Origin of the sequence: Pseudomonas sp. IT-347P (assembly GCF_949768005.1) — a bacterium.
GTDB lineage: Bacteria > Pseudomonadota > Gammaproteobacteria > Pseudomonadales > Pseudomonadaceae > Aquipseudomonas.
Genome location: NZ_CATKPQ010000011.1, coordinates 633,373 through 691,043, shown reverse-complemented (window position 1 = coordinate 691,043; position 57,671 = coordinate 633,373). Strand labels below are relative to the sequence as shown.

At 62.6% G+C, this 57,671-nt stretch carries 18 protein-coding genes (2 of these 18 only partly in view); 11 read left to right on the top strand and 7 right to left on the bottom strand.

The window, feature by feature from the left end:
• The 4 genes from ACM6IV_RS06995 to ACM6IV_RS06980 all read left to right on the top strand — a co-directional run.
• Positions 1-19: the 3' portion of a type 1 glutamine amidotransferase domain-containing protein gene (locus ACM6IV_RS06995; protein WP_414869302.1), read on the top strand. 659 nt of this gene lie to the left of the window's left edge; only the last 19 of its 678 coding nucleotides appear in the window; the start codon falls outside the window, past its left edge; its stop codon occupies positions 17-19.
• Between the two features lie 101 nt (positions 20-120).
• Positions 121-1,245 (top strand): alkene reductase, encoded by a 1,125-nt coding sequence (locus tag ACM6IV_RS06990; RefSeq protein WP_414869301.1) that lies wholly within the window; start codon positions 121-123, stop codon positions 1,243-1,245.
• A 219-nt stretch (positions 1,246-1,464) separates the two neighbouring features.
• Positions 1,465-3,003, top strand: a complete 1,539-nt coding sequence (locus tag ACM6IV_RS06985) for a cryptochrome/photolyase family protein (RefSeq protein WP_414869300.1) — start codon at positions 1,465-1,467, stop codon at positions 3,001-3,003.
• 136 nt (positions 3,004-3,139) lie between these two features.
• Positions 3,140-5,602, top strand: a complete 2,463-nt coding sequence (locus tag ACM6IV_RS06980) for a PAS domain-containing protein (protein WP_414869299.1) — start codon at positions 3,140-3,142, stop codon at positions 5,600-5,602.
• Here the strand turns inward: ACM6IV_RS06980 and ACM6IV_RS06975 are convergent.
• The gene (locus ACM6IV_RS06975; protein WP_414869298.1) at positions 5,564-7,111 is read right to left on the bottom strand and encodes a diguanylate cyclase; all 1,548 of its coding nucleotides are present in this window, start codon (positions 7,109-7,111) and stop codon (positions 5,564-5,566) included. The genes ACM6IV_RS06980 and ACM6IV_RS06975 overlap by 39 nt on opposite strands.
• Positions 7,112-7,375: 264 nt before the next feature.
• Here ACM6IV_RS06975 and ACM6IV_RS06970 point away from each other — a divergent pair, with 264 nt between their 5' ends.
• From ACM6IV_RS06970 to ACM6IV_RS06955, 4 genes are all read left to right on the top strand, one after another.
• Positions 7,376-8,626: an MFS transporter gene (locus ACM6IV_RS06970; RefSeq protein ID WP_414869297.1), complete on the top strand. Its 1,251-nt coding sequence runs from the start codon at positions 7,376-7,378 to the stop codon at positions 8,624-8,626.
• A gap of 75 nt (positions 8,627-8,701) precedes the next feature.
• Entirely contained in the window at positions 8,702-9,208 is a 507-nt protein-coding gene (locus ACM6IV_RS06965; RefSeq protein ID WP_414869296.1) for a sigma-70 family RNA polymerase sigma factor, read from the top strand.
• Positions 9,205-10,173, top strand: a complete 969-nt coding sequence (locus tag ACM6IV_RS06960) for a FecR domain-containing protein (RefSeq protein ID WP_414869295.1) — start codon at positions 9,205-9,207, stop codon at positions 10,171-10,173. The genes ACM6IV_RS06965 and ACM6IV_RS06960 overlap by 4 nt, the downstream gene beginning before the upstream one ends.
• A gap of 100 nt (positions 10,174-10,273) precedes the next feature.
• Complete coding sequence (locus tag ACM6IV_RS06955) at positions 10,274-12,709, top strand: TonB-dependent siderophore receptor (protein WP_414869294.1); 2,436 nt, start codon at positions 10,274-10,276, stop codon at positions 12,707-12,709.
• A 70-nt stretch (positions 12,710-12,779) separates the two neighbouring features.
• Here the strand turns inward: ACM6IV_RS06955 and ycaC are convergent, their stop codons facing one another.
• Positions 12,780-13,412 carry an isochorismate family cysteine hydrolase YcaC gene (gene ycaC, locus ACM6IV_RS06950; protein WP_007916011.1) on the bottom strand — a complete coding sequence of 211 codons (633 nt, stop codon included), beginning with the start codon at positions 13,410-13,412 and terminating at the stop codon, positions 12,780-12,782.
• 321 nt (positions 13,413-13,733) lie between these two features.
• Here ycaC and ACM6IV_RS06945 point away from each other — a divergent pair, with 321 nt between their 5' ends.
• Positions 13,734-14,480, top strand: a complete 747-nt coding sequence (locus tag ACM6IV_RS06945; RefSeq protein WP_414869293.1) for a response regulator transcription factor — start codon at positions 13,734-13,736, stop codon at positions 14,478-14,480.
• A gap of 430 nt (positions 14,481-14,910) precedes the next feature.
• Here ACM6IV_RS06945 and ACM6IV_RS06940 read toward each other — a convergent pair whose 3' ends face one another.
• The 5 genes from ACM6IV_RS06940 to ACM6IV_RS06920 form a co-directional block, all read right to left on the bottom strand.
• The gene (locus ACM6IV_RS06940; protein ID WP_414869292.1) at positions 14,911-16,869 is read right to left on the bottom strand and encodes a MacB family efflux pump subunit; all 1,959 of its coding nucleotides are present in this window, start codon (positions 16,867-16,869) and stop codon (positions 14,911-14,913) included.
• Positions 16,870-16,871: 2 nt separating this feature from the next.
• Entirely contained in the window at positions 16,872-18,020 is a 1,149-nt protein-coding gene (gene macA, locus ACM6IV_RS06935; RefSeq protein ID WP_414869291.1) for a macrolide transporter subunit MacA, read from the bottom strand.
• A gap of 66 nt (positions 18,021-18,086) precedes the next feature.
• The gene (locus tag ACM6IV_RS06930) at positions 18,087-35,915 is read right to left on the bottom strand and encodes a non-ribosomal peptide synthase/polyketide synthase (RefSeq protein ID WP_414869290.1); all 17,829 of its coding nucleotides are present in this window, start codon (positions 35,913-35,915) and stop codon (positions 18,087-18,089) included.
• Entirely contained in the window at positions 35,912-48,928 is a 13,017-nt protein-coding gene (locus tag ACM6IV_RS06925; protein WP_414869289.1) for an amino acid adenylation domain-containing protein, read from the bottom strand. The genes ACM6IV_RS06930 and ACM6IV_RS06925 overlap by 4 nt, the downstream gene beginning before the upstream one ends.
• A 257-nt stretch (positions 48,929-49,185) precedes the next feature.
• On the bottom strand, positions 49,186-55,596 hold the full coding sequence (locus ACM6IV_RS06920; RefSeq protein ID WP_414869288.1) for an amino acid adenylation domain-containing protein: 6,411 nt from the start codon (positions 55,594-55,596) through the stop codon (positions 49,186-49,188).
• Between the two features lie 488 nt (positions 55,597-56,084).
• On the opposite strand from ACM6IV_RS06920, the gene ACM6IV_RS06915 reads away from it, so the two are divergent.
• The gene (locus tag ACM6IV_RS06915; protein ID WP_414869287.1) at positions 56,085-56,879 is read left to right on the top strand and encodes a helix-turn-helix transcriptional regulator; all 795 of its coding nucleotides are present in this window, start codon (positions 56,085-56,087) and stop codon (positions 56,877-56,879) included.
• Positions 56,880-56,912: 33 nt separating this feature from the next.
• Positions 56,913-57,671, top strand: the 5' portion of a protein-coding gene (locus tag ACM6IV_RS06910) for an efflux transporter outer membrane subunit (protein ID WP_414869286.1). Its footprint extends 636 nt past the window's final position; 759 of the gene's 1,395 nt are visible here — the first part of the coding sequence; it begins with the start codon at positions 56,913-56,915; its stop codon lies beyond the right edge, outside the window.

Below are 57,671 nucleotides of genomic sequence, written 5' to 3'. Positions count from 1 at the left end.
GCTGAAGATGCTCAGCTAAACCCTCGCACAACCTCCAAACGCCGGGTGCGTCTTGCCCGGCGTTATTTTTTCGCCCAACCAATAGACGACTGGTCTAATAAACCACAAACAAGGTCATCCATGAACCACAGCAGCTTCTTCACCCCCGTCAAACTAGGTCGTCACACCCTGAAAAACCGCATCGTCCTGCCACCCCTGACCCGGCAGCGCAGCACGCAACCGGGCAACATCGCCAATGAGTTGATGGCCGAGTACTACCAACAGCGGGCGGGCGCCGGTTTGCTGGTCACCGAAGGCACGCAGATCGAGCCCCGTGGCCAGGGTTACGCGTGGACGCCGGGCATTCATACGCCGGAACAAATTGCCGGATGGCGCAAAGTCACTGAGGCCGTGCATGCCGTGGACGGGGTGATTTTCGCCCAGCTGTGGCACGTTGGCCGTGTCTCGCATACCGCGTTGCAACCCGACGGCGCGGCGCCGGTATCAGCCTCCGCCGTGGCCACGGACCGCGTCAGCGTGTTTATCGAAACCGCGCCCGGCGCCGGTGAACTGGTGACTCCGTCGGCACCGCGCGCGCTGAGCACCGATGAAGTTCAGGAACTGGTTCAGTTGTACATCCAGGCCGCACGCAACGCGATGGACGCCGGTTTCGACGGCATCGAACTGCATTGCGCCAACGGTTATCTGGTCAACCAGTTCATCTCCGCCCACAGCAACCTGCGCGACGATCAGTACGGCGGCTCGCTGCACAATCGCCTGCGTTTTCTGCGCGAAGTGGTTTCCGGTGTCGCCGAATGCATCGGCAAGGAAAAAGTCGGCGTGCGCTTCGCTCCACTGTTCAGCACCACCGACGAAGCGCGTACGTATCTGGGCATGGTTGAGGAAGATCCGCACAGCACGTACGTCGAAGCAATCAAAGTGCTGCAGGACGTGGGCATCGCCTATTTGTCGATTGCCGAAGCCGATTGGGACAACGCCCCGGCGATGCCGTTGACGTTTCGTCAGGCCGTGCGCGACACCTTCAGCGGCGCGATCATCTACGCCGGGCGCTACACCGCAGAATCCGGGGCACAACTGCTCGACTCCGGGCTGGCCGACCTGGTCGCTTTCGGCCGCCCGTTCATGGCCAACCCCGATTTGCCGGCGCGCATTGCCAATGACTGGCCGTTGAATGCGTTGAACCTGGCGACGGTGTATGGCGGCAACGCCGAAGGCTACACCGACTACCCCGTTTATCCCGGCTGATCCGAGCCAGAGTGCAAGCCCTTGTGGGAGCGAGCCTGCTCGCGAATGCGACGTGTCAGTCACCCAAAATGGTGAATGTGACCACGCCTTCGCGAGCAGGGGGGATGTGAACATTCACCGCACAAAACCTATACACATACTACAATCTGTACAACTATCTGGACTTAATGCTTAAACGTCCACTCAGCAGCCTGCTACTCATTACGTTGAATTCGTGAAATGAACAAAACCCGTCGGCTTTGCCTGATACTCGGTGACCAGCTCTCTTTTGATCTGGCGTCACTGGCCGGTCTGGATGGCAAACAAGACCGTGTGCTGATGGTCGAGGTCATGGAAGAAGCCACCCATGTCGCCCATCATCCGCAGAAGATCGCGCTGATTTTCAGCGCCATGCGTCACTTCGCTCAGGCGCTGGAAAGCCAGGGCATCCACGTGCATTACGTGGCCCTCGACGATCCGCAGAACAGCGGCTCGGTGCCCGGCGAGTTGAAGCGCTGGCAGGCTTTGTTGCAGGCCAATGAATTGCACGTGACTGAGTGCGGAGACTGGCGTCTCGAACAATCGCTCAAGGATTGTGGGGTGCCGGTCCACTGGCATGCCGATGGCCGCTTCCTGTGCAGCCGCAATGAGTTCCGCACTTGGGCCGCAGGCAAAAAGCAGTTGCGCATGGAGTTCTTCTACCGCGAGATGCGCCGCAAAAGTCGCCTGTTGCTCAACGGTGACGGCACGCCGGTCGGCGGCGCGTGGAACTTTGACGCCGACAATCGCAAAACCCTGCCGAAAACCGCCAAGGCGCCCTACCCGGCCGGTTTTGCCAACGATGCGATCACCGTCGAAGTCCTCGCCCTGGTCAAACAACGCTTCGCCAGTCACTACGGCAGCCTGGATGATTTCAATTACCCGGTGACACACGCCGACGCCCAGGCACTCTGGGCGTACTTTCTCGAATACGGCCTGGCCGGGTTCGGCGATTATCAGGACGCCATGGCCAGCGATGAGCCGTTTCTGTTCCATGCACGCATCAGCGCGGCGCTGAACATTGGCTTGCTCGACCTGCGCCAGCTCTGCAGTGATGTGGAGTCAGCCTATTGGTCCGGCAGCATTGCGCTGAATGCTGCCGAAGGTTTCATCCGCCAACTGATCGGCTGGCGCGAATATGTTCGTGGCGTTTACTGGCTGCATATGCCCGAGTACGCCGAGGGCAATGCATTCGCCAACCAACGACCGTTGCCGGAGTTCTACTGGACCGGCGCGACCAAAATGAACTGCATGCGCCAGGCCATCGGCCAAAGCCTCAAACACGCCTACGCCCATCACATTCAGCGCCTGATGGTGACCGGTAATTTCGCCCTGCTCGCCGGCATTGCGCCGAAGCAGATCTGTGAATGGTATCTGGCGATTTACATGGACGCTTTCGATTGGGTCGAACTGCCCAACACCCTCGGCATGGTCATGCACGCCGATGGCGGTTACCTCGGTTCCAAGCCTTATTGCGCCAGCGGCCAATACATCAATCGAATGTCCGATTACTGTCGCGACTGTGCTTACTCGGTGCGCGAAACCACGGCTGACAACGCCTGCCCGTTCAACGCTTTGTACTGGCATTTCCTGATGCGCCACGGCGATCTGTTAAGGAGCAATCAGCGCATGGCGATGATGTACAAAAACCTTGACCGCATGGCGCCAGCCAAACAACAAGCACTCTGGCAACGCGGCCAACGTTTGCTCGACACGCTGGATAACGGCCAATCGTTATGAAAACCCATGCGCCGCTGGCCCGCGTGCAACTTAAACAGGGCGCCCCGGGTCAATGGCTCACAAAGCTTGCGAAGCGACCTGAGTGTTCGCTTGAAACACGCCGATTGAACGCAGACCAATAATCAAGGCATGAGGGGTGGATATCCTGAAACAGCTTACTCGCGAGGAGCTTGAGTCCGAGGTCACGCGCCTGCGCCTGGCCGTCAAAGCGACCTGCGACGCCGTCTGGGACTGGGATCTGAAAACCAATCAGATTCTCTGGAACGACGCGCTGCAACAGGCGTACGGCTATGCTCCGAGCGCCATCGACCCGACGTGTGACTGGCGTTTTGCACAGATTCACCAGCAGGATCGTGCGCAGGTAGAGACTTCGATTCATGCGGCGATGGAGGGGTCTGGCACCACCTGGAGTGCCGAGTACCGTTTCCGCTGTCAGGACGGTTCCTACGCCGAAGTGCTTGATCGCGGACATCTGATCCGCAGCGCCGATGGCAAAGCCGAGCGCATGATCGGTGCGATGCTCGACCTGACCCGCTCGCGCAGTGCCGAAACCGCACTGCGCAAAAGTGAAGAGCGCTTCAGCACCATTCTGGAAACCATCGAAGCCGCGTTTGCCATCGTCAAAGTCAAATTCGACGCCGACGACCACCCCATCGATTACTACTTTGTCGAGGCCAACCCGGCGTTCGAACGTCAGGCCGGGGTCAACCTGCGGGGCAAGTGGGTCACCGAGTTTGCGCCCAACCTGGAAAAATTCTGGTTCGAGACCTACGGCCACGTGGCCAAGACCGGCGAGCCGGCCAACTTCGAAAACTACGCCAACACCTTCGAACGCTGGTTCGATGTGCGCGCCGTGCGCGTCGGCGACCCGGCCGATCGGCAGATCGCAATCTTCTTCAGTGACGTCACCGAGCGCCGCGACGCGCAGGAACGTTTGCGCATCAGCGAGGCAATCGCTCGGGAAAACGTCGAACGGGTTCAACTGGCCCTGGCCGCCGGCGCCATTATCGGTACCTGGCACTGGCACTTGCCCACCGATCGCTTCTACGTCGATGAAGCCTTCGCCCGTGTGTTCAACCTTGACCCGGCGCTGGGCCGCGACGGTCTGAGCCTGGAGCAAGTGGTGGTCACCGTGCACCCCGATGACCGCGAGGGACTCACGACGGCAATCAATGAAGCCATCGCCCGCGGTGGCGCCTATTCGCACCAATACCGGGTACGCGGTGCCGATGACAAATACACTTGGATCGAAGCCAACGGACGCGTCGAATGCGCCGAAGACGGCACGCCTTTACGCTTTCCCGGCGTGCTGATCGATGTCGAAGACCGGCGCAATGTCGAAGACGAACGCGACCGGGTCACCGCTGCTTTAAAAGCACTCAACGACACCCTGGAGCAACGGGTCTCGGCGCGCACTGCAGAACTGATGCAGGCCGAAGAGAAGTTGCGCCAATCGCAGAAAATGGAAGCGGTCGGCCAACTCACCGGCGGACTGGCCCATGACTTCAACAACCTGCTCGCGGGGATCTGCGCGGCCCTTGAGCTGATGGAAAAACGCATCGCCCAGGGTCGCCTCAAGGACATCGACAAATACATGCTGATCGCCCAGGACGCGGCCAAACGCGCCAGCGCCCTGACCCACCGCCTGCTGGCCTTCTCCCGCCGCCAGACCCTCGATCCACGGCCAACCGAAATCAACGCGCTGATTGCCGGCATGACCGAACTGATCCAGCGCACCGTCGGCCCGAGCATTCGCCTGAAGACGGTCGCCGCCGCCGATCTGTGGCCGGCGCTGGTCGATGCCAGTCAATTGGAAAACGCCCTGCTCAACCTGTGCATCAACGCCCGCGATGCCATGCCCGATGGCGGCAGCATCACCGTCGAAACCGCCAATCGAACCCTGGATGCGGAATCCGCGCGCGTCATGGACATGCCCGAAGGGCAATACCTGTGTTTGTCAGTGGCTGACACCGGCACCGGTATGAGCGCGGAAGTAATGGCCAAGGCCTTCGACCCGTTTTTCACCACCAAACCGCTGGGCCAGGGCACGGGGCTGGGATTGTCGATGATCTACGGTTTCACCAAGCAATCCGGCGGGCAAGTGCGGGTGCAATCGACTGTGGGGCAAGGCACCATCATCAGCATTTACCTGCCGCGCTACCGGGGCGAAACGCCGTGCAACCACGATGTCACGCAAAATTCGGCAACTCTGCAGGCAAAGGCTGGCGAAACCATTCTGATTGTCGACGACGAACCCACCGTTCGAACGCTGCTCAAAGACGTGCTGAACGACCTCGGCTACAACCTGCTCGAAGCGGCCGACAGCGTTGAGGGACTGGAAGTATTGCGTTCCAGCGCGCACATCGATCTGCTCATCACCGATGTCGGCTTGCCGGGCGGCATGAACGGCCGGCAGATGGCCGACGCGGGCCGGGAAATCAGGCCAAGGCTGAAGACCTTGTTCATCACCGGTTATGCGGAGAACTCAGTGCTCGGCAACGGTCAGCTCGGCCCGGGCATGCAGGTGCTGACCAAACCGTTTGCCGTCGACACCCTGGTGTCACGGGTGGGTGGCCTGCTGTCCATCGACGTCGAGTGAGGTTTGCGCAGCGGATTTCATCAACCTGTTGCGCCCTGCCGTTTTCGCTTGATACAGCGCCTGATCGGCGCTCTCGATCAGCGCGTTCACCGGCTCCAGGCACGGACCACGCGCAGCGGCAATACCGATGCTCAGGCTCACTCGGGCCAACGGACTGGTCGGGTGAGCGATGTTGGTTTGCTGCAAGCGCTCAATCATCAGCTGCGCCACCACTGCTGCGCCGTCAATGTCCGTGTCGGGCATGATCACGGCAAACTCTTCGCCACCGTAGCGCGCCACCAGGTCCGACGGTCGCCGCACACACTCATCCAGCACATGACCGACAGCTTGCAGGCAGGCATCACCGGCAACGTGCCCGAACGCATCATTGAAGCGCTTGAAATAGTCGATATCGATCATCAGCAACGCCAGCGACGTCCCGTCGCGCTGTGCTCGCCGCGCCTCGGTGGCCAGGGTTTCGTCGAAGCAACGCCGATTCGCCAGGCCGGTCAGCGCATCCTTCATCGCCAACAGCTCCAGTTGCCGATTGGAGCCGAGCAACTGCTGTTGCGCGATGCGCAGTTCACCTTCCACCTGAGTTCGACGGCGAATGTCGAGAATCAGGAACCAGCCGATCAGACCGGTAAGCCCCAACAGCCCCGCCACCACCACCGCCGACAACAGCGCCTCGGTTCGCCACGCCGTGAGCGCTTCACGCTTGCCGATGGCGACCGTGGTGATCAGTGGCAATTTCTCGCTTTTGCGGAAGGCATAGAGACGTTCGACGCCATCCAGGCTGGAGGTATAAGACGCGGTACCCACCGATTGATCGACCAGGTACTTGGCGTAGATCGGCGACTTGGAAAAGTTGCGGCCCATGTCCTGCTCGCGGAACGGGTAGCGAACCAGCAATGTGCCGTCGGTATAGGACAAGCCGATGGCGCCCTCCTGGCCGATGTCGAGTTTGCCGAACAGGCGCAAAAAGTTTTCCACGCCCAGGGTCACGGCCACGACCCCGGCAAACTCGCCGCGTTCATCATTGAAGCGGCGGCTGACGGTGATCACCCATTCCTGATTGGAACGGCTGCGGATGGGTGGCCCGATAAAGGGTTCACGACTCGGGTCGTCGCGATGATGAATGAAATAGGCGCGATCACTGCTGTTGGCACCCACCGGAATCGGCCGGTTCGACGACATCAGCCAATGACCATGAAGGTCATAGATAGTGATACCACTGAGCTGTGGCATCAGCGGTTGCTGGCGGTTGATCAGCGCGCTCAAGCGTTGGATCTGCGCGGGGCCACTGCCTTCGGTTTCCAGGCGTTCGACCAGCCCGAGCAACAGCAGCGAACTTTGCCGCACGATGCCTTCGGAATAGGTCTCGAGTGCCTGGGTCAGGTTCAACCCGTGCACGTTGACTTCCGCCAGCGCGCGCTCGCGCGAAGACAGCACTTTCCAGATGGTCAGCGACGCCAGAGAGCAGCCGATGACCAGCAGCAAGAGGATGACGAGGTGGGTATCACGCTTCACGAAAGTACCTTATGGAAAGTCCGGTTTCCCGTTCCGGCCGTTACTGATCCAGGGCAATAACGGCGGTCGTATGTCCTCGACCGGCGCAAGGATACAAGTAGCGCGTTGAACGCGCAGCAACCGCGTGACGGAACGTCGTTTTCAGCCCTTGGCGTTGTTTCGCAGCGACACGGCGGCGGTCTGCAACTTATATTCATGGCCGCAGGTCATTAGGCTTGCTGAGGTTGAATCCATCCGCAGACCTCCAATAATGAAGACACCGCCGTGGCCGCTGACCTCGATCGCCGCAACAACCTGTCACTGGACAGCCTGAATTTTTTCCTCGCTGATGTGCGCGACGGTCTCGGACCCTATCTGGCCATTTACTTGTTGGCGGTGCATCAATGGGAGCCGGCCAGCATTGGTCTGGTGATGACCATTGCCGGCGTCGCCGCGCTGATCACCCAGACACCCGCCGGCGCCTGGGTCGACAACAGCCGGCGCAAGCGTGCGTTGATTGCCATCGCTGCGCTGGTGGTGACCGGAAGCTGCCTGTTGCTGCCGTTCGTGACGTCGTTCACTTGGGTAGCGTTGACCCAAACCTTGAGCGCAATGGCTGCGTCGATATTCGCCCCGGCGATTTGTGCGATCACCCTGGGCATGACCGGGCCACGGGCGTTCACCCGGCGCACCGGGCGCAACGAAACCTTCAATCACGCCGGCAACGCCTGCGCCGCCCTCCTCGCCGGTGTGTTCGCGTATCTGTTCGGCCCGGTGGCGGTGTTCTATTTGATGGCAGCCATGGCTTTGGCCAGCGTCATTGCCATCGCCTGTGTTGCGCCAGCAGGCATCGATCATGATCTGGCGCGCGGATTGGACCCGGCCGACGCCGGGCATCGCCAGCCTTCCGGTTTGTCGGTGTTGCTGAGCAACCGGCCGCTGTTGCTGTTCGCCATTTGCTGCGCACTGTTCCATCTCGCCAATGCGGCGATGTTGCCACTGGTGAGTCAAAAACTCGCGCAAGCCAATTTGCAGATGGCTACGCCACTGACCTCGGCCTGCATCGTCGCCGCGCAACTGGTGATGGTGCCAGCGGCATTACTGGTCGGGGCGAAAGCCGATTTGTGGGGACGCAAACCGCTGCTGCTGGCCGGTTTTCTCATCCTGCCGTTGCGCGGCGTGCTCTACACGCTGTCGGACGATGCCTATTGGCTGGTCGCGGTGCAGCTGCTCGACGGCGTCGGCGCGGGTTTGTTCGGCGCCTTGTTTCCGATCATGGTCAAAGACCTCACCCAGGGCACCGGCCACTTCAACATCAGCCTCGGCGCACTGACGACTGCCTTCGGACTCGGCGCGGCACTGAGCAACGGCCTCGCCGGATTCGTGGTGCAGGAGTCTGGTTACAGCGCGGCGTTTCTGACCCTGGCCGGTATTGCGGCGGTGGCGGTTGTGTTGCTTGGGATCGGGGTGCCGGAAACCCAGCGCAATGGCCGGCGGCCCGACAGTGGCGCAGTGGTGGTCAACGCTGAATCCTGAAGGCCCGATTGCACTGACTCTCTGCGCACGGCTAATATTGAGATGTATTCTCACTAACATCCGGAAAGCCCACCCGTGCACTCTCCTTCGTCCAGCAAGCTGGGATTCTTTTTCAGCGATCATCATCGTTGGCTGCTGCAGCACATCAATCGACATCTGCGTAACCACGCGGACGCCGAGGACACGGCTGCCGATACGTTTTGCCAGTTGCTGGTGGCGCGTGTCGATCCGGACAGCATCGAGCAACCGCGCGCTTATCTGTCGACCATTGCCCGACGGCTGATGTTCGACCGTCATCGGCGGCGCAAGCTTGAACTGGCCTACCTCGAGCGCTTGTCGGCACTGCCCGAGGCACTGGCGCCCTCGCCCGAGGAACAGCTGCAACTGATTGAAGCGCTGGTCGCCATCGACCGCGCCATCGACGGTTTGCCTTTGATCGTCAAAACCACCTTTCTCTACAGCCAGCTGGATGGTCTGAGCTACGTGGCAATCGCACAGAAACTGGGGCTTTCGGAGCGCACGGTCAGCCGCTACATGAAACAGGCGTTGCGTCAGTGTTATCTGTGCGAGATGGCGCCATGAGCAAGCCGCGCCTGGATGCAGTCAGCGAACAAGCCATCGACTGGATGGTCAGACTTCGCGCCGGTACGCCTGATGCAGCGTTGCAAGAACGCTTCAATGCGTGGCTGGCGATGGACCGGGCGCACAGTCAGGCTTTCGAGAAATTGCAGGAACGTCTCGCTGGCTCGTTCAACACTGTTCGCGCGCTGGAACGTCGCTTGCCCGGACAGGCCGGTGAGGCTCGCCAAGTGCTTTTGCAGCCACAGGCTTCGCGCCGCGACGCACTGCGCGCAATTGCCGGCCTCGGTCTGCTCGGTGGCAGCCTGTGGCTCGGAAGCAAAAGCCGGTTCGGCGAGTCGCTGCTGGCCGATTTGCATACCGGACGCGGGCAGCGGCAAAGCTTCAATCTGGCCGATGGCAGTCGCCTGAGCCTGAACGCTGACAGCGCCGTGGACCTGCGCTTCGATGGCCTGCAACGCGTGGTCATTCTGCGTCACGGTGAGTTGGTGATCGATGTCGCCCCCGACCCGGGCCGGCCGCTGATCGTGCGCACTGCCGAGGGCGAAATGCGCGCGTTGGGCACGCGCTTCCTCGTTGCTCAGGAGCAAGACGCCAGTCGTCTTGTAGTGTTGCAGCATTCGGTCGAAGCCCGACTGTTCGACGGCACCGCACAAGTGGTCGGGGAAGGTCAGTCGGTGCTGCTCTCTCCTCGCAGCATCACGTTCGCTAGCGGCGATGAGCAGCGCCGCGCCGATTGGCTGAACGGCCGATTGAACGTGCTGGATGAATCCCTGGAAAAAGTGGTCGATGCCTTGCGCCCCTACAGTCGCGGTTTCGTGCGCGTCGCCCCTGAAGTACGAAATCTGCGCGTACAAGGCGTGTTCCCGCTCGACGACCCACAAAAAACCCTCGCGGCATTGGCCGAAACTCTGCCGATTCGGGTCGATCACTACAGCCCGTGGCTGACGTTGATCGGTAAAAAGTGATGCCGGGAAAATATTTTATGAAAACCATTCTTGTTTGTGTCCGGTTTTCATTTCTCATCCGACTTATCTCCTGACACTTTCACAAAAACAGGAGAACGTTGTGTTCAACTCGTGGCCCCGTACCCTTTCCGTCGCTGTTGCACTGGCAACGCTGACGACTTCAGCGCTGGCGCAAGACCTCACGTTCAACCTGCCGGCCGGCCCGCTCGCCAGCACACTCAACGCCATTGCCGGCCAGAGCGGGCAGATCATTTCGCTGGAGCCGGCGCTGGTGCAGGGTAAACGTGCGCCAGCGGTCATCGGGCAAATGCCGGCCGAGCAAGCGCTGCAAAAGGCGCTGGCGGGCAGCGGTTTGCAGCTACGGGTCACGGGGCAAGGCAACTTCAGTGTCGAGCCCGCCATCGACAACAGTGCGGCACTGCAACTGGAGGCCACCAACATCGTTGAACGCAGCTTTGACGCCACCACCGAAGGCTCGGGCTCTTACGCCGCGCGCGCCGTGACCATCGGCAAAGGCACGCACACGCTCAAGGAAATTCCGCAATCGGTCACGGTGATGACCCGCAAACAGATGGACGATCAGGACCTCGTCGATCTCAAAGACGCGGTCAACAAGACCACGGGGTTAGTCGGCCTGCAGGGCGTCGGCAAAGGCATGATCATTACCTCGCGCGGTTTTCAGATCGATGACTGGCAGTACGACGGCGTACCGATCCCGCGCAACACCTACGCGCTGGGCAACTGGGCCACACAGGATCTGATTTTCTTCGATCGACTGGAAATCCTGCGCGGTGCCTCCGGCCTGCTGCAAGGCACCGGCAGCCCCGGCGGCGCGATCAATCTGGTGCGCAAGCGCGGCCAGGACGCGCCCACCGTGACCCTCACCGGCAAGGCCGGTTCTTGGGATCACTACGGCCTGCAACTGGATGCCGGTGGCCCGCTGAACAGCAACGGCACGATACGCGGTCGCTTTGTCGCCGACGAAGACCAGAGCCAGTCGTTCGTCGATTACGAATGGAGCAAAACCCACTCGCTTTATGGCGCACTGGACTTCGATCTGCGCGACGACACCACCCTCGGTCTGGCCATCAGCAACTCCGATGGCGAGTCACGCCCGATGATCCGTGGCCTGCCCCGCTACGCCGACGGCAAGCCGCTGAATGTGCCGCGCTCGACCTACGGCGGCGCGCGCTGGAACCATCTGGACATCGACGTCACCACGCTTTATGCCGATCTGGAACACCGCTTCAACGACGATTGGGCATTCAAGGTCGGCGCAGTGCGCATGGACGAAACCAACAAGGGCAAAAGCCAGCGTCTGCAAACCAGCGGCGACGGTATCAACGCCGATGGCAGCGGCATTCAGTATGCCGATTTCGTCACCGATTTCGACGCGACCAAGCTCGGCCTCGACATGAACGTCACCGGCCACTTCGACGCCTTGTCCATGGCCCATGAAGTGATGCTCGGCGGCAACTACTCGAAATACACCAGCGACGACAAAATCGCCCGAACCTTCAACAACAACACCACCGATACCATTTTCGACATCGATCACGATCGACCGGACATCAGTTACGAAGGGATTCTCAACACACCGGGCGGTCAGGCCACCCCGAGCAAATACGAGATCCGCCAGAAAGGCCTGTATGGCAGCTGGCGGATCAAGCCGATCGATCCGCTGACCCTGGTGCTCGGCTCGCGCGTCAGCTGGTATGACTACAGCTATCAGTACGCGACGCAAAGAGCCTTCAACGCGGCGATCGCGCAACCGGACAGCACCGTGACGGAAACCGGCGTGGTCACACCGTACGCCGGCATCGTCTACGACTTGAGCCGCGAATGGGCGGTGTACGCCAGCTACACCGATGTGTTTGAGCCACAGACCAACCGCGACGCCAGCGGCGCCACGCTTAAACCCGTGGTCGGCAGCAACTATGAAATCGGCCTCAAGGGCGAATTGATGGATGGCCGGGTAAATACCTCGCTGGCGCTATTCCGCTATGACCAGGAGAACCGCGCCATCAACGACCTCGCGTCGGGCATGGTCTGCGATGGTTGGTATTGCTCCAACGCCGCCGGCAAAGTCCGCAGCCAGGGGATCGAAGCCGAGATCAGCGGCGAAGTCCTGGATAATTTGCAACTGTTTGCCGGCTACACCTATAACACCACCAAATACCTCGATGACCCGGACAATGAAGGCAAAGTCTTCAGCACCTGGACGCCGAAACACATGCTGCGGGTCTGGGGCGATTACCAGTTCAGCGGCGACTGGGAACGTGTCAGCACAGGTCTGGGCTTCACCACCCAGAGCCATACGCTGGGTTACGAACACACTTACGATGTCGGCGGTTACACCGTGTGGAGCGCCCGCCTCGGCTACCAGTTGAGCAAGGAAATCGGCCTGGCGGTGAACGCCAACAACCTGTTCGACAAGCGCTACTACGCCTCCGCCTACAATCAGCTTAACGGCAACAACAACTTCGGTGACCCGCGCAATGTGATGTTCAGCGTGAAGTACACGCCCGAATTTTGAGGACAGCGTTAACTGCAAAAACAGAAAGCCTGCTTTTCAAAGCAGGCTTTCTGTTTTGGGTCGCGCAGGCTTACTTCTGCTGAGCGGTCAGCGCCGAGTAGCTGTTCATCAGGTTGCGGTAGTTGGGGATACGCTGCGACAGCAGATTACCCAAGCCTTCAATGTCGTTGCGCCAGTCGCGATGCAACTCACAGGCCACCGAGAACCAATTCATCATCTGTGCGCCAGCCTGAGTCATGCGGCTCCACGCTGCCTGTTGCACAGTGGTGTTGAAGGTGCCGGACGCGTCGGTGACCACAAACACATCAAAGCCTTCCGCCAGCGCCGACAAGGTCGGGAACGCGACGCAGACATCCGTGACCACACCGGCAATGATGATCTGCTTGCGCCCGGTAGCTTTGATCGCCTTGACGAAATCTTCGTTGTCCCAAGCGTTGATCTGGCCTGGACGGGCGATGTACGGCGCATCCGGGAACATCTCTTTCAACTCCGGCACCAGCGGGCCGTTCGGGCCTTGTTCGAAACTGGTGGTGAGGATGGTCGGGAGTTCGAAGAACTTGGCCAGATCGGCCAGGGCCAGCACGTTGTTCTTGAACTCGTTTGGCGAGAAATCCTGCACCAGAGAAATCAGGCCGGTCTGGTGGTCTACCAGCAGCACGATGGCGTCGTCTTTGTTCAGGCGGTTGTAGGTTGGAGTGGTCATGGTGGGCGTCCCTTTTCGATGTTGGAAAGTTGTTGTTGCGTTCAAGTTGTGTACAGGTTACTGACGCATCGAGAAGGGATAAATCGGCTGAAACGTGTTTAACCGTCAACCGGAACAGGACAATCCATAACCAGTACTGTTCGTCTTCCCGCTTTGAAGCCAGCAGAGTCGCGGTTATTAGCTAATAACACCTTCATTAAACCGTCGCTCAAACGTTGTACTAGGATAGGATCCAAGTCTGCGGTGTTTCGTCGACCAAGGAGATCGTCGACGGTGCTGCAGACGTTTTTTGAATGAACGCCTCTCAGGGATGACACGCACATGAATTCACACTTGTTCCCCCACATCGGCAAGGTCATCGCCAGCACCGGTAGCCGGCATTTTCCGCGCATGCTGCATGACCTGATCCTGACGCAACTGGCGGTAGACGCCACGCACATCCGGCAGATGCGTGTCGAACCGGTGGGCCGCGCGTCGAGCCGCAATGAGCCGGAGCCGCTGAAAGAGCCGGCCCTGCTCGCCGAAACGGTGTTTTCCGAACACAGTGCGGCGGCCCACCACTTACAAAGTCCGCCGGCCGCGACCAGCGCGGACGCCTCGCAACTGCACCTGACCCGGCGCAAGGACGGCTACCGCTACGTGATTTCGGTGTACCGCAACGGCGAGTCGCAGCGCTTTTCCGCGCAGGAGCGCAGCCTGTTGCAGGACATCTCCCCGGTGCTGCTGCCGATGGTGGAAAAACACATCACCGCCCTGCAACCGGCCACCCTTGAACCGCAAACCCCGTCCGAAGCCGCCGAAGGCAGCGGCCTGGAAACCTTGCGCCTGCGCTTTGACGAGCGTCTGGAACAACTGGGGCTGAGCCTGTCGAACCGCGAAACCGAAGTGTGCGTCGGCCTGCTCGCCGGCCGCACGGCGCCGGAACTGGCGGAACAATTGGCGTTGAAGGTCAACACCGTGGAAAGTTATCTGAAACGGGCGGCGATCAAACTGGGCATCAGCGGGCGGCATTCGTTGATGCGCTGGATGTATTCACCGCTGGAGGCGTCGGCATCGAGTGCGGCGTGACAAACGTGAGTTCTGGGCACGGCTCTGGATCGCTACCCCCTCACCCCAGCCCTCTCCCCCAAGGGGGCGAGGGGGAAAGGGAGCCGATCTTTGTGCGCTTCAAAACCTGAGTTCGACTCGGTATTTCACGTCGGTATATCTCCAGCAAACACCACGGTCAGTCCCCTCTCCCCCCAAGGGGCGAGGGGGAAAGGGAGCCGATCTTTGTGCGCTTCAAAACCTGAGTTCGACTCGGTATTTCACGTCGGTGTATCTCCAGCAAACACCACGGTCAGTCCCCTCTCCCCCAAGGGGCGAGGGGGAAAGGGAGCCGATCTTTGTGCGCTTCAAAACCTGAGTTCGACTCGGTATTTCACGTCGGTGTATCTCCAGCAAACACCGCGGTCAGTCCCCTCTCCCTCCGGGAGAGGGCTAGGGTGAGGGTGAGCTCTTAATCCCGCGCCAACGCCTCAATCGGATCAAGCCGCGAAGCATTGCGCGCCGGGACAAACCCGAACACAACGCCAATCAGCGTCGAGCACACCACCGCCGTCAGCACCGACGCCAGCGAAAACACCATCTCCCATTCCTTGATAAACACCGAAAACAGGTGACCGATCGCATACGACAGGGAAATACCGATCGCCCCGCCCAACAGGCAGACCATCACCGCCTCCACCAGAAATTGCTGACGAATGTCCGACTGCCGCGCGCCAACCGCCATGCGAATGCCGATCTCGCGGGTCCGTTCGGTCACCGACACCAGCATGATGTTCATCACCCCGATACCGCCGACCACCAACGAAATCACCGCAATCAGTGACAGCAACAACGCCAGCGAACGGCTGGTTTTCTGCACGGTCTGCAGGACGCTGTCGAGGTTGTTGGTGAAGAAGTCCTTGGTGCCGTGGCGTTGCAGCAACAGTTGGGTGACGTGCTCTTCCACGATTTTGCTCGGCTGGCCGTCCTTCATGCGCACGCTGATGCTGTCCAGATAACGCTGGCCCAACACCCGCCCGGCCGCTGTTTCGTAGGGCACCCAGACGTTGAGGGTCTTGCCCGAGGCAAACAGGCTTTTATCTTCGGCGGCCACACCGATCACCGTGCACGGCAAGTTGCCGATCAGGATTACCTGGCCCAACGGATCGACGTCCTGCCCGAACAAACGCTGACGGGTGTTGTGATCGATGACCACCACCTGTGCCTGGCGCCGTGCATCGTTTTCGCTGAACGGGATACCGGCGGCCATCTTGATCCCGCGCACCTTGAAGTACTGGTCGCTGACGCCGTTGACCTGCGCATCCAGGTCGATATTGCGATAACGCAGCAACAGGCTGCGGCCGATCATCGGCGTGGCGCTGTCGACGTAATACAGCTGATTCAGCGCGGTGACATCAGCAGGCGTCAGGGTTTCGATGGCCGCTGCACGTTTGTCGCCGTAACTGCTGCCGGGATAGACATCGATGGTGTTGCTGCCAATCGCGGCAATGTCCTTGAGCACGTAGTTCTTCGCGCCCTCCCCAACCGCGGAAATCGACACCACCGAGGTGATGCCGATGACGATGCCGAGCATGGTCAGCAAGGTGCGCATGCGATGGGAAATCAACGCCACCCAGGCCATGGCGAACGCCTCTTTGAACAACCCGAGGCTGGCCACCAGGCGTCGTGAGGCGGTGGCTTTCGGGACCACCGGTTCTTCGTTGAGCAGCTGTGTGGTGTCGCGTTCGTTCACGCGGTCGCTGAGGATTTCGCCGTCGCTGACTTCGATGATGCGCTCGGCGTTGGCCGCGACTTTCGGGTCGTGGGTGACCAGAATCACCGTGTGCCCCGCCGCGTGCAACTCCAGGAGGATGCGCATCACCTCCTTGCCGCTGGCCGTGTCGAGGGCGCCGGTCGGTTCGTCGGCGAGGATCACTTCGCCGCCGTTCATCAAGGCCCGGGCGATACTCACGCGCTGCTGCTGACCGCCGGAGAGCTGACTCGGCCGATGCGTCAAATGCCCTTCCAGACCCAACCGCGCCAACAACTCACGGGCGCGGGCATGGCGCTGAAGCTGTGGCGTACCGGCGTAAATCGCTGGCATCTCGACGTTGTGCATCGCGCTCAAATGCGGCAGCAAGTGGTAACGCTGGAAGATGAAACCAAAGTAATCACGACGCAGTTCGGCCAGCGCCTGATTGTCCAGATCGCGGGTTTCCTGGCCGTTGATCTTGTAACTGCCGGCGGTGGCGTAATCGAGGCAACCGAGGATGTTCATCAAGGTGGATTTGCCGGAGCCGGAAGCGCCAATAATCGCCACCATTTCCCCGGCATTGATCGTCAGATTGATGTTCTTCAGCGCGAGAAATTCGCGGTCACCGGCGGTGAAACTGCGGGTGATACCGGTGAGCTGTAACAGTGGTTCCGTCATGCTCAGGCCCCCGCCACATTGGTCAGCGGATCACCGATCACCACGCGATCGCCTTCCGTCAGGCCAGCGTTGATCTGCACTTTGACGTTGTTGTTGATCCCGGTCTGCACATTACGGGACTGCGCGTGGCCCTTGGCGTCGAGCACCCGCACCGGAAAACTGCCATCGGCATTGCGCGGCCCGAGCGCCGCCACCGGCACGGTCAGCACCGACTTGGCGGTGTCGAGGACAATGCGCACCTGCGCTGTCATCGAGATGCGCAGGCGATGGTCGGGATTGGGCACCTCGAACAAGGCGTTGTAGAACACCGCGCTGTTCTGCTTCGGTGTGCCGGCGGGCGGGGTTTCGAGAAAGTTCTGCGGCGCCGGTTCGGTGCCGCGCAGCTTGCCGTAATAACGCTTGTCCTCGCCAAGAATGGTGAAGTACACCTCCTGCCCCGGAGCGATATGAATCACATCGGCTTCGGACACCTGCGCCTTGACCGTCATGGTGTCCAGATCCGCCAGCTTCAGCAGGATCGGCGCCAGTTGGTTGGCGATCACGGTCTGGCCTTCCTGAGTCACTACGCCGACCACATCGCCGTCGATCGGCGCGACGATGCGCGTGTAGGCGAGATTGACCTTGGCGGTGTCGATCTGGATGTGTGCACTTTTGATCTGCGCATCCAGCGACATCAGATTGGCCTGTTGCACCTGATAATCCGACTCGGCGGTTTCAAAATCCTGGCGCGAGATCGACGCATCGTCCTGCAAGTTCTTGTAGCGCTCGTAAATCGCTTTGGTCTGCCTGAGCTGAGCCTGGGTAGCGCGTTTTTGCGCTTGCAGGTTTTCTTCATCGACCTGGGCCTGACGCAGGGTGTTCTGCAACACCAGCGGATCGATTTCCGCCAGCCACTGCCCTTTCTTCACCTTGTCGCCGACCTTGACCTTGAGCGACTTCAATTGCCCCGACACTTGCGCACCGACATCCACTTGCTTGATGCCTTCGAGCAATCCGGTGGCGAGTACGGCGTTTTCAATATCACTGCGTTCCACCGGGGCAGTCAGGTACTGCGGCGCCTCGGCCGGTGCCTGCACCGCGTAGAACGCCAATCCCGCCACTGCCACCAACGCCAATCCCATACCGACTTTGCGCAACTTCGACTTTTCCATAAATGACCACAAGTCCGTTCAGGGGTGAGCCCGGCCAGCGGCCGGACTCTGGTAGATAAACAACAATCAGGACAGCACTTGGCCGGCCGGCACTTTCAGGCCGTCATGCCACCACGCTGCGAGACTGAAGACGTTGGGCGCCTTGAGAATCGTGAAGTGGTTGCCCGGCCCGTACCACACCGCCAGATCCGCAACGTGGCGCTGCCAGCCTTCGACCATTGCCGCTTGCTCGCGCTGATTGCCCCACGCATCCAGCGTCGGGTCATCGACCAGCGCCAGCCGCACCGGCCCGGTGTAGGCCAATTGCGGTTGATAGACCGTGCGCAGCGCCGTGGCGAAGGTGCGCACCGGGCCGTGCATCGCATCCGGCGCGGCGCGCTCCGACAGCACGCCGGCGTGCACCATCCCGGCATGCAGCAGGCGCATTTGCGTAGCGTCATCAGCGTCGGCGAACACCTGCGGATCGATCTCCAGGGACTTGCCACTGGACAGTTGCAGGGTGTCGATCAAGCGTTCCAGTGCCGCCGTGCCGGTGTACGGTTTGCCCGCCGTGCCGTTGCCGCCCGGCGCTTCGCTGTCGATCAACGTCAACGACGCCACCTCGCGCCCGGCCGCTTGCAACTGCGCCGCCATGGCATGCGCCACCCACCCGCCAAAGGAATGGCCGATCAGGTGCACCGGGCCTTGCGGGTAAACCTGCGCGATGGCTTGCAGGTAGAACGCAGCAGCGGCCTCGACCTGACTGTGCGGCACACTGCTGCCGTCCAGCCCGCGCGGTTGCAGGCCGATGATCGGCCATTCCGGGCCAATCGCTTCGGTCAGATGAATGAACCCGGTGACACTGTCGCCCGCCCCCGGCACGCAGAAAATCGGCGCATGCCCCACGTGTCCGCTCTGGATCGTCAGCAACGGCTGATACACCGCCGTGGCGGGCGCGACTACCGCCTCAAGTGCCTGAGTGATGGCCTGCCCCAACGCCTGAATATGCGGGTTTTTCATCATGCTGCGGTGATCCCCGGGGATATCGATGCACTGCAACAGACGACTGTCGAAGCGCTCCTCCCAACCGCGTGTCGGGCTTGGCGAAGACTGCCCGTCCATCAGCCCCTGAGCGCGGAACAGATGAATCGTCTGGCTCGCCGGGCTGACCCGGTAATGCGCCAAGGCCAGACGATGCGCCGCTTCGCGATCAAAGTAATGCCAGGCATCCGCTGCGCTGACCGTGGCCAGTTCCGGATCGGTCAGTTGCTGCACCTGGCAACGCTGGAACAACGCGTGGAAATCCAACGGGTCCATTTCGGCTTCCAGAGCCTCGACCGCCGCCAACGCGGCGGCGCCATCGGCACCGAGCATCAGCGCACGCCCCCGGCAATGCCCGAGCAACTGGCGCTTGTCGAGATCCTTGCCGCTCCACATCGCCTTGTCCTGAGCCAGTGAGTTGGGCGCGTAGCTGTCGAGCAGGCCGATGAACTCCACTGCTTGATCCTGACCCAGCAATTGCTGGGCGACCTCATGGGCCAGTACCCCGCCGAACGACCAGCCCGCCAGACGATACGGCCCGTGTGGCTGTACTGATCGGATGATCCCGGCCATCCGCGTGGCCATGCATTCGATCGTGCGCAACTGTGGCTGGCCCAGCGGCACGCCGGGCAGGCCGTAAATCGCAAACTCACCGCCAATATGCTGCGCAAGTGTCGGGAAATACACGTCGCGGCCGCTGAATTCATGCACCAGGAACAGCGGAGTGCCACGCTCCCCGGCACGCACCACGACCAGCCCTTCCGGCAGTCCGGCCATTTCGTCCTGAGCGAGCAACGCCGCCGTCGACTCGATGGTCGGGTGTTGGAACAGCTCGGCCAGGGACACCTGCATTGCGCCGCGTTGCAGCAGATTGACCAGCCGCACCGCGAGCAACGAATGCCCGCCCAATTCGAAGAAGTTGTCGTGACGCCCGACCTGCTCGACGCCAAGCACGTCCGCCCAAATCCGTGCCATCGCGGTTTCCACCTCGCCTTGCGGCGCCACATAAGGCCGGTTGATCACCGCGTCTGCACCCGGCTCCGGCAAGGCCTTGCGATCGACCTTGTCGTTGGGGGTCAGCGGCAATGCGTCGAGCAAGACGAAGGCGCCGGGCACCATGTACTCCGGTAAACGCTCCAGCACATGCGCGCGCAGGACCTCCAGGCCTGGCGCTTGCACCCCGGCGCGCACGGTGTACCAGGCGACCAGACGCTCTTCGCGCACCATCACCACCGCTTCGCGGAGCGCCGGATGCTCGATCAGTCGCGCTTCGATTTCACCCGGCTCCAGACGCAAGCCGCGCAGCTTGATCTGGAAGTCATTGCGCCCGAGGAATTCCAGATCGCCGTCGGTGTTGTAGCGCGCCAGATCGCCGGTGCGGTACAGCCGGTCACCGGCCACGAACGGGCTGTCGATGAAACGCTCGGCCTGCATCTGCGGCAAGCCGTGATACCCGCGCGCCACACCCACGCCGCCAATGTGCAACTGGCCGCTGACACCTTGCGGTACCGGTTGATCGTAAGCATCGAGGACGTACAAGCGCGTGTTGCTCAGCGCCTGGCCAATCGGCACCACGCTGTGCGGCACCGGCTGATCCGGTTCAAGCGTCCAGCCGCTGCTGTCGACCGTGGTTTCGGTCGGGCCGTACACGTTGTGCAAACGCACCCACGGCAGGCGATCGCGCACTTGCCGCGCCAGCGCCGCACTGAGTTCGCCGCCACCGTTGAGCACATCGGTCAGGCTGGTGCACTGGCTGACATCGGCCTGCTCGATGAAGTCCTGCAGCAGCGCCGGCACGAACTTGACCACCGTTACGTTGTGCTCACGGATCGCCTGCACCACATACGCCGAATCGCGGTTGCCATCTGGCCGCGCCAATACCAGACGCAGGCCGGAACACAGCGGCCAGAAGATCTCCCACACCGAGCTGTCGAAGCTGAACGGGGCCTTTTGCAGCAACGCACCGTGCTCGGTCGGCGCGCTGATCTGCGACCCCCAATGCACCATGTTGCAGGCGCTGCGATGCTCGATCATCACGCCTTTCGGCAGGCCGGTGGAGCCGGAGGTGTAGATCATGTAGGCGAGGTTCGAGGCGCTCAGGCCCGGCACCTGCAAATCATGATCAGGCAGCTGTTGCCAATGACCTCGATCGAGGTCGATCAAGGTCGTTGCAGGCGAGTCGAACAGCGAACGCGTCGACGCTTGCACCAGCAGCGCGACCGGCGCGCTGTCCTTGAGCATGTAGGCCAGACGTTCCGCCGGGTACCCCGGATCCAGCGGCACATACGCCCCGCCCGCCTTGAGAATGCCCAGCAGACCGACCAGCAGATCCAGCCCGCGCTCAACGCAGATCGCCACCCGTGAATCCGGTTGCACACCGTGTTCGCGCAAGTGATGCGCCAGTTGATTGGCCCGCGTATTGAGTTGGCGATAGGTGAGGCACCCGGCTTCGGACTGCACGGCTATGGCCTCGGGCTTAATCCGCACCTGCGCTTCAAACAAACAGTGCAATGGCTGTTCCAGCGAGCAATCGACTTCGCTGGCATTGAAATCGCTCAGCAAACGCTGACGTTCGTCCTGCGCCAGTAACGGCACCTGCTCCAGCAGCGTTTGCTCATCGCTCACCAGCGCCGCCAGCAAGCGCTGGAAGTAGCCGACGAAACGGCGCACCGTCGATTCATCGAACAACGCCGTGGCATAACGCAGCGAACCGCGAACGCCCTCGGCGCTATCGCCGAGACTCAGCGACAGGTCGAACTTCACGAAGTGGCTTTCCCCCGCCACGCCTTCCAGCGTCAGGTCGCCGAGCTGCAGGCTCGGGCCGTCATTGTTGTCCCAGCTCAGCAGGGTCTGGAACAACGCACTGTGGGCCAGACTGCGCAGCGGTTTGCTGATGTCCACCACGTGCTCGAACGGCAGATCCTGATGCGCCTGCGCCGCCAAAGTCTGCGCCTTGACCCGCGCCAGCAACGCTTCGCCGCTCAACCCGCCCGACGTGTCGATACGCAGGGCCAGGGTGTTGACGAACATACCGATCAAGCCTTCGATCTCGGCGCGGGTGCGGTTGGCCACTGGTGAGCCGATGACCACGTCGGTCTGCCCGGACAGGCGACTGAGCAGCATTGCCCAGGCGCTGAGGATCACCATGTAAGGCGTGACAGCGCGACGTTGGCAAAGCGCTTTCAGTCCGCGACTCAGCGGCGCGCCCAGCACCACGTCGACATGGCTGCCGGCAAAGTCCTGTTGTGCCGGACGCGGGCGATCGGTCGGCAGCGTGAGCAATGCCGGCGCACCAGCGAGGTTCTGCTGCCAGTAATCGCTCTGCTGTTGCAAAACCTCACCGCTGAGCCAACGGCGTTGCCACACCGCGTAATCGCTGTACTGCAGCGCCAGCGCTGGCAGCGGATCTTGCTGGTCCTGGCTGAAAGCCTGATACAACGCCGCCAGCTCACGGGTCAGCACGCCCATCGACCAGCCGTCGGAGACGATGTGATGCAGGGTCAGCAACAGCACATGGTGATCGTCGGCCAGACGCACCAGACGTCCGCGAATCAGCGAATCGCGAGCAAGATTGAACGGTGCACTGGCTTGCTCCTCGATCAGCCCACGCAAGGCGTTGTCGGCCTGTGGGTGCTGGCGCAAATCTTCAACTGACAGCAACAGACCCGTATCGGCCGGCAAGATCAGCACCTGCGCTTGGTCGTCGACCTGAGTGAAGCGACTGCGCAGGGTTTCGTGGCGCTCGACAATGCGCGCCAGTGCCCGTTGCAGCGCGTCTTCATCCAGCCGCCCGCGCAAACGCAGGCCCAGCGGAATGTTGTACGCCGTGTTGCCACCGTCCATTTGCGCGAGGAACCACAGGCGCTGTTGCGCGAACGACAGCGGCAGCGCTTGATCACGCGCTGCCGGCACAATCTCCGGTAACGTGCTGCGCGCGGCCCGGCTCAACACTTGCGCCACGGCCGCCAACTCTGGATTGGCGAACAGTTCGGCCAGGGTCAGCTCGACGTCCAGCTGTTGGCGGACCTGCGACAGCATGCGCATCGCCAATAACGAATGCCCGCCCAACTCGAAGAAGTTGTCGTGTCGGCCCACCTGCTCAACCGGCAACAACCCGGCCCAGATGCGCGCCAGGTTTTCCTCCAGCGCCGTGACCGGCGCCACATAGACCCGGCTGAGCATGGCGGCCTGTGTCGGCGCCGGCAGCGCCTTGCGGTCGATCTTGCCGTTGTTGTTCAGCGGCAATGCCTCCAGTTGCACCCACGCCGTCGGCACCATGTACTCCGGCAAGCGCGCCGACAGTTGAGCGTGCAGCTCAACGCTGTCGAGTTGCCCTGCGTGCGCGGTGTAATAGGCGACCAGACGCGGGGCCTCCTGGGCGTCGCGGCGTGCCAGCACTACGGCTTCCTTGATTCCTGCGCAGTTGAGCAAACGGTTTTCGATTTCTCCCAGTTCGATGCGGAAGCCGCGGATTTTCACCTGATCGTCGTTGCGCCCGATGCAATCGAGTTGCCCCGGTGCCAGCCAGCGCGCGAGGTCGCCGGTGCGATACAGCAACGCACCGGGTTTATCGCTGAACGGATCGCGCAAGAATTTCTCGGCAGTCAGATCCGCGCGGTTCAGGTAACCCAGCGCCACGCCCTGTCCGCCGATATACAGCTCGCCGGTCACGCCCATCGGCACGGGTTGCTGGTGCGCATCGAGCACATACACCTGGGTGTTGGAAATCGGCCCGCCAATCGGCACGCTCTCGGCGTTTTCCGCCACCGCTTGCACTTCGAACGTCGTGGCGTAAGTGGTGGTTTCGGTCGGGCCGTAGCAATGCACGATGCGCAGTTGCGGCGCCTCGGCCAGCAGCGTACGGAACGCCGCCGGATCCCCGCGCTCGCCACCGCAAAGCAGAATGCGCAGGCCTTTGAGCGCCTGCGGAATCAACTGCACGTACTGGTTGAACAGCGCGGTGGTGACGAACAGGATTGTCGCGCCAGTGGCACTCAGTTCGCGGCCAAAGGCCTGCGGATCAAGCAGGGTCTGATGGTCGATGATCACCACGCGACCACCGTTGAGCAGCGGCCCCCAGATGTCCATGGTGCTGGCGTCGAACGCCGGGTTCGAGGCGAACACCACGCGATCCTGCGCATTGAAATCGGCGTAACCGTTGTTGAGCACCAAACGGCCGATGCCACGGTGCGGCACCATCACGCCCTTCGGCGTGCCGGTGGAACCGGAGGTGTACATGATGTACGCCAGCGACTCCGAAGACTGCACAAGATTAGGGTTATGCGTGGGTTGATCGCTGAGTTTCAGCCTGTCCAGATCGATACGCGACGCGGCGTAATCGATGACTTCGCCGCTGAGGGTCAGCAGCGCGGCCGCCCGGCAATCCTCGACCATGAACGCCTGACGTTCGCTCGGCGCATGGATGTCCAGCGGCACATAGGCCGCCGCGCACTTGGCAATCGCCAGTTGTGCCACCAGTAGCTCCAGCGAACGTGGCAGCAGGATCGCCACATGATCCCCCGGTTGCACGCCTTGGCCGATCAGATGATGAGCCAGACGGTTAGCCTGCGCGTTCAGTTCGAAATAACTCAGCGCTTGCGCGCCATGTACCGCCGCCACAGCCTTTGGATGCGCCGCCGCTTGTTGCTGGAAAATCCCGTGCACGGTCAGGGTCTGCGGGTAATCGCGCGCGGTGGCGTTGAACTCGACGAGCAAGCGCTGACGCTCCTCTGCCGCCAATAACGGCACCTGCTCGAGGACTGCGTGATCATCGCTGACCATCGCCTGCAACAGACGCTGGAAGTAACCGACAAAGCGGCGGATGGTCGATTCGTCGAACAACGCCGTGGCGTAGTTCAGCGAGCCGCGAATCACGCCGTTGACCTCGCCCAGGGTCAGCGTCAGGTCGAACTTGGCGACATCGTCCGGCGCTGCGACGCCTTCCAGCGCCAACTCGCCCAGCGCCAGTTGCGGGCCGACGCTGCTGTCCCAGCTCAGCGAGGTCTGGAACAACGGGCTATGGGCCAGGCTGCGCACCGGCCGGGTGATTTCCACCACCTGCTCGAACGGCAGATCCTGATGTGCCTGCGCCTCCAGTGTCCGCGCCTTGACCCGCGCCAGCAGCGCTTCGACGTTCGGCGCGCCCGAGGTATCGATGCGCAGCGCCAGGGTGTTGACGAACATGCCGATCAAGCCTTCGATTTCCGCGCGGGAGCGGTTGGCCACGGGCGCGCCGACCACCACATCGGCTTGTCCGGACAGGCGACTCATCAGCAGTGCCCAGGCACTTGTCAGGGTCATGAACAAGGTCACGCCATGGCGCTGGCTCAGGGTTTTGAGTCCGGCGCTCAGGTTTGGGTCCAGCACGACTTCGAGGTGGCTGCCGGCATAGTCCTGTTGCGCCGGGCGCGGACGATCGGTGGGCAGCGTCAACAGCGCCGGCGCACCGTCGAGGGCTTGTTGCCAGTATTCGCTTTGCCGTTGCAGCACTGCACCGCTGAGCCAGCGTCGTTGCCACGCGGCATAGTCGCCATATTGCAGCGTCAGCGCCGGCAGCGGATCGGGCTGACCCTGGCTGAACGCCTGATACAACGCCTTCAACTCGCGGGTCAGCACGCCCATTGACCAACCGTCAGCGACGATGTGATGCACGGTCAACAGCAGCACATGGTGGTTGTCGGCCAGACGCAGCAACTGTCCACGAATCAGCGAATCGTTCTGCAGATCAAACGCGGTCGAAGTTTCCTGGGTCATCAACCGCTGCAAGGTGTGTTCGGCGTGCGGCTGTTGGCGCAGATCTTCTACGCGCAACAGCAAACCGTTATCGACCGGGGCAATCGACACCTGCGCGGTGTCGTCGTGGGGGATGAAACGGCTGCGCAGGGTTTCGTGGCGGGCCACGATGCGCGCCAGCGCTGCTTGCAGTGCATAGACGTCGAGGTCACCGCGCAGGCGCAGGGCGATGGGGATGTTGTACGCCGAGTTGCCGCCCGCCATTTGCGCCAGGAACCACAGGCGTTGCTGAGCGAAGGACAAGGTGCCGTCGCGCGTTACCGGGACAATCGACGGCTGGGCGCTGCGCTCGGCACCCGCCAGGCACTCGGCGACCGCCGCCAGTTCGGCATTGGCGAACAGATCCGCCAACGCCAGTTCGAGCCCCAACCGTTGTCGGACCTGCGCAACCATGCGCATCGCCAACAACGAATGCCCGCCGAGTTCGAAGAAATGATCATGGCGCCCTACCCGTTCGACCTGCAGCACCTCGGCCCAAATCTGCGCCAGCGTGGTTTCGGTCTCGCCCTGCGGCGCGGCGTAGTCGCGGGTGAACAACGCGGCCAGATCCGGTTTCGGCAACGCCTTGCGGTCGACTTTGCCGTTGGCCGTCAGCGGTAAGGCGTCAAGCCGCACAAAAGCGCCCGGCACCATGTATTCCGGCAGTTGCGCCAGCAGATGCGCACGCAGCTCGCCGACGTTCAGCGACTCGCCTTGCGTGGTTTCGGTGAAATACGCCACCAGTCGCGGCTGACCGGGTTGGTCTTCACGGGCCAGCAGCACGGCGTCCTGAATCCCCGGCAACTGATTAAGGCATGTCTCGATTTCGCCGAGTTCGATGCGCACGCCACGGATTTTCACTTGATCGTCATTGCGCCCCAGGTATTCCAGCGTACCGTCCTCGCGCCAGCGTGCGAGGTCACCGGTGCGATACATACGCGCGTTCGGCATAGGGCTGAACGGGTCGCGCAAAAAGCGCTCGGCGGTCAGTTCCGGGCGGTTCAAATAGCCACGGGCGACGCCAGCACCGCCAACGTACAACTCGCCCATCACCCCCAGTGGCACCGGCCGCTGCTGCTCATCAAGCAGATAAACACTGGCATTGCCCACCGGTTTGCCGATGTGCAGCACCTGCCCTGCCTCGATCAACCCGGACGTGGCAACCACCGTGGCCTCGGTCGGACCGTAGTTGTTGATCACCTTGAAGGACTGGTTGCGGCTGAACTGGCGCAGTCGGTCACCACCGATCAGCAAGGTTTTCAGGGTTGGATGCGCCTGCTGCTGGCTGAAGGCGTACTCGGCCACCGGGGTCGGCAGGAAGCTCACGTCCAGCGGCTGCGCGCGCCACCAGTCGAGCAGCGCATCGATGTCCTCGTTGCCATCGTGGGCCGGCGCCAGATGCAGGGTCGCGCCGACACACAACGCCGGCCAGACTTCCCAGGCCATGGCGTCGAAACCGAACCCGGCCAGGCTTGAAGTGTGGCTGCCGGCGTGCAGATCGAACGCCGCACAATGCCAGTCGAGCAGATTGCTCAGGGTGCGGTGCTCGACCATCACGCCTTTGGGCAGTCCGGTGGAGCCGGAGGTGTAGATCACATACGCCAGGTGTTGCGGCGTCAGCGCCGGCACTGACGGCGTGTCCATTCTGCTGCCTGGCCACTGACGCAAATCGAGGTCGATCAGCGGCACTGGCAGCTCGGGCAGGCGTGCGCGCAGTGCGCTTTGGGTCAACACGGCAACCGGCGCGCTGTCCTCCAGCAGATAGTTCAGACGCTCGGTTGGATGCGCCGGGTCCACCGGCACATAACCGGCGCCCGCCTTGAGAATCGCCACCAATCCGACCAGCGTATCGAGCCCGCGACGGGCAACGATGGCCACACGATCATCAGGCCGCACACCCGCTTCGATCAGGTGATGGGCCAAGGCGTTGGCCTGGTGGTCGAGTTCGGCATAACTCAGGCGCGCGCCAGCAAAAATCGCCGCCGGCGCGTGCGGTCGCTCAGCCACTTGCTGCTCGAAACGCTGAACGATGGTCAGCCCCTGAGGGTAATCGGCGTGGGTGGCGTTAAAGCCGATCAACAGCTGTTCGCGCTCAGCGGCCGGCAGGATCGAAAAGCGTTCGAAGCCTTGATGCGGTGCCTGTTCCAATGCCTGCACAAGGCTGTGCAAGGCACATTGCAGATAGTCGCAGGTGCGCCGTGCGTCGATGCCGGCACCGGCCAATGCGCTCAGGCTGAAGCCTTCGCCGAGATCGTCGACGCTAAGGGTCAGGCGATAGTTGCTGTGTTCCTCGGCTTGCAGCAATTGCATGCCGTGCCAGGCCGCCGCAGCCTCGGCCGAACTCGACGACGCCGCAGCCCCGTGGCGATAGTTGAACAAGGTGCTGAACAGCGGCGTGGTCGGCGCCATCGCGCTGCAATGCTGGATGCGCGCCAGTTGTGCGTGTTCGTGCTGGAGCAATTGGCTCAGCCGTTGATGGGTGGCCAAAGCTGCGCCTTTGACGCTGTGCGCGGTCAGATCGATGCGCAGCGGCAAGGTATTGATAAACACCCCGAGCGCACGCTCGGCACCCTCGCCGCCGTGCAAACGGCCAAGCAATACTGTGCCGAACACCACGTCGGCGCGGCCCGACAATTGCCCGAGCACCTGCGCCCAGGCCAGGTGCATCAGGCTCGCCGCGCTGACACCCAGGCGCCGCGCCTGCTGGCGGATGTCGCGGTTGAGTCCGGCGTCGAGGGTCAATCGGGCCTGCTCGACCAACCCTTCCTTTGCCGGGGTCTGGCCGTAGGGCAAGGTTGGCTCATCGACGTCGCCGAGCATGTCGCGGAAGAAGCTTTCATGCTGCTCATCGCTCATCCCGGCCAGGGTCTGCGCCACGTAGTTTCTGTATGGCACCGACTCGGCGAGACGTTGTGGCTGGCCGCTGAGGAAGGCCTGCATTTCGTGTTGCAGTACCTCCAGCGCGACGTGGTCCATCACCAGATGATGGAACAGCAGCAACGCGACAACCCGCTGATTGACCGCGTCCCACGCGTGAACCACGCGCATCAGCGGCGCCTGATTGACGGCCATGCGGTAATGACCGGCATCGAAGCGAGCGCGCAACTGCGCCAGTGCATCGCCGCTCGCGCCCTCCAGCGCAATAGTCTCGCAGACCAGCGACGCCTGACGCCAAACCACTTGCACCGGGTCTTCGAGGCCTTCCCAGAACAGCGAAGTGCGCAGGATGTCATGGCGTTGGATGACTTTCTGCAAGGCCTCGGTGAAGGCGTTCAGGCGCTGTTCATCGGCAAACGCAAACTGTGCCTGCAACACGTAGGGGTCGCCCTGAGCGGCCGACAGGTGATGGAACAGAATGCCCGTCTGCAACGGCGCCAGCGGGTAGATGTCCTGCACATTGGCCGCGCCGCCGGGGATGCTGGCAACGATGCGGTCAAGGCTCGCTTGATCGAGCGTTACCAGTGGCAGCAGTTGCGGCGTGATACGCGGGCAGTCCGGCGTAATGCGATTGGCCGGGACCTCGGCTTGCGGCTCGCCACCGACGGCCGCCGCCAGTGCGGCGAGTGTCGGCTGGTTGAACAGCACGCGAATGTCGGCGCTGAGACCGGCACGACGCATCTGCGCCAGCAGATTTACCGCCAGCAGCGAGTGCCCGCCCAGTTCAAAGAAGTGGTCGTGACGCCCCACCCGTTCCACGTTGAGCAATTCGGCCCAGAGCGCGGCGAGCAGGATTTCCACTTCGCCGACCGGCGCTTCGTATTCACGCGTGACCAGCGCCGTCAGATCCGGTGCTGGCAACGCCTTGCGTTCGAGTTTGCCGTTAGCGCTTAGCGGCAATGCATCGAGATGCACGAATACGCCAGGCACCATGTAGTCCGGCAGGTGCTCCAGCAGATGGCTGCGCAGCGCTTCGATGCCCAGCTGTTCGCCGGTGTAATACGCAACCAGACGCTTGTCGCCGGGCACGTCTTCGCGGGCCAGCACCACCGCTTCCTGCACCCCCTCGATCTGCGTCAGGCGTGCCTGGATTTCACCCAGCTCGATGCGCAAGCCACGGATTTTCACCTGATCGTCGTTGCGGCCCAGGTATTCAATGTTGCCGTCGGCCCGATAGCGGGCAACGTCGCCAGTGCGGTACATGCGGCCATTGGCCTGGAACGGATCGTCGAGGAAGCGTTCCGCGCTCAGTTCTGGTCGATTGAGATAACCACGCGCCACCTGCACGCCACCGATGTACAACTCACCGACAACGCCTAGCGGCACCGGTTGTTGTTGGCCGTCGAGGATGTACATACGGGTGTTGGCGATCGGTTTGCCGATCGGCGTGTTGTCCGGGGTTTGCTCCAGCGGCCCGGCGCAATTCCATGCGGTCACGTCGACGGCGGCTTCGGTCGGGCCATAGAGGTTGTGCAACGCACTGCCCGGCAATTGCCGTTTGAAACGCCGCACCAGACTGCCCGGCAACGCTTCGCCGCTGCACATTACATGACGCAGTTCCGAGCAGCGCTGGGTGTCGCCGTGGGCAAGGAACACGTCGAGCATCGACGGCACGAAGTGCAGCGTGGTAATCCGTTCCTGCTCGATGATTTCGCTGAGATACAGCGGATCCTTGTGGCCACCGGGCTGCGCCATGACCAGACGCGCGCCGGTCATCAGCGGCCAGAAGAACTCCCACACCGACACGTCAAAACTGAACGGCGTCTTCTGCAACACCGTGTCTGCCGCCGTCAGTGGATAGGCGTCCTGCATCCACAGCAAACGGTTGACCACCCCGGCATGTTCGTTGATCACGCCTTTTGGCTGGCCGGTCGAACCGGAGGTGTAGATCACGTACGCCATATGTTGCGGGGTCAACTCGGCGGTGGGCAGAGGGCCGCTCGGCAACGATTGCCAGTGCGCTTTATCGAGATCGACCAGCGGCACCGCGACGTCACCGAGCAGCCCGCGCGTGGAACCTTGAACCAGCACCGCCAGCGGCGCGCTATCGTCCAGCATGTAGGCCAGCCGTTCCAGTGGATACGCCGGGTCCAGCGGCACGTAACCGCCGCCGGCCTTGAGGATTGCCAGCAGGCCGATGACCATGTCCAGACCGCGCTCGACACAGATCGCCACCCGCGAATCCGCCTGCACGCCCAAGCCGCGCAGGTGCCGCGCCAGTTGGTTGGCCTTGGCGTTCAGCTCGGCATAGCTCAGGCGCTGCTCCCCGGCGAGCACCGCCGGAGCCTGTGGCGTGCGCGCCACTTGCGCCTCGAACAGACCGTGGAGGGTCTGCTCAAGGTTGTAATCCACCGTCGTGGCATTGAACTCATTCAGCAGGCGTTGCTGTTCGTCCTCTGCCAGCAGCGGCACGTGCTCCAGCACCGTTTGATCATTGGCGACCATCGCCTGCAACAGACGCTGGAAATAGCCGACAAAACGCAGCACCGTGGCCTCGTCGAACAGCGCTGTGGCGTACTCCAGCGAACCGCGAACTGCACCGTTGGACTCGCTCAGGTTCAACGACAGATCAAACTTGGCGAAGTGACTCGGCTCCGCCACGCCTTCCAGGGTCAAATCACCGAGGGCCAGCGCCGGGCCTTGCAGACCGTCCCAACTGAGCAACGTCTGGAACACCGGGCTGTGCGCCAGACTGCGCAGTGGCCGGGTGATTTCCACCACCTGCTCAAACGGCAGATCCTGATGCGCCTGCGCCGCCAGCGTCAGTGCCTTGACTCGGGCCAGCAGCGCTTCGACGCTGAGTTCGCCCGAGGTGTCAATCCGCAGGGCCAGGGTGTTGACGAACATGCCGATCAAACCTTCGATCTCGGCGCGGGTGCGGTTGGCCACGGGCGAACCGATCACTACTTCCGACTGACCGGACAAACGACCGAGCAGCATCGCCCAAGCGCTCATCAGCGTCATGTACAGCGTCACGCCATGGCGCTGGCCCAGCGCCCTGAGGCCGGCACTCAAGCGTTCATCGAGCACCACGTCGACGCTGCTGCCGGCGTAGTCCTGCTGCGCCGGTCGAGCACGATCGGTCGGCAACATCAACAACGCCGGAGCGCCCGCCAGCGTCTGCTGCCAGTATTCGCTCTGGCGCTGCAACACCTCGCCACTGAGCCAGCGCCGCTGCCACACCGCGTAATCGGTGTATTGCAGTGCTAGCGGCGGCAGCGGATCCGGCTGCCCCTGACTGAACGCCTGATACAGCGCCATCAGTTCACGGGTCAGAACCCCCATCGACCAGCCATCGGAGATGATGTGGTGCAGGGTCAGCAGCAGCACGTGATGATCGTCGGCCAGGCGCACCAGCCGTCCGCGAATCAGCGCGTCATCCTGCAAATCGAACGGCCCGGACGCTTCGCCCTGAATCAATGCCTGCAAGGCTTGCTCGGGTTGCGGGTGGTGGCGCAGGTCTTCGACGCGCAGTAACAGGCCGCTGTCGACCGGAGCGATCAGCACCTGTGCCTGATCATTGAACTGGGCGAAACGGCTGCGCAGGGTTTCGTGGCGGGCCACGATCCGCGCCAGTGCGCGTTGCAGGGCATCGTCGTCGAGGCGACCGCGCAAGCGCAGGGCCACGGGAATGTTGTACGCGGTGTTGGCGCCTTCCATTTGCGCCAGGAACCACAGGCGTTGCTGGGCGAACGACAGCGGCAAGGCGCCGTCACGCGGCACCGGCACAATCGCTGGTTGCGTGCAGCGCCCGGCCGCGTTCAGTACCGCAGCGACCGCCGCCAGTTCGGCGTTGGCGAACAGCTCAGCCAGCGCCAGTTCGACGCCAAGCCGTTGCCGCACTTGCGAGACCATGCGCATCGCCAGCAGCGAATGGCCGCCGAGTTCGAAAAAGTGATCCTGACGCCCGACCCGCTCGACCTGCAGCACATCGGCCCAGATCTGCGCCAGCGCGACTTCCACCTCGCCTTCGGGCGCCGCGTATTCGCGGGTGAACAACGCCGACAGCTCCGGCGCCGGCAAGGCTTTGCGGTCAACTTTGCCATTGGCGGTCAACGGCAACGCGGCGAGTTTGACGAACGCCACCGGCACCATGTACTCCGGCAAACGGCTTAGCAATTGCGCGCGCAGCTCACCGACCGGCAGCGCTTCGACCTGCGCCTGTTCGGTGAAATACGCTACCAGGCGCGGCTGGCCGGGTTGATCCTCGCGGGCCAGCAGCACGGCTTCCTGAATCCCCGGCAACTGATTGAGGCAGGTCTCGATTTCGCCCAGCTCGATGCGCACGCCACGGATTTTCACCTGATCGTCATTGCGCCCCAGGTAGTCGAGCGTGCCGTCTTCGCGCCAGCGTGCGAGGTCACCGGTGCGGTACATGCGCGCGTTCGGCACGCGACTGAACGGGTCACGCAGAAAGCGCTCGGCGGTCATCTGCGGACGGTTCAAATAACCACGGGCGACGCCGGCACCGCCGACGTACAACTCGCCCGCCACGCCCATCGGCACCGGGCGCTGGTGTTCATCGAGCAGGTACACCGTGGCGTTGCTTATCGGTTTTCCGATGTGCAGCACGTGCCCGGCCTCGATCAATCCAGACGTGGCAACGACCGTGGCCTCGGTCGGGCCATAGTTGTTGATCACGTCGAAATGCTGATTGCGATTGAACTGGCGCAAGCGGTCGCCGCCGATCAGCAGCGTGCGCAGGGTCGGGTGTTCGAGGTTCTGGCTGAAGGCGTATTCGGCCACCGGCGTCGGCAGAAAGCTCACGTCCAGCGGTTGCGCCCGCCACCACGCCAATAACGCGTCGATGTCTTCGTTGCCGTCGTGGGTTGGCGCCAGATGCAGCGTCGCGCCGGCGCACAGGGCCGGCCAGACTTCCCAGGCCATCGCGTCGAAACCGAAACCGGCGAGGCTGGAGGTGTGGCGACCGGCGCACAGGTCGAACGCCGTGCAGTGCCAATCGACCAGATTGTTCAAGGTGTGATGCTCGACCATCACGCCTTTGGGCAGGCCGGTTGAGCCGGAGGTGTAGATCACGTAGGCGAGATGTGCGGCGGTCAGGCCCGGCACCTGCGGATTGAGCGTGCAGCTCAGTGGCCAAGTGCAGCGGTCGAGGTCGATCACCGGCACGTCCAGTGCCGGCAAGCGCTCACGCAGATCGGTCTGGGTGAGGACCACCACCGGGGCGCTGTCGCTCAGCAGATAGTGCAAGCGCTCGGCCGGGTGCGCCGGATCGACCGGCACGTAACCGGCGCCGGCCTTGAGAATCGCCACCAGCCCGATCAGCGTATCGAGCCCGCGGCGGGCGACGATGGCCACGCGATCATCGGGTTTGACCCCGCGCTCGATCAGGTGATGCGCCAGGGCATTGGCGTGACGGTTGAGTTCGGCGTAGGTCAACTGCGCGTCGGCAAACACTGCCGCCAACGCTTCCGGTCGCTGCGCGACTTGAGCTTCAAAGCGTTGCTGCAGAGTCTGAGTCGGCGCAAAACTCATTTGTGTCGCGTTGAAACCGACCAGCACGTGCTCAAGCTCCGCTGCCGGCAGCACCGGTAACTGATTGACCGGCGTTTGCGGCGCCTGCTCCAGTGCCAGCAGCAGATGTTCCAGTGCGCAGTGCATGTAGGCGCAAATCCGCTGCGGGTCGATTTGCGTGCTCGCCAGCAAGGTCAGACTGAACGCATCGCCGAGGTCATCGACGCTCAGGGTCAGCGGATAGTTGGTGCGCTCCTCGGAGTGCAAGGTGGCAATGCCCTCCCACGCCGCCAGCGTTTCAGGGCTGGCCGTGGTGACGTTGTGGCTGTGGCGGTAATTGAGCAGCGTGCTGAACAGCGGCGTCGGCGCGACCACGTTGCTGCAGCGCTGGGCCAGTGCCAGCGGCGCGTATTCATGGCGCATCAGCGTGGTCAGCCGCGCATGGGTGGCGTTGACGGCGGCGCGCACGTCGGTGCTGTCGACATTTACCCGCAACGGCAAGGTGTTGATGAAGATCCCCAGCGCCCGGTCGACCGCTTCGGCGCCTTGCATGCGCCCCATCAGCACCGTGCCGAACACCACGTGTTGTTTGCCGGTCAACGCTGCCAATACCTGGGCCCAACCCAGGTGAAACAGGCTCGCGGCGCTTACCCCGAGCTGGCGTGCCTGGGCGCGCAAACGCTGGCCCAACAGCGCCTCGATCGGCTGGCTCAATTCGGCAATCTCGCTGCCGTCACCCTGCACGTCTTGCAAGCCGTACGGCAACGTCGGCTCGTCGATGTCGCTGAGCATGTCGCGGAAAAACGCCTCATGCTCGGCTTCGCTGACCCCCAGCCGCGCCTGCGCCACGTAATTGCGGAACGGCACCGGCCGCCCCAACGACTCGCGCTGGCCGCTGAGGCAGGCGCGCATTTCATGCCGCACCACGTCGAGGGCCGAGTGGTCGAGGGCCATGTGGTGGAACAGCAACGTCGCAATCACCCGTTGCCCGGCGGCGTCCCAGGCATGGGCCAGGCGCAAAAGCGGCGCGCGGCTGACGTCGAGGCGAAAGTGTCGGGCGTCGAACCGCTCGTGCAGGGATGCCAGCACATCGCTGTCAGCATCAGGCACCTCGATTTCTTCCACCGGCAATTCGGCGCGGCGCCAGACCACCTGCACCGGGGCGTCGAGGCCTTGCCAGTGCACCGAGGTGCGGAGAATGTCATGACGATCGATCACCGTTTGCAATGCTTGCGCGAACGCTTGAAAACGTTCACGGCTGGCGAAAGCGAACTGCGACTGCATGACATACGGATCGCCTTCACCGCCACTGACGTGGTGATAAAGAATGCCTTCCTGCAACGGCGCCAGCGGGTAAATGTCCTGTACATTCACCGCGCCGCCGGGCACTTGCGCCACGAGATGGTCGATGCTGATTTGATCCAGCTCGACCAGGGTCAGCATCGACGGAGTGATCTGCGTGGCGTCGGCAGCGATGCCGTTGACCGGCACCTCGACCTGACCGGCCTTGGTCGCCGTGTATTGCCCGGCCTTGATCAGCTCGATCAGCGCCGGTTTGTGTTCGCGCAACAGCGCCAGCAACGCCGGATCGCTCAAGGCCTGCTTGTTGCCGTTCACCCGCAGCTGATCATCGGTGACCGCCAGGTGGATGTCTTTAGCCTTCAATGTGGCCAACAGTTCGATCACGTTCACAGGACGATCTCCATTCGTTCGGTAATTGCGGCGTAGCCGGCCAGGGTCGGATGTTCGAACAGCGACCGGACATCGGCTTCCATGCCTTCCTGACGCAACCGGCCGATCAGACTGACCGCCAGCAGCGAGTGACCACCCAGCTCAAAAAAGTGATCGTGACGCCCTACCCGTTCGACGTTGAGCAGTTCGGCCCAGAGCCGTGCGAGGGTGATTTCGACTTCGCCCACCGGGGCTTCGTATTCGCGTGTGTTCAGCGCTTGCTGATCTGGTGCCGGCAACGCCTTGCGGTCGAGCTTGCCGTTGGGGCTCAGCGGTAAACCCTCGAGATGCACGAACACGGCGGGCACCATGTAATCCGGCAAGTGCTCGAGCAAATGACTGCGCAGCACGTCGATTTCCACGCGTTCACCGGTGTAATACGCGACCAGACGTTTGTCGCCAAACGCGTCTTCGCGGGCCAATACCACGGCTTCCTGCACACCCACGATCTGGGTCAGGCGTGCCTGGATTTCGCCCAGTTCGATACGCAAGCCTCGGATCTTCACCTGATCATCATTGCGGCCCAGGTACTCGATGTTGCCGTCGGGCCGATAGCGGGCGACGTCACCGGTGCGGTACATGCGTCCGTGCGGGTGAAACGGATCCTTGAGGAAACGTTCGGCCGTCAGCTGCGGCCGGTTCAGATAACCACGCGCCACCTGCACACCGGCGATGTACAGCTCGCCGATCACACCGTGCGGCACCGGTTGCTGTTGAGCATTGAGAATGTACATCCGGGTGTTGGCGATCGGTTTGCCGATCGGCGTGTTGTCCGGGGTCTGCTCGATGGACCCGACGCAATCCCACGCCGTTACGTCGACGGCAGCTTCGGTTGGGCCATACAGGTTGTGCAAACCGCTACCCGGTAATTGCAGTTTGAAACGCCGCACCAGACTGCCCGGTAACGCTTCACCGCTGCACATCACCTGCCGCAGACTGTCGCAGCGGGTGGTGTCGCTGTTGGCGAGGAACACGTCGAGCATGGACGGCACAAAGTGCAGCGTGGTGATGCGTTCGCGCTCGATCACTTCGCTCAGGTAGTGCGGATCCTTGTGCCCGCCAGGCTGCGCCATGACCAGTCGCGCGCCGGTCATCAGCGGCCAGAAAAACTCCCACACCGACACGTCGAAGCTGAACGGGGTTTTCTGCAACACCGCATCGGCCGCCGTCAGCTGATAGGCGTCCTGCATCCACAGCAAGCGGTTGACCACACCGGCATGCTCGTTGACCACGCCTTTCGGTTGGCCGGTCGAACCGGAGGTGTAGATCACGTAGGCGCTGTGTTGGGGCGTCAACGTCGCGATTTGCGGATTGTCGGCAGACAAGGTTTGCCAGGTATTCAGGTCGAGATCGACCACCGCTGCGGCGATATCCCCCAGCAACGCGCGGGTCGCCCCATGCACCAGCACCACGGCCGGCGCGCTGTCCTCAAGCATGTAGGCCAGGCGCTCCGGCGGATAGGCCGGGTCCAGCGGCACATAAGCGGCACCGGCCTTGTTGATCGCCAGCAGGCCGATGACCATTTCCAGGCTACGTTCGACGCAGATCGCCACCCGCGAATCCACCCGCACGCCAAGGCCGATCAAGTGTCGAGCCAAGCGGTTGGCGCGCTCGTTCAACTGGGTGTAGCTCAATGGCCGTTCGCCGGCGACAACAGCGACTGCCTGCGGCGTACGTTGCACCTGCGCTTCGAACAGGCCGTGCAGCGTCTGCTGCAAATCGTAATCGACGGCGGTGTCGTTGAGGCCGAACAGCAACGCCTGCCGCTCCTCGTCCGACAACACTGTCAGGTGGTTCAACGCCCGCTGCGGGGTGTGCTCCAGTGCTTCAACCAGTGCGATCAGCGCGTTGTGCATGTACTGACCGACGCGTGCCGCACCAATGCGCGACGGCGTCATCACGGTCAGTTGGAAGCCGGCGCCCAGATCGTCGACGTTGAGGGTCAACGGGTAATTGGTGCGTTCCTCGCCGGCAAGGGATTCGATGCCCTGCCAGGATTCACGCTTGGCCTCTTGTAGGGTTTCATTGTCGCTATGCCGGTAATTGAGCATCGCACTGAACAATGGCGACGGCGCCGCGACACCGCTGCAACGCTGGGCCAAGGCCAGCGACGCATGTTCGTGGGCCAACAGCGCACTAAGCCGCGCATGGGTCGCCTTGACCCCGGCGCGCACGTCGGATTCATCGACATCCACGCGCAAGGGCAAGGTGTTGATGAACATGCCCAATCCGCGATCCGCGCCCGCGCCGCCCTGCAGGCGGCCGAGTAACACCGTGCCAAATACCACGCGTTCCTGAGCGGACGTTGCCGCCAGCACCTGTGCCCAGGCGAGATGGAACAGGCTGGCGACGCTGACGCCGAGCAACCGCGCCTGACTGCGCAGACGCTGCGCCAGCAAGGCCGGCAGCGGCTGGCAGACTTCCTCGATGTCATTGCCATCGCCATGCACATCCTGCAAACCGAACGGCAGCGTCGGTTCGTCGATGTCGCCGAGCATCTCGCGGAAGAATGCTTCGTGCTCTTGTTCGCTGACGCCAAGGCGAGTCTGCGCGACATAATTGCGGTACGGCACAGCGGCCACCGGCAGTTGCTCATCACCCTGCAAAATCGCCTGCATTTCTGCGCTGACCACCGCCAGTGCGGTGTGGTCCATGGCGATGTGGTGGAACAACAGCATGGCAACCACGCGCTGATTGTGCGGATCGAGGGCATACACCAGACGCAGCAGCGGTGCCTGATCCAAGTCCAGACGCCAGTGCCGCGCATCGAAGCGCACACGCAGTTGATCGATGGCCTCACCCTGCGTCGGCTCCAGCGCCACGGCGTGTATCGGCAATTCCGCATGCCGCCAGACCACTTGCACCGGCGTCGGCAAGCCTTGCCAGACCACGGAGGTGCGCAGGATGTCGTGGCGCGTCATGACCTGACGCAGCGCCGCCGCGAACCCTTGAAAACGCTCGAGGCTGTCGAATGCCAGACACGATTGCAGCAGGTACGGATCGCCCTGCGCGGCGCTGAGGTGGTGATAGAGAATCCCTTCCTGCAACGGCGCCAGCGGATAAATATCCTGCACATTGGCCGCGCCACCGGGCACCGTGGCGACGATGCGTTCGATGCTGGCCTGATCCAGTTGCACCAGCGGCAGCATGTCCGGGGTGATGTGCGTGCAATCGGCCGCAATCAGATTTTCCGGCACCGCGACCTCGCGACCACTGCCCACCGCCGCCGCCAGCGCGGCCAGGGTCGGTTGGCTGAACAGCACGCGCACGTCGGTGCTCAGATCGACCTGACGCATGCGTTCGATCAACGTCACCGCCAGCAACGAATGCCCGCCCAGTTCGAAGAAGTTGTCGTGACGGCCGACCTGTTCGACGTTGAGCACGTCTGACCAGATCTGCGCCAGGGCGATTTCCACCGATCCTTGCGGCGCGGCATATTCGCGGCTCAGCCACGCCGTTTGATCCGGCTCCGGCAAGGCCTTGCGATCGAGTTTGCCGTTGGCGGTCAGCGGCAGTGCTGGCAGACGCACGTAAGCGGCGGGCACCAGCGCTTGCGGCAACTGCGCTTGCAAATGACTGCGCAAATCCTCGATCTCGACGCTCAGGCGTTCAGTGAACCACGCCAGCAACTGCCCGTCGCGCACCAGCACCACGCAATCCTGCACCGCTTCGTGCTGACTCAACGCCGCTTCGATTTCGCCCAGTTCGATACGCACGCCGCGCAGTTTGACCTGATCATCGTTACGTCCCAGGTACTCGATATTGCCGTCAGCCAGCCAGCGTGCGAGGTCGCCGGTGCGGTACATGCGCGCCTGCCGTACGTCGCTGAACGGATCGTCGAGGAAGCGTTCGGCGCTCAGTTCCGGACGATGCAGATAACCGCGCGCCACACCAGCGCCACCGACATACAACTCTCCCGCAACGCCGACCGGTACGGGTAGCTGCTGGTCGTCGAGCAGGTAAATTTTCGCGTTGGCCATCGGCCGGCCGATATGCAGCACCTGCCCGGCCTCGACCGCGCCGGAGGTGGCGACCACCGTGGCTTCGGTCGGGCCATAGTTATTGATCACCGCGAAGCTTTGCTCGCGAGGGAACTGGCGCAGTTTGTCACCGCCGATCAACAGCGTGCGCAAAGTCGGGTGGCCGAGGTCGCGACTGAACGCATATTCGGCGACCGGCGTCGGCAGGAAACTCACGTGTAACGGCTGCGCACGCCACCACGCCAACAATTCGTCGAGGTGCTCATTGCTCACCGACTCCGGCGGCAGATGCAGGGTCGCGCCCACGCACAGCGCCGGCCAGACCTCCCACGCCATGGCGTCGAACCCGAAACCGGCGACACTCGACGTGTGGCTGCCGGCGCGCAGGTCAAAGGCCTCGCAGTGCCAGTGCACCAGGTTCTCCAGCGTCGCGTGTTCGACCATCACGCCTTTCGGCTGGCCCGTGGAGCCGGAGGTATAGATCACATAGGCAAGATGCGCCGGGGCCAGCGTCGGCAAATGCGGATTGCTGTCGGACAAATGCTGCCAGGTGGGATGGTCCAGATCAATCAGCGGCACGGCGCCAAGCAAATCTGCCGTCGACGCCTGCGCCAGCACCGCTATCGGCGCGCTGTCCTGCAACAGATAGGCGATGCGCTCCGCCGGGTGCGCCGGATCGACCGGCACATAACCGGCCCCAGCCTTGAGGATCGCCAGCAACGCGACGAGCATTTCCGGGCTGCGGCGCAGGCACACGGCGACGCGGTCATCGGGCTGCACGCCGAGCCCGAGCAAGTGATGGGCCAGGCGATTGGCGCGTTGATTGAGCTGAGCGTAGGTCAGGTGCTGCGCGCCCTGCACCACGGCCAGTGCATGCGGCTGCTGCTCGGCCTGAACCTCGACCAAGTGCTGAATCGTCGCGCCATGCGGGTAGGCCGCGTCATGCTGGTTGAAGCCGACCAGCAAGTCTTCGTATTCCGCCACCGAGAGCACCGGCAACCGGTTGAGCGGGCGTTGCGGCGCCTCTTCCAGGGCCGTCACCAGATGTTCGAGTGCGGTGTGCATGTAACTGCAGATCCGCTGCGCACCGATCTGGGCCAGCGCCAGCACGTCGAGGACAAAACCTTCGCCCAGATCATCCACCGACAGGGTCAGCGGATAATTGCTGCGCTCCTCACCGCCAAGCATGCGCACGCCTTGCCAGATACCCTGACCGTCGCGCGCCTGCTGTTCGGCGGCGCTGTGCCGGTAGTTGAGCAAGGCGCTGAACAGCGGCGCGGAACCTGACATGCCGCTGCATCGTTGCGCCAGTGCCAGCGACGCGTGTTCATGAGCAAGCAGCGCCGTCAGCCGCGCATGGGTGGCTTTCACCCCGGCGCGTACGCCTTCACCGAGATCAACTCGCAGCGGCAAGGTGTTGATGAACACCCCGAGTGTGCGGTCGGCACCCTCGCCGCCCTGCATGCGTCCCATCAACACCGTGCCGAAGACCACGTCGCGGCGGCCGGAAACCACGCCCAACACCCGCGCCCAGGCCATGTGCATCAGGCTCGCCGGACTGACACCCAGCTGCCGCGCCTGTTCACGCAGACGCCGATTGAGTCCGGCATCCACCGCTTGCAGCGCTTCTTCGATGCCACGCCCGTCGCCCTGGACATCCTGCAGACCGAAGGGCAAGGTCGGTTCGTCGATATCGCCGAGCATCTCGCGGAAGAACGCTTCGTGTTCCTGCTCGTCAGCGCCCAAGCGCGCCTGCGCCACGTAATTGCGGTAAGGCATCGGTGGCGTCAGCGTGTCGACCTGATCGAACATCAACGCGTGCATTTCCCGACCGATCACGTCCATGGCGGTGTGGTCGAGAATCGAGTGATGGAACAGCACGATGGCGACGACTTGCTGTTGTGCCGGATCCTCGGCGTAGACCATGCGGATCAGCGGCGCAACGGTCAGGTCTAGGCGGTAATGCCGCGCATCGAAACGCCCGTGCAACTGCTCGAGCATGGCGCCGTCCTGCGCATCCAGCACGACTTGTTGCACAACTATCTGCGCTTCGCGCCAGACCACCTGATGCGGGCCGGGCAAGCCTTCCCAGACCACGCTGGTGCGCAAGATGTCATGGCGGGCGATGACCTGCTGCAAGTGTGCGGCGAAGGTTTGCAAACGCTCGAGACTGTCGAAAGCCAGACGCGATTGCAGCAAGTACGGATCGCCCTGTTCGGCACTCAGGTGGTGATAAAGAATGCCTTCCTGCAGCGGCGCCAGCGGATAGATGTCCTGCACATTCGCAGCACCGCCCGGCACTGTGGCGACGATACGATCGATACTGGCCTGATCCAGCGTGGTCAGGGTCAGCATGTCCGGGGTGATGTGCGTGCAATCGGCCGCAATCAGATTGGCCGGCACGGTGATTTCCCGGCCACTGCCCAAGGCACGCGCCAGCGCAGCGAGGCTCGGTTGATTGAACAGCACCCGCACATCGGCGCTCAGACCGGCCTGACGCATGCGCTCGATCAGGCTCACCGCCAACAGCGAATGGCCGCCGAGTTCAAAGAAGTTGTCGTGACGGCCGATCTGTTCGATGTTCAGTACGTCGGCCCAGATCTGCGCCAACGCGATCTCGACCGGGCCTTGCGGTGCTTCGTATTCACGGCTGAGCCACGCCTCCTGATCCGGCTCGGGCAAGGCCTTGCGATCGAGTTTGCCGTGGGCCGTGAGCGGCAGGCTGTCCAGGCGCACGTAAGCCGCCGGCACCAACGTGTCAGGCAGGCGTGCTTGCAGATGCTGGTGCAAGTCGCTGATCTCGACAGCTTCGGTTGCGGTGAACCAGGCGACCAGACGCCCGTCACGCACCAACACCACGCATTCGCGAACCGCAGCGTGAGTACTCAGGGCGGCTTCGATTTCGCCGAGTTCAATGCGCACACCACGCAGTTTTACTTGATCGTCGTTGCGCCCGAGGTATTCGATATTGCTGTCCGCCAGCCACCGCGCGAGGTCGCCGGTCCGGTACATGCGTGCATGCGGTTCATCGCTGAACGGGTCGTCGAGGAACTGCGCAGCGGTCAGTTCCGGGCGGTTCAGATAACCGCGCGCAACCCCGGCGCCACCGACATACAACTCGCCTTGCACACCGGTTGGCACAGGCTGCTGCTGACGGTCCAGCAGATAAATCCGCGCATTGGCAATCGGCCGGCCGATGTGCAAAACCCGCCCGGATTCGATGCGCCCGGACGTCGCCACCACCGTGGCTTCGGTCGGGCCGTAGTTGTTGATCACGTCAAACGTCTGATCAAGCGGGAACTGGCGCAACTTGTCGCCACCGATCAGCAGCGTGCGCAAGGTCGGATGGCCCAGCTCGCGACTGAATGCGTATTCGGCGACCGGGGTCGGCAGAAAGCTCACCTGCAACGGCTGCGCACGCCACCATTCGAGCAATTCATCGAGATGTTCATTGCTGATCGCGGGCGGTGGCAGATGCACGGTCGCGCCGACGCACAACGCCGGCCAGACTTCCCAGGCCATGGCATCGAAACCACAACCGGCGACGCTGGCGGTGTGGCTGCCGGCATGCAGATCGAAGGCTTCGGCATGCCAGTGCACAAGGTTTTCCAGAGTGCGGTGCTCGACCATCACGCCTTTCGGCTGCCCGGTAGAACCCGAGGTGTAGATCACGTAGGCCAGATTCGCCGGGGTCAGCCTCGACCGCTCAGGGTTGGCGTCAGGCAAGTGCTGCCAGTCGCCGGCGTCCAGATCGATCACGGGGACAACGCCAAGCAGCTCGCGCGTTGCGGCTTGCGCGAGTACGGCGATTGGGTCGCTGTCCTGCAATAGATAGGCGATGCGCTCTGCCGGGTAATCCGGATCAATCGGCACATAACCGGCGCCGGCCTTGAGAATCGCCAACAGCGCAACCAGCATGTCAGGGCCGCGACGCAGGCACAGCGCGACACGATCGTCGACTTGCACGCCGAGGCCGATCAGGTGGTGGGCAAGACGATTGGCGCGCTGATTCAGTTCGCGGTAGCTGAACTGCTGCTCGCCCTGCACCACCGCAAGCGCCTCGGGATGCGCCGCCACTTGCGCTTCGAACAGGCGCGGCACGGTCTGCGCGGGCGGGTATTCACGACCGCTGATGTTGAAGCCAACCAGCACCCGTTGCCGCTCGCTTGGCGACACGATCGACAGCTGCTGCAACGGCGCCTGCGGCCTGTACTCCAGCGCCGTCACCAGGCTGTGCAACGCGGTTTGCAAGAAATCGCAGACCCGCGCGCCGTCCACTTGTGGCACAGCTTGCACGTTCAAGCGGAAACCTTCACCGAGGTCATCGACGCTGACCACCAGCGGATAGTTGCTGCGCTCGCGGGAGCTGAGAATCTGTACGCCCTCCCACGCTACGGCGGCCGACTCGGGCGCACTGTGGCGGTAGTTGAGCAAGGTGCTGAACAGCGTCTGCGAACCGGCGAAGCCACTGCAACGCTGAGCCAGTGCCAGCGAGGCCTGCTCGTGGCCGAGCAACTGCGCCAGCCGCGCATGGGTACCCCGCACGCCGCTCTCTACCGAGTCCGCGCCGACACTGACGCGCAACGGCAAGGTGTTGATGAACATGCCCAGCGCCCGGTCTGCGCCCTCGCCGCCCTGCATGCGCCCGAGCAATACCGTGCCGAACACCACGTCCTGCTGGCCGGACACCTGCGCCAGCACCTGAGCCCAGGCCTGATGCACCAGACTGGCGACGCTGACACCCAGCCGCCGCGCCTGCTCGCGCAGACGCTGGCCGAGGCCGGCGTCGAGGTCTGCCTGGCTGTCAAGGATGTCGCTGCCATCGCCGTGCACGTCCTGCAGACCGAAGGCCACGGTCGGTTCGTCGATTTCGCCAAGCATCTCGCGGAAGAACGCCTCGTGGGCCTGATCATCGGCGCCAAGCCGCGCCTGCGCGACAAAGTGACGGTACTGCACCGGCGGCGGCAGGTCACTGCTGCGGCCGAGCATGACGTCGTTCATTTCCGCGACCAGCACCTCCAGTGCGGTGTGATCGAGGACGATATGGTGCATCAGCAGCATGCCGACCCAGCGCTTGTTTGGCTGATCTTCGGTGTAGGCAAAACGCATCAGCGGCGCACGATTGAGGTCCAGACGATAGTGGCGTGGATCGAAACGCGCCTGCATCTGCTCCAGCACATCGCCGTCGAGTTCGTCGGCATCGACGCGTTCCAGCGCCAGTGGCGCCTCGCGCCAGACCACTTGCACCGCTTCTTCGAGCCCTTCCCAAACGATGCCGGTGCGCAGGATGTCATGGCGCTCGATCACGCCGTTCAAGGAACGGACGAAGTCTTTGATCTGCGCCAGTCCGTCGAAGGCGAATTGCGCCTGCAACACATACGGATCGCCGGCGCTGGTGGCCAGGTGGTGATAGAGAATCCCGGCCTGCAACGGTGCCAGGCCATAGATGTCCTGCACATTGGCGATGCCGCCCGGCACCGTTTCAACGACACGATCGATCGCGGCCTGATCGAGACTGGCCAGCGGCAGCATCGCCGGAGTAATGCGCGGGCAACCCGGCTCGATCAGGTTGTCCGGAACGACGATCACGCGTTCATTGCTCAGGGTTGCCGCCAGTGCTGCCACGCTCGGCTGACCGAACAGCACGCGCACATCACAATGCAGGTCCTGTTGGCGCAGGCGTTCGATCAGCTTTACCGCCAGCAGCGAATGACCACCCAGTTCGAAGAAATTGTCGTGGCGACCGACCTGCTCGACACCCAGCAACGTCTGCCAGAGTTCGGCAATCAGCTTTTCCACGGCACCGATCGGTGCTTCGAAACCGCGCCGGGCAAACGCCTCGCTGTCCGGTGCCGGCAAGGCTTTGCGGTCGAGCTTGCCATTGGTGGTCAGCGGAAAGGCCTCCAGACGCACGAATGCGCTCGGCACCATGTAGTCGGCCAGCACAGACAGCAGATGATCACGCAATTGCGCCACATCCGGCGCCGCACCTTCATCGGCCAGCCAGTACGCGACCAGACGCTGATCACCGGGGCTGTCTTCGCGGGCGATCACCACGGCTTCGCGCACACCTTCGCAGGCGCACAGGCGCGCTTCGATTTCGCCCAGTTCGATGCGGAAACCGCGAATCTTCACTTGATCGTCGTTACGGCCCAGGTATTCGAGACTGCCGTCTGCGGCCCAGCGCGCCAGGTCACCGGTTTTATACAATCGCGCCTCGGCGTTGTCGCCGAACGGATCCTTGATAAAGCGCTCGGCGGTCAGCGCTTCGCGATTCAGATAACCACGCGCCACCCCGGCGCCGCCGACGTACAACTCGCCAATCACGCCGACGGGAACCGGTTCACGCTGCGCATCGAGGACATACAGTTGCAAATCGGGAATGCGCACGCCAATCGGGCTGACGCCGAGTAATTGCGCGTCGGCGGCCTGCAGCGATCGATAGGTCACGTGCACGGTGGTTTCGGTGATGCCGTACATGTTCACCAGTCGCGTTCCGGCATTGCCGACCCGCGCATACCACGGTTTGAGCAGGCCCGGTTCCAACGCTTCGCCACCGAAAATCACTTCCCGCAACGAGTGCTGCAACGTGCTGCGGCCCTGCGCGGCGATCAGTTGGCGGAACGCGCTCGGCGTCTGATTGAGCACAGTGACGCCGGTCTGGCAGAGCAATGCATAGCAGTCATCCGGCGAGCGGCTGACGGCTTGCGGGATCAACAGCAATTGCCCGCCGAACGCCAGTGCGCCCCAGATTTCCCAGACCGAGAAGTCGAACGCAAAGGAATGGAACAGCACCCCGATATCCTGCTGGTTGAACTGGAACCAGTCCTGAGTGGCAGAAAACAGCCGCGCCACGTTGCGGTGCTCGACCATCACGCCCTTGGGCAAACCGGTGGAACCGGAGGTGTAGATCACGTACGCCAGATGCGCCGGGGTCAGCTCGGGGATCTGCGGATTGCTGTCGAGTTCGGCCTTGAGGTGAGTGCTGTCGAGGTCAATTAGCGGCACATGCTGGTCGGCCACGCGATCACGCGTCGCCGCCTGCATCAGCACCGCTGCCGGGGCGCTGTCCTGCAAGGTGAAGCTGATTCTGTCGAGCGGATAGGCCGGATCGATCGGCACATAACCGGCGCCGGCCTTGAGCACACTGAGCAGACCAATGATCATTGGCGCACCACGCTCGACGCAGATCGCCACGCGATCGTCGGGACGAATGTTCAGGGCCAGCAGATGATGGGCGACCTGATTGGCGCGACGATTGAGTTCACCGTAGCTGAGGGTTTGCCCGTCGAAAATCAGCGCCGTGGCCTCTGGTCGGGCCTGGGCATGGGCTTCGAATTGCTGGTGAATCAGCGGGGTTTGCGGGCACTGTGCCAGCGGCAGATTGACGCCGTGCAGCAGGTGTTCGCGTTCGCTCGCCGGGAGGATGCGCAGCGTTTGCAGCGGCACATCGGCGCTGGTTTGCAGGGCCGCAAGCAGACTCTCCAGCGCCGTGTTCAGGTAGGCGGCCATGCGCTCGGCACCCAGCGCTGCATCCGCCAGCGCGGTGATGCGCAAATCTGTGCCGAGGTCATCGATGTTGATGGTCAGCGGGTAGTTGGTGCGCTCGCGGGCACCCAGCACCTGCACGCCGGGGGCGATGTCGACCACCTCCGCCACTTCCTCAACGCTGCTGTGTCGGTAATTGAGGATCGCACTGAACAGCGGCGTCGGCACCGCCACTGCGCTGCAGCGTTGCGCCAAAGCCAGCGAAGCCTGCTCGTGCGCCAGCAGCGCGGTCAGGCGCTGATGGGTCGTCCGCACGCCGGCACGCACGCTGTGCGCGCCGACATCAACGCGCAGCGGCAAGGTGTTGATGAACATCCCCAACGCTTGCTCGCCACCCTCGCCCGCGTCCATCCGCCCCAGCAACACGGTGCCGAATACTACCGCCGTGCGCCCGGACAGTTGCCCCAATACGCGCGCTAGCGCCAGATGCGTCAGGCTCGCGACACTCACGCCGAGCTGCCGCGCCTGCTCGCGCAACTGCTGGCTCAAGTGGCTGTCGAGCAGCAACGCAGCTTCTTCAATGGCATGCCCGTCGCCCTGCACATCCTGCAAGCCACACGGCAGCGTCGGCTCGTCGATATCGGCGAGCATGTCGCGGAAAAACGCTTCTTGCGCCTGCTGATTGCCGGCACTGCGCGCCTTGGCCAAGTGATCGCGATACGGCACGGCCGCAGCCACTTGTGCGCTCTGCCCGAGCAGAAACGCCTGAATTTCCCGACGCAGTACATCCAGCGCGACGTGATCCATGATCATGTGATGAAACAGCAACAGCGCGACCACGCGACCCTGAGCAGGATCCTGCGCATACACCAAACGCAGCAACGGCGCTTGCTGCATGTCGAGACGCAAGTGCTGCGGGTCATGCCGTTCGAGAAGTTGCGTCAGCACATCGGCGCCACTGTTGACGGGGATTTCTTCACACACCAGCGGCGCCTCGCGCCAGACCACTTGCACCGCCTCGTCGAGGTATTCCCAGACGAACGAGGTACGCAGAATGTCATGACGCTTGACCACCCAGCGCAGTGCTTCGACGAACGCTTGCAGCCGCTCCTGACTGTCGAACACGAAGCGCGCCTGAGAGATATAGGGATCGCCGGCAGCGGCCGAGAGGTGGTGATACAGCATGCCCTCCTGCAACGCGGACAGCGGATAGATGTCCTGCACATTGGCGGCGCCACCCGGCACCGTGGCGACGATGCGGTCAAGGGTGTCCTGATTCAGCTTCACCAACGGCAGCATGTCCGGAGTAATGCGAAACGCAGGACTCAGCCAGTCGCCGCCGTGCTCGGCGACCAGTTCCAGCAGTTGCGCCTTGTGCGCCGCGAGGCTGTCCCACAACGCGTCATCCAGCGCGTCGTCGCTGCCCAGAATGACCAAGTCTTCATCTTCCTGTTGAAGGCGGATCGCATGGGTGGAAATGACGGCCATCAGTTCGCTGAAATGCATGAGGTAACCTGCTGTAAATACGGAAAAAAGGAGCGCGCAGCAGCGAGTCCGTGCATGTGGCGCGCAGCCTGGAAAAACTAAAACATCGGGGCGTGGGTGTCTGACATGGGAAGCGGGGACAAGCCATCGGCGTGAGCACCGCAAGCCCCCTGTGGGAGCGAGCCTGCTCGCGAAAGCGGTGGGTCAGTCGACATCATCATTGACTGAACCAACGCCTTCGCGAGCAGGCTCGCTCCCACAGGGTTTGTGTCCGAGGATCAGAGCCGGCGTTTGCGGTTGAGGCTCGGGATGGTGGTCTGGGCGATCTCGACCTGCTTCGCTTGCCGCGAAGTCTGTGCGGCCAGCGCGGCCAGCGTCGGCTGGCTGAACAGCGTGCGCGCGTCGACATGCAGGCCGGCCAGACGCATGCGCGCCACCAGACTGACCGCCAGCAATGAATGCCCGCCCAGTTCGAAGAAGTTGTCGTGCCGCCCGACCTGCTCGACCTTGAGCACCTGCGCCCAGATCTGCGCCAAGGCCGTTTCCACGTCGCCTTCGGGCGCCGCATAAGGACGACTGAGCAGCGCCTCCGTCCCCGGCTCCGGCAATGCCTTGCGGTCAATCTTGTCGTTGGGCGTCAAGGGCAACGCCGCCAGCATCACGTAGGCGCCAGGCACCATAAATTCCGGCAACCGTGCCAACACATGCGCACGCAACGCGTCCAGCGCGGGCGCCGTCTGCCCGGCACGCACGCTGTAATACGCCACCAGTCGCTCATCGCGCACCAGCACCACCGCCTCGCGGATGGCCGGGTGTTCCAGCAGGCGCGCTTCAATCTCGCCCAGTTCAAGGCGCACCCCACGCAGCTTGACCTGAAAGTCATTGCGCCCGAGGAATTCGAGGTTGCCATCGGCGCCGTAACGCACCAGATCGCCAGTGCGATACAAACGATCACCGGCCACGAACGGACTGTCGATAAAGCGCTCGGCCTGCAATTGCGGCAGCCCCAGATACCCGCGCGCCACACCCACTCCGCCAATGTGCAAATGCCCACTGACGCCAAACGGCACTGGCTGATCAAAGGCATCGAGGACATACAGCCGCGTGTTACTCAAGGCCTTGCCGATCGGCACCAGTGTCTGCGGCACCGGCTCATCGGGCTCCAGGGTCCAGCCGCTGCTGTCGACCGTGGTTTCGGTCGGCCCGTAGACATTGTGCAGGCGCACCCACGGCAGGCGCTCGCGCACTTGCCGCGCCAGGGCGACGGTCAACTCGCCGCCCCCGTTGAGCACATCGGTGAGGCTGGTGCACTGGCTGACATCGTCCTGTTCGATGAACTGCTGCAACAACGCTGGCACAAACTTGACCACCGTGATGTTCTGCTCGCGGATCACTTGCGTCACATACGCCGAATCGCGATTGCCATCGGCCCGCGCCAGGACCAGGCGCATGCCCGAGCACAGCGGCCAGAAGATCTCCCACACCGAACTGTCGAAACTGTACGGTGCCTTTTGCAGCAACGCTCCGTGCTCGCTGGGCGGCGCCAGTTGCGAACCCCAATGCACCATGTTGCAGGCGCTGCGGTGCTCGATCATCACGCCTTTCGGCGTGCCGGTGGAGCCGGAGGTGTAGATCATGTAGGCCAGATTCGTCGCGCCAAGCCCCGGCACCTGCGGATTGTCGTGCGGCTGGTCCTGCCATGCACCGAGGTCGAGATCGATCACCGGCACGCCGGGTTCGCCGAGCAGATCACGCGTTGCAGCATGCACCAGCAATGCGACCGGTGCGCTGTCCTGCAACATGTAGTTCAGCCGTTGCAGCGGATAATCCGGATCGAGCGGCACATAAGCACCGCCAGCCTTGAGAATGCCCAGCAGCCCGATCACCAGTTCAGGCCCGCGTTCGACGCAGATCGCGACCCGCGAATCAGGTTGTACGCCAAGCCCGCGCAGATGATGGGCCAAGCGGTTGGCCTGCTCATTCAGCTCGCGATAACTCAGGCGCTGCTCGGCAAACTGCACAGCGATGGCATTCGGTTTGCGCTGCACCTGTTGTTCGAACAGCGCTTGTAAAGGCTGATCCATCGGGCAGTCAACGTCGGTGGCATTGAACTCGATCAACAGCTGTTGCAGCTCTTGTTGCGGAACCAGCGGAAGGCGATTCAACGGCTGCTTCGGCGCGTTCTCCAGTGCCTCGACCAAACCGTTCAGCGCTGATTGCACATAGGTGCAAATCCGTTGCGCGCCGATGCTCGACAAGGTTCTGGTGGTCAGACGCAAACCCGTGCCGAGGTCATCGACACTCAGCGTAAACGGGTAATTGGTCCGCTCCTCGCTGGCCAGGGTCTCGATGCCCTGCCAGGTTTGCCGGGACGTTGTTTGCTCGACATCATCACTGTGCCGGTAGTTAAGCAAGGCGCTGAACAGCGGCGCCGGCGCAGCAACACCGCTGCAACGCTGGGCCAGCGCCAACGAAGCATGTTCATGGGCAAGCAACGCGGTCAGGCGGGCGTGGGTGGATTTCACCGCTGCACGCGCGCCTTCGCCGACATCGACCCGCAGCGGCAAGGTGTTGATGAACACCCCCAGTGCCCGGTCGGCACCCGCGCCGCCCTGCATGCGCCCCATCAGCACGGTACCGAATACGACACTTTGCTGCGCGGAGGTCGCCGCCAGCACTTGCGCCCAGGCGAGGTGGATCAGGCTGGCGATGCTGACCCCGGCCAGACGCGCCTGCCGTTGCAGGCGCTGGTAGAGATCACTCGCCAGTGTCTGCCCGGCTTCTTCGATGTTGCGGCCGTCGCCCTGCACATTCTGCAAACCGAATGGCAGTGTCGGCTCGTCGATATCGCCGAGCATCTGCCGGAAGAACGCTTCATGCTCCTGCTCACTGACGCCCAGTCGCGTTTGCGCCACATAGTTACGGTACGGCACCGGTGCTGCCAGCGGTTTGCCGTGCCCGGACAGGCTGGCGTGGATTTCTTCGCGCATCGCCTCCAGCGCAACGTGATCCATGGCCAAATGATGAAACAGCAAAATGCCGACGACCCGGTTATGCGCCGGATCACGGGCATACATCAGGCACAGCAGCGGTGCCTGACTGACGTCCAGACGATAGCGCCGTGCATCGTAGCGCGCGTGCAATTGATCGAGGATCGCGCCGTGGGCCGGATCCAGTTCGACCTCATGCACCGGCAAAACCGCCTCACGCCAAACTACTTGAACCGGTGACGTCAGGCCCTCCCAGACCACCGCCGTACGCAGAATGTCGTGCCGCGCGATGACCTGGCGCAGCGCAGCGGCGAAGGCTTCGACCCGTTCGAGGCTGTCGAACGCCAGCAGCGACTGCAGTAGATAAGGATCGCCCTGCGCGGCGGTGATGTGGTGGTAGAGAATGCCTTCCTGCAGCGGCGCCAAGGGGTAGATGTCCTGCACATTGGCGGCACCGCCGGGCACTGTCGCAACGATGCGATTGATCATCGCCTGATCCAGTTGCACCAGTGGCAACAGGTCAGGCGTGATGTGCGTGCAATCGGCGGGAATGCGGTTGGCAGGCACCTCGACTTCGCGGCCGCTACCCTCCGCCGCCGCCAACGCGGCCAGCGTCGGTTGGCTGAACAGCACGCGAACATCGCTGCTCATGCCGATCTGGCGCATGCGTTCGATCAGGCTCACGGCCAATAAAGAATGGCCGCCCAGTTCAAAGAAATGGTCGTGACGCCCCACCCGTTCAACCTGCAAGACCTCGGCCCAGATCTGCGCCAAAGCGATTTCGACGTCACCGTGTGGCGCCTCGTATTGACGACGGATCAATGCTTCCGGCCCCGGCGCCGGCAGCGCCTGGCGATCAAGCTTGCCGTTGGCGGTCAGCGGCAACGTCGCCAGACGGATGTAGGCCGCCGGCAGCATGGCGGCCGGCAAGCGCGATGTCAGGTGCGTGTGCAGTTGCAGGATGTCCAGCGTTTCACGTTCGGTAAACCAGGCCAACAATTGGCCGTCGCGCACCAGCACCACGGCTTCCCGCACCGCGTCATGGCTGGCGAGTGCCGCTTCGATTTCACCCGGTTCTACGCGCACGCCACGGACTTTGACCTGATCATCATTGCGCCCGATGTACTCAAGGTTGCCGTCGCCGCGCCAACGGGCAAGGTCGCCGGTGCGGTACATGCGCGCACCAGATTGCACACTGAACGGATCGTCGAGGAAGCGTTCGGCGGTCAGCTCCGGACGATTCAGATAACCCCGGGCCACCCCGGCGCCGCCGACATACAACTCACCGATGATGCCAATCGGCACCGGGCGCTGCTGATCATCGAGCAGGTAAGCCGTGGCATTGCTCACGGGTTTACCGATGTGCAACGGCTGCCCCGGGGTGATCAGCCCCGAGGTGGCGACTACCGTGGCTTCGGTCGGGCCATAGTTGTTGACCACCGCAAAAGACTGCGCACGGTTGAACTGGCGCAGGCGATCGCCGCCGATCAGCAAGGTGCGCAAGGTCGGGTGATCGAGTTGTTGGCTGAAGGCGTATTCGGCGATCGGCGTCGGCAGAAAGCTGACGTCCAGCGGCTGCGCCCGCCACCAGGCGAGCAGCGCATCGATGTCTTCGCTGCCTTCGCTTGCAGGCGCACAATGCACCGTTGCCCCGGCACACAACGCCGGCCAGACCTCCCACGCCATTGCGTCGAAACCGAACCCGGCAAGGCTCGACGTGTGCTGCCCGGGGCCTAGTCCGAACGTTGCACAGTGCCAGTCGATCAGATTGCCCAGCGTGCGGTGCTCGACCATCACGCCTTTGGGCAACCCGGTCGAGCCAGAGGTGTAAATCACGTAGGCGAGGTTGCTCGTGTTCAACCCCGGCACCTCGGGATCGGACACGTTGCCGAGCGACCACTCGCGACGATCAAGCTCGATCACCGGTAGCGTTGTGGCGGGCAGACGATCACGCAGACCGCTTTGCGTCAGCAGCGCTACCGGCGCGCTGTCGTCGAGCAGATAACTCAGGCGCTCGGGCGGATGCGCCGGGTCAATCGGCACATAAGCAGCGCCAGCCTTGAGAATCGCCAGCAGCCCGACCAGCGTGTCCAGACTCCGACGGGCAACGATCGCCACCCGATCGTCAGGCCGCACACCGAGACCCAGCAGATGATGAGCCAGCGCATTGGCTTGGCGGTTCAGCGCGGCATAGCTCAGGGTTTGCCCCTGATGCGTCGCGACCACAGCGTCCGGCTGTTCGGCTACCCGGGATTCGAAACGTTGATGAATCAAATGGCCTTGCGGAAAACTGACCCGGGTATCGTTCCACTCATTGAGCAGGGCCAGTTCTGCCTGGCTGTTGAGGTTGAAATCGGCGACCGTCAGCGCCGGACATTCCAGGCCTTGCTGCAGAATCAGCAGCAAGCGTTCGGTCAACGCCGCAATCTCGTCAGCGGTGAAATAGGCCGGCGAGTACACCAGATGCCACCAGGCCTTGTCGGTGTAACGGTTGCTGCGCAGGTGCATGGCCAGCGGCGTCGCCTCGTGCTGGTTGGAGACCTTGACCGAGTGCCCCGACGCCTCACCGTAACGGTAGTCATGGTCGTCCTGCTCGTAGGACACCGACAGCTCAAAGAGTTGCGCACGGTCTTCTCGCAACAGGCCCAGCGCGCGGTTCATTTCGCTCAGCGGGTAGCGTTGGTGGCGGAAATCCTGCTTCAGACTCGCGCCGATCGCCTTGATCAAGTCCGCAAATGACAACGCTCGGCCGAAGCCCATGCGCATTGCACTGACCTGGGTGAACAAGCCCAAAGTGTTTTTGAAGCGGGCACCGGAGCGATTGAGAATCGGCAAACCGACCACCCACTCGTCACGCTGGGCAGTGCGACTGAAATACACATGCAGCGCCGCCAGCAACACGTGGAAGGCCGAACCACCGAATTGTCGCGCGCAATCTTTCATGCGCTGGTGCAGCAGGGCTGGAAAAGCCTCGACGTGGATTCGACTTGGCGCCGCTTGCGCGTCGGGGGATTCGCGATGGCGGGGCGTCAACAACGGCTCGGGAAGGCTGCGGTACTTATCCAGCCAGTAGCGCTGATCGAGTTCGTAACGGGGTGACTGGTGGTAGCGTGCATCATCTTCGATGAAGCTGACATAGGACGGTGCCGCCGTAAGCAGGCGCTCGCCACGGCGCAACGCGCTGTAGATCTCGCCGACCGACTTGAACAGCAGCGCGAACCCCCAGCCATCAATGATCAAGTGATGGGCCTGAGCTGCCAGCCAGTGGCGATGGCTATCAAGGCGAATCAGGCTGAAGCGGAACAACGCTTGCCCGCTCAACACAAAGGCTTGCGCCATCTGCGCGTCGACCAGCTCCCGGGCCGCCGCCTGTGGATCGGGTTGGCCGCTGACATCATGCTGCGACATCACCACCGGCAGCGCCTGCGCAAACCCTTGCAACGGCAGCCCATCGTGACCAACGTCCGAGCGCAGAACAATGCGCAAGGCATCATTCGCTGCCACCAGAACTTCAAGCGCCGATTGCAGCAATGCCGGATCCAGCGGCCCGCTCAGTTCGACGTAACCGCCAATGTTGTACAGCGGCGAATCTCCCCGACTCAGTTGGTCCAGCCAGATATCCCGTTGGGCGGCCGTCAGCGCAAAAGTCTCGACAGGCACGGACACATCGTCCGCCACGTTGGCAGAAGTAGGCTGCATAAGATCCATCTCATGAAATTTTGCCGGTATTCAAGCATCGGCCCCGCCACCGGCATGACACCTGAAACCCGGACAACCACTCCGCCCGTACGCGCCTGTCTGATATTGCGGGAGCGTTTATCGCGGGCACTGTCTAAAAGCTCGGAGAGGAAATTCTGAAAAGTTTGTAGGAAAAAACCCACACGCCAGCGCCGCCTTTTGCCCGGGCGTTAATTGTCTGAAATCAGCAACCCGTGGATTTCCGGGGCCCTGGCGTGACTGAGCAGTCACTGATGCGTACTCAACTGTGTTCGAAGCCGTCAGAAGCCCGGCGCCAACATTCAGAAATGATGGCACTTTGTGTCCCTGTTTTCCCCTACAGACGTAGGACAAATCCATGGGCTTAAATTCCGCTCCAGATCGTGTTCAAGGATAAATGACGGCGTGGGCGGCTTTTGCATAAACGGAAGACGATTCAGTGAAGGTTCTGAACCAGGGATGACAAGGATATGAATCTGACCGGCAGTATTCGCAATATGGAAAACCCGCATTTCTACCGGCAACTGGGGGAGCTGATTGCAAGCACCGGCGATGATCACTTCGCCACGAACATGTTCCAGTTGGTCGACACCCTGGTGCCGGTCAACCGCATGGACCTGAGTGAGTGGACGCTGGATGAGCGACAGGCCAGTGTCGTCGACATCAAACCGTTGGGCAGTGCCGGTTTGACACAGACGTGTGCTTCGGCCAATCCGCTGGAGCGCCCCGACGATCATCCGCTGTTGCAGAAGATGATCGAGATGAACGACTCGCTGCTGATTCAATTGAAAGCCTCGCTTCTGCCCCGGCATCCACAGCACAGCGTGCATCAATGCAATCTGGTATCGCGCACCTCCAACCGTCGCTGTGTCATTTCCTTTTACCGACCCAGCACTCAGCGGGTGTTTTCCCTGCCCGAGCTGTCGTTTCTCAAGCGCCTGTCCGACACCCTGCTGCCGCTGATTGAACGTCACGCGCAGATCAGTCGGCAAATCCTCGCCCGACAACCGCGCCAGCCTTTGGCAGAACTGGATCAAGCACCGTTGGCGCAGGTGTTCGATGAGCGCCTGGCATTAAGCAACATCGCCCTGTCACTGCGCGAAAAAGAGGTTTGCCTGGGGTTGTTGACTGGCGGCACCGTGCCGCAAATGGCGGAAAAGCTGCGGGTCAAAAACAGTTCGATCGAGACGTACCTGAAACGCGCCACCGCCAAACTCGGCGTCAGTGGCCGCCATGGTCTGGCGAAATGGATGGCCGGGGCCTGAGCACAACGCTCTTCATATGCATGAGGCAGTTCGATGTTGAAGTTGCGACTTTCCCTGCTGTCCATGGCGATGCTGATGGGCGGTTGTTCATTGATCCCCGACTACCAACGCCCCGCTTCACCCAGCGCGGGGCAATATCCGACCGTTACGCAGGCAGCAACGGGCAGCGAGGACTGGCGCACGCTGTTCACTGATCCGGCGCTGCAACAACTGATTGAAAGCGCGCTGGTCAACAACCGCGACCTGCGCGTGGCGGCACTGAATGTCGAAGCTTTCCAGGCGCAATACCGCATTCAGCGCGCCGACCTGCTGCCGGCGGTGTCGGCCAATGCCAATGAATTACGCCAGCGCCTGCCACCGAGCGTGACCCAGGGCAAAGCACTGATCAATTCGACGTACTCGGTCAACCTCGGGATCAGCGCCTATGAGCTGGACTTCTTCGGCCGCGTGCGCAGCCTCAGCGAGCAAGCGCTGCAAACCTGGCTTGCGACTGAAGAAGCGCGGCGCAGTGCCGAGCTGAGTCTGGTGGCCAACGTCGCCAACGCCTACCTGACCTGGCGCGCCGATCAGGAGCTGCTGGAACTGACCCGCGACACCCTCGCCGCCGATGAACAGAGCCTGCACCTGACCACCCGCAACCGTGAGGCTGGCAAGTCGTCGGCGCTGGAGCAGGCGCAGGCGCGGACCAGCGTCGACAGCTCCCGGGCCAATCTCGCGCGCTATCAGCGTCAGGTCGCCCAGGATTTGAACAGCCTGACTTTGCTGGTCGGCGCGCCGGTGCCCGAGTCACTG

Excerpts from the sequence above, each read along its gene's own strand:
- ycaC (WP_007916011.1), bottom strand. The coding sequence starts at position 13,412 with ATGACCACTCCAACCTACAACCGCCTGAACAAAGACGACGCCATCGTG.
- ACM6IV_RS06920 (WP_414869288.1), bottom strand. The coding sequence starts at position 55,596 with ATGCAGCCTACTTCTGCCAACGTGGCGGACGATGTGTCCGTGCCTGTC.
- ACM6IV_RS06960 (WP_414869295.1), top strand. The coding sequence starts at position 9,205 with ATGAGCAAGCCGCGCCTGGATGCAGTCAGCGAACAAGCCATCGACTGG.
- ACM6IV_RS06915 (WP_414869287.1), top strand. The coding sequence starts at position 56,085 with ATGAATCTGACCGGCAGTATTCGCAATATGGAAAACCCGCATTTCTAC.
- ACM6IV_RS06925 (WP_414869289.1), bottom strand. The coding sequence starts at position 48,928 with ATGCATTTCAGCGAACTGATGGCCGTCATTTCCACCCATGCGATCCGC.
- ACM6IV_RS06940 (WP_414869292.1), bottom strand. The coding sequence starts at position 16,869 with ATGACGGAACCACTGTTACAGCTCACCGGTATCACCCGCAGTTTCACC.
- ACM6IV_RS06990 (WP_414869301.1), top strand. The coding sequence starts at position 121 with ATGAACCACAGCAGCTTCTTCACCCCCGTCAAACTAGGTCGTCACACC.
- macA (WP_414869291.1), bottom strand. The coding sequence starts at position 18,020 with ATGGAAAAGTCGAAGTTGCGCAAAGTCGGTATGGGATTGGCGTTGGTG.
- ACM6IV_RS06945 (WP_414869293.1), top strand. The coding sequence starts at position 13,734 with ATGAATTCACACTTGTTCCCCCACATCGGCAAGGTCATCGCCAGCACC.
- ACM6IV_RS06985 (WP_414869300.1), top strand. The coding sequence starts at position 1,465 with ATGAACAAAACCCGTCGGCTTTGCCTGATACTCGGTGACCAGCTCTCT.